The sequence below is a fragment of the Microbacterium songi genome, from assembly GCF_042747925.1.
Taxonomy (GTDB): Bacteria; Actinomycetota; Actinomycetes; order Actinomycetales; family Microbacteriaceae; genus Microbacterium.
Window position 1 is genome coordinate 280199 of sequence record NZ_JBHZIE010000002.1, and the last position, 57671, is coordinate 337869.

49 protein-coding genes, 1 tRNA gene and 1 pseudogene (2 of these 51 running past the window's edge) are annotated in these 57671 nt (G+C 68.9%); 8 read left to right on the forward strand and 43 right to left on the reverse strand.

Features of this window, described 5'->3' with window-relative positions:
- From ACFM35_RS05445 to ACFM35_RS05465, 5 genes are all read right to left on the reverse strand, one after another.
- Nucleotides 1–299, reverse strand: partial view of an HdeD family acid-resistance protein gene (locus tag ACFM35_RS05445; protein WP_378839360.1) — the 5' portion only. 253 nt of this gene lie to the left of the window's left edge; 299 of the gene's 552 nt are visible here — the first part of the coding sequence; its start codon is at nt 297–299; its stop codon lies beyond the left edge, outside the window.
- Between the two features lie 104 nt (nt 300–403).
- Nucleotides 404–1324: an AEC family transporter gene (locus ACFM35_RS05450; protein ID WP_378839362.1), complete on the reverse strand. Its 921-nt coding sequence runs from the start codon at nt 1322–1324 to the stop codon at nt 404–406.
- Nucleotides 1325–1513: 189 nt separating this feature from the next.
- On the reverse strand, nt 1514–2485 hold the full coding sequence (locus ACFM35_RS05455) for a linear amide C-N hydrolase (RefSeq protein WP_378839365.1): 972 nt from the start codon (nt 2483–2485) through the stop codon (nt 1514–1516).
- Between the two features lie 42 nt (nt 2486–2527).
- Nucleotides 2528–3184: a response regulator gene (locus tag ACFM35_RS05460; protein ID WP_378839367.1), complete on the reverse strand. Its 657-nt coding sequence runs from the start codon at nt 3182–3184 to the stop codon at nt 2528–2530.
- Nucleotides 3181–4851, reverse strand: coding sequence for a sensor histidine kinase (locus ACFM35_RS05465; protein ID WP_378839369.1), 1671 nt, complete (start codon nt 4849–4851; stop codon nt 3181–3183). The genes ACFM35_RS05460 and ACFM35_RS05465 overlap by 4 nt, the downstream gene beginning before the upstream one ends.
- Before the next feature lie 201 nt (nt 4852–5052).
- Here ACFM35_RS05465 and ACFM35_RS05470 point away from each other — a divergent pair, with 201 nt between their 5' ends.
- On the forward strand, nt 5053–6537 hold the full coding sequence (locus ACFM35_RS05470; protein WP_378839500.1) for a CitMHS family transporter: 1485 nt from the start codon (nt 5053–5055) through the stop codon (nt 6535–6537).
- 270 nt (nt 6538–6807) lie between these two features.
- Here the strand turns inward: ACFM35_RS05470 and ACFM35_RS05475 are convergent, their stop codons facing one another.
- From ACFM35_RS05475 to polA, 5 genes are all read right to left on the reverse strand, one after another.
- A complete protein-coding gene (locus tag ACFM35_RS05475) occupies nt 6808–7572 on the reverse strand; it encodes an SGNH/GDSL hydrolase family protein (protein ID WP_378839371.1) in 765 nt (254 codons plus the stop codon).
- Between the two features lie 51 nt (nt 7573–7623).
- Nucleotides 7624–9003 carry an MFS transporter gene (locus ACFM35_RS05480; protein ID WP_378839374.1) on the reverse strand — a complete coding sequence of 460 codons (1380 nt, stop codon included), beginning with the start codon at nt 9001–9003 and terminating at the stop codon, nt 7624–7626.
- Nucleotides 9004–9127: 124 nt separating this feature from the next.
- On the reverse strand, nt 9128–10177 hold the full coding sequence (locus tag ACFM35_RS05485) for an LLM class flavin-dependent oxidoreductase (RefSeq protein WP_378839376.1): 1050 nt from the start codon (nt 10175–10177) through the stop codon (nt 9128–9130).
- Between the two features lie 97 nt (nt 10178–10274).
- The gene (locus ACFM35_RS05490; RefSeq protein WP_378839378.1) at nt 10275–11951 is read right to left on the reverse strand and encodes a DUF885 domain-containing protein; all 1677 of its coding nucleotides are present in this window, start codon (nt 11949–11951) and stop codon (nt 10275–10277) included.
- 64 nt (nt 11952–12015) lie between these two features.
- Nucleotides 12016–14655: a DNA polymerase I gene (polA, locus tag ACFM35_RS05495; protein WP_378839380.1), complete on the reverse strand. Its 2640-nt coding sequence runs from the start codon at nt 14653–14655 to the stop codon at nt 12016–12018.
- A 53-nt stretch (nt 14656–14708) separates the two neighbouring features.
- On the opposite strand from polA, the gene ACFM35_RS05500 reads away from it, so the two are divergent.
- Nucleotides 14709–15137, forward strand: a complete 429-nt coding sequence (locus tag ACFM35_RS05500) for a hotdog fold thioesterase (protein ID WP_378839382.1) — start codon at nt 14709–14711, stop codon at nt 15135–15137.
- A 62-nt stretch (nt 15138–15199) separates the two neighbouring features.
- Here the strand turns inward: ACFM35_RS05500 and ACFM35_RS05505 are convergent, their stop codons facing one another.
- Nucleotides 15200–15820, reverse strand: coding sequence for an ANTAR domain-containing response regulator (locus ACFM35_RS05505; RefSeq protein ID WP_378839385.1), 621 nt, complete (start codon nt 15818–15820; stop codon nt 15200–15202).
- A 53-nt stretch (nt 15821–15873) separates the two neighbouring features.
- Between ACFM35_RS05505 and ACFM35_RS05510 the strand changes: the two genes are divergently transcribed.
- Nucleotides 15874–15956: transfer RNA gene (locus ACFM35_RS05510), tRNA-Leu, on the forward strand.
- A 132-nt stretch (nt 15957–16088) separates the two neighbouring features.
- On the opposite strand, the gene pyk is transcribed toward ACFM35_RS05510, so the two are convergent.
- The 14 genes from pyk to rpe form a co-directional block, all read right to left on the reverse strand.
- Nucleotides 16089–17537: a pyruvate kinase gene (gene pyk / locus ACFM35_RS05515; RefSeq protein ID WP_378839387.1), complete on the reverse strand. Its 1449-nt coding sequence runs from the start codon at nt 17535–17537 to the stop codon at nt 16089–16091.
- 44 nt (nt 17538–17581) lie between these two features.
- Nucleotides 17582–19048, reverse strand: coding sequence for a glutamate synthase subunit beta (locus tag ACFM35_RS05520; protein WP_378839389.1), 1467 nt, complete (start codon nt 19046–19048; stop codon nt 17582–17584).
- Nucleotides 19041–23630, reverse strand: a complete 4590-nt coding sequence (gene gltB, locus ACFM35_RS05525) for a glutamate synthase large subunit (RefSeq protein WP_378839391.1) — start codon at nt 23628–23630, stop codon at nt 19041–19043. Before gltB ends, ACFM35_RS05520 begins: the two co-directional genes overlap by 8 nt.
- A 53-nt stretch (nt 23631–23683) precedes the next feature.
- A complete protein-coding gene (lgt, locus tag ACFM35_RS05530; RefSeq protein ID WP_378839394.1) occupies nt 23684–24670 on the reverse strand; it encodes a prolipoprotein diacylglyceryl transferase in 987 nt (328 codons plus the stop codon).
- A 63-nt stretch (nt 24671–24733) separates the two neighbouring features.
- The gene (gene trpA / locus ACFM35_RS05535; protein ID WP_378839396.1) at nt 24734–25531 is read right to left on the reverse strand and encodes a tryptophan synthase subunit alpha; all 798 of its coding nucleotides are present in this window, start codon (nt 25529–25531) and stop codon (nt 24734–24736) included.
- A complete protein-coding gene (gene trpB / locus ACFM35_RS05540; protein ID WP_378839399.1) occupies nt 25528–26808 on the reverse strand; it encodes a tryptophan synthase subunit beta in 1281 nt (426 codons plus the stop codon). Before trpB ends, trpA begins: the two co-directional genes overlap by 4 nt.
- A gap of 109 nt (nt 26809–26917) precedes the next feature.
- Nucleotides 26918–27694, reverse strand: a complete 777-nt coding sequence (trpC, locus tag ACFM35_RS05545) for an indole-3-glycerol phosphate synthase TrpC (protein WP_378839402.1) — start codon at nt 27692–27694, stop codon at nt 26918–26920.
- A 2-nt stretch (nt 27695–27696) separates the two neighbouring features.
- A complete protein-coding gene (locus tag ACFM35_RS05550; RefSeq protein WP_378839404.1) occupies nt 27697–27927 on the reverse strand; it encodes a DUF6704 family protein in 231 nt (76 codons plus the stop codon).
- A gap of 89 nt (nt 27928–28016) precedes the next feature.
- Complete coding sequence (locus ACFM35_RS05555; protein ID WP_378839407.1) at nt 28017–28622, reverse strand: Trp biosynthesis-associated membrane protein; 606 nt, start codon at nt 28620–28622, stop codon at nt 28017–28019.
- On the reverse strand, nt 28619–28984 hold the full coding sequence (hisI, locus tag ACFM35_RS05560) for a phosphoribosyl-AMP cyclohydrolase (protein ID WP_378839409.1): 366 nt from the start codon (nt 28982–28984) through the stop codon (nt 28619–28621). The genes ACFM35_RS05555 and hisI overlap by 4 nt, the downstream gene beginning before the upstream one ends.
- Nucleotides 28984–29748, reverse strand: coding sequence for an imidazole glycerol phosphate synthase subunit HisF (gene hisF, locus ACFM35_RS05565; RefSeq protein WP_378839411.1), 765 nt, complete (start codon nt 29746–29748; stop codon nt 28984–28986). Before hisF ends, hisI begins: the two co-directional genes overlap by 1 nt.
- A gap of 2 nt (nt 29749–29750) precedes the next feature.
- Entirely contained in the window at nt 29751–30593 is an 843-nt protein-coding gene (hisG, locus tag ACFM35_RS05570) for an ATP phosphoribosyltransferase (protein ID WP_378839502.1), read from the reverse strand.
- Between the two features lie 43 nt (nt 30594–30636).
- Nucleotides 30637–30900: a phosphoribosyl-ATP diphosphatase gene (locus ACFM35_RS05575; protein ID WP_378839413.1), complete on the reverse strand. Its 264-nt coding sequence runs from the start codon at nt 30898–30900 to the stop codon at nt 30637–30639.
- A gap of 60 nt (nt 30901–30960) precedes the next feature.
- Complete coding sequence (rpe, locus tag ACFM35_RS05580) at nt 30961–31653, reverse strand: ribulose-phosphate 3-epimerase (protein WP_378839415.1); 693 nt, start codon at nt 31651–31653, stop codon at nt 30961–30963.
- 20 nt (nt 31654–31673) lie between these two features.
- Here rpe and glsA point away from each other — a divergent pair, with 20 nt between their 5' ends.
- Nucleotides 31674–32846, forward strand: coding sequence for a glutaminase A (gene glsA, locus ACFM35_RS05585; RefSeq protein WP_378839418.1), 1173 nt, complete (start codon nt 31674–31676; stop codon nt 32844–32846).
- A gap of 5 nt (nt 32847–32851) precedes the next feature.
- Here glsA and ACFM35_RS05590 read toward each other — a convergent pair whose 3' ends face one another.
- The 5 genes from ACFM35_RS05590 to rpoZ form a co-directional block, all read right to left on the reverse strand.
- Complete coding sequence (locus ACFM35_RS05590) at nt 32852–34222, reverse strand: RsmB/NOP family class I SAM-dependent RNA methyltransferase (RefSeq protein ID WP_378839420.1); 1371 nt, start codon at nt 34220–34222, stop codon at nt 32852–32854.
- Nucleotides 34219–35163: a methionyl-tRNA formyltransferase gene (gene fmt / locus ACFM35_RS05595; protein ID WP_378839422.1), complete on the reverse strand. Its 945-nt coding sequence runs from the start codon at nt 35161–35163 to the stop codon at nt 34219–34221. The genes ACFM35_RS05590 and fmt overlap by 4 nt, the downstream gene beginning before the upstream one ends.
- An 11-nt stretch (nt 35164–35174) precedes the next feature.
- The gene (locus ACFM35_RS05600) at nt 35175–37208 is read right to left on the reverse strand and encodes a primosomal protein N' family DNA-binding protein (protein ID WP_378839424.1); all 2034 of its coding nucleotides are present in this window, start codon (nt 37206–37208) and stop codon (nt 35175–35177) included.
- Between the two features lie 13 nt (nt 37209–37221).
- Nucleotides 37222–38415 carry a methionine adenosyltransferase gene (metK, locus tag ACFM35_RS05605; RefSeq protein WP_378839426.1) on the reverse strand — a complete coding sequence of 398 codons (1194 nt, stop codon included), beginning with the start codon at nt 38413–38415 and terminating at the stop codon, nt 37222–37224.
- Nucleotides 38416–38541: 126 nt separating this feature from the next.
- Nucleotides 38542–38796 (reverse strand): DNA-directed RNA polymerase subunit omega, encoded by a 255-nt coding sequence (gene rpoZ / locus ACFM35_RS05610; RefSeq protein ID WP_378839429.1) that lies wholly within the window; start codon nt 38794–38796, stop codon nt 38542–38544.
- A 209-nt stretch (nt 38797–39005) separates the two neighbouring features.
- Here rpoZ and ACFM35_RS05615 point away from each other — a divergent pair, with 209 nt between their 5' ends.
- Entirely contained in the window at nt 39006–40001 is a 996-nt protein-coding gene (locus tag ACFM35_RS05615) for an adenosine deaminase (protein ID WP_378839431.1), read from the forward strand.
- Here the strand turns inward: ACFM35_RS05615 and gmk are convergent, their stop codons facing one another.
- The 13 genes and pseudogenes from gmk to ACFM35_RS05680 all read right to left on the reverse strand — a co-directional run bounded on the left by gmk (nt 40002) and on the right by ACFM35_RS05680 (nt 54753).
- Entirely contained in the window at nt 40002–40886 is an 885-nt protein-coding gene (gene gmk / locus ACFM35_RS05620) for a guanylate kinase (protein ID WP_378839505.1), read from the reverse strand. It abuts the gene before it with no gap.
- A gap of 43 nt (nt 40887–40929) precedes the next feature.
- Nucleotides 40930–41784 (reverse strand): orotidine-5'-phosphate decarboxylase, encoded by an 855-nt coding sequence (gene pyrF, locus ACFM35_RS05625; protein ID WP_378839434.1) that lies wholly within the window; start codon nt 41782–41784, stop codon nt 40930–40932.
- A complete protein-coding gene (carB, locus tag ACFM35_RS05630; protein ID WP_378839436.1) occupies nt 41781–45068 on the reverse strand; it encodes a carbamoyl-phosphate synthase large subunit in 3288 nt (1095 codons plus the stop codon). Before carB ends, pyrF begins: the two co-directional genes overlap by 4 nt.
- On the reverse strand, nt 45068–46258 hold the full coding sequence (gene carA, locus ACFM35_RS05635; protein ID WP_378839439.1) for a glutamine-hydrolyzing carbamoyl-phosphate synthase small subunit: 1191 nt from the start codon (nt 46256–46258) through the stop codon (nt 45068–45070). Before carA ends, carB begins: the two co-directional genes overlap by 1 nt.
- Nucleotides 46255–46791, reverse strand: a complete 537-nt coding sequence (locus tag ACFM35_RS05640; RefSeq protein ID WP_378839442.1) for a PH-like domain-containing protein — start codon at nt 46789–46791, stop codon at nt 46255–46257. Before ACFM35_RS05640 ends, carA begins: the two co-directional genes overlap by 4 nt.
- A complete protein-coding gene (locus ACFM35_RS05645; RefSeq protein ID WP_378839445.1) occupies nt 46788–48098 on the reverse strand; it encodes a dihydroorotase in 1311 nt (436 codons plus the stop codon). The genes ACFM35_RS05640 and ACFM35_RS05645 overlap by 4 nt, the downstream gene beginning before the upstream one ends.
- Nucleotides 48095–49063: an aspartate carbamoyltransferase catalytic subunit gene (locus ACFM35_RS05650; RefSeq protein ID WP_378839447.1), complete on the reverse strand. Its 969-nt coding sequence runs from the start codon at nt 49061–49063 to the stop codon at nt 48095–48097. Before ACFM35_RS05650 ends, ACFM35_RS05645 begins: the two co-directional genes overlap by 4 nt.
- A pseudogene (gene pyrR, locus ACFM35_RS05655) lies at nt 49060–49647 on the reverse strand (bifunctional pyr operon transcriptional regulator/uracil phosphoribosyltransferase PyrR); the annotation flags it as partial. The pseudogene pyrR and the gene ACFM35_RS05650, both read right to left, overlap by 4 nt.
- 56 nt (nt 49648–49703) lie before the next feature.
- Nucleotides 49704–51278 carry a Rieske 2Fe-2S domain-containing protein gene (locus ACFM35_RS05660; protein WP_378839449.1) on the reverse strand — a complete coding sequence of 525 codons (1575 nt, stop codon included), beginning with the start codon at nt 51276–51278 and terminating at the stop codon, nt 49704–49706.
- A gap of 78 nt (nt 51279–51356) precedes the next feature.
- Entirely contained in the window at nt 51357–51767 is a 411-nt protein-coding gene (gene nusB, locus ACFM35_RS05665) for a transcription antitermination factor NusB (RefSeq protein WP_378839452.1), read from the reverse strand.
- Nucleotides 51768–51786: 19 nt separating this feature from the next.
- Entirely contained in the window at nt 51787–52347 is a 561-nt protein-coding gene (efp, locus tag ACFM35_RS05670) for an elongation factor P (protein ID WP_378839454.1), read from the reverse strand.
- A gap of 112 nt (nt 52348–52459) precedes the next feature.
- Nucleotides 52460–52918, reverse strand: coding sequence for a type II 3-dehydroquinate dehydratase (locus tag ACFM35_RS05675; protein ID WP_378839456.1), 459 nt, complete (start codon nt 52916–52918; stop codon nt 52460–52462).
- The gene (locus ACFM35_RS05680) at nt 52915–54753 is read right to left on the reverse strand and encodes a bifunctional sugar phosphate isomerase/epimerase/4-hydroxyphenylpyruvate dioxygenase family protein (protein WP_378839459.1); all 1839 of its coding nucleotides are present in this window, start codon (nt 54751–54753) and stop codon (nt 52915–52917) included. The genes ACFM35_RS05675 and ACFM35_RS05680 overlap by 4 nt, the downstream gene beginning before the upstream one ends.
- 75 nt (nt 54754–54828) lie before the next feature.
- On the opposite strand from ACFM35_RS05680, the gene ACFM35_RS05685 reads away from it, so the two are divergent.
- The 3 genes from ACFM35_RS05685 to ACFM35_RS05695 all read left to right on the forward strand — a co-directional run.
- The gene (locus tag ACFM35_RS05685; protein WP_378839461.1) at nt 54829–55461 is read left to right on the forward strand and encodes a TetR/AcrR family transcriptional regulator; all 633 of its coding nucleotides are present in this window, start codon (nt 54829–54831) and stop codon (nt 55459–55461) included.
- A 271-nt stretch (nt 55462–55732) separates the two neighbouring features.
- A complete protein-coding gene (locus ACFM35_RS05690; RefSeq protein ID WP_378839464.1) occupies nt 55733–56608 on the forward strand; it encodes a shikimate dehydrogenase in 876 nt (291 codons plus the stop codon).
- Nucleotides 56609–56625: 17 nt separating this feature from the next.
- A protein-coding gene (locus ACFM35_RS05695) for an MFS transporter (RefSeq protein ID WP_378839466.1) crosses the window boundary here: on the forward strand, nt 56626–57671 show its 5' portion. It continues 277 nt past the right edge of the window; 1046 of the gene's 1323 nt are visible here — the first part of the coding sequence; the start codon lies at nt 56626–56628; the stop codon falls past the right edge of the window.

Sequence of the window (57671 nt, forward strand, 5' to 3'; positions counted from 1 at the left end):
CAGGCGGTCGTGGCACCGAGGTTCGCGAAGGCGACGACACCGGCGATGATGAAGAGGATGCCGAGCACGATGTGGCCGACGCGCGACCATCCGCCCATCGACTTCGCGAACACCCCGAGACCGGCGTAGATCAACCCGCCGACGATGGCATAGATCGCGATGATGATCGTGACGAACTGCGCCGCGGCGGCCGGCTGGAAGATGATGATGAGCCCGGCGATCAGGGCGATGACGCCTCCGACGCCGAGTGCGGTGCGGATGCCGTTGACTGCCGACTTCTCGGCTGATGCTGTGGACATGCGAGTGTCCTTTCTGGGAGTTGACTGGGAATTCCCACCCCAGAGTAGCGCCGCGGCGTCGTCGCATCACGAACGCCACGGCGAAGGACACGATCGTGTCGCGCTCACCCCAGGAGTGCGACCGCCGCCAGGAGGACGGGTACGCACCCGATCGTGGTGAGGAAGACCGTGTCGCGGGAGATCGATTCACCGACCCCGTAGCGCTGCGAGTAGTTGAACACGTTCTGGGCGGTCGGAAGGGCCGCCAGCACGACGACGATGAGGACGTCGCCGGGGGAGAGACGGAACACCAGCGCCGCGACGGCCCACGCCACGACGGGCATCACGACGAGTTTGAGCGCCGAGGCGAGGACCACGTCGCGCCGACGGCCTGAGGCTCCGAGCACCTTCTGGCCGTGGAGTGAGATGCCGTAGCTGATCAGCAGGACCGGAACGCACGCATTGGCGATGAGCTGCGCGGGGTCCATCACGATCGGCGGGAGACGGAGGCCGAGGACGGACACGAGCGTCCCGAGCGCCGACCCCAGCACGATGGGGTTGAGCAGCGTGCGACGCACGATCGGCAGGAGGGCTCGCTGGCCGCTGGTGACCGCGTCGAGGATCGCCAGCGAGATGGGCGTGAACACCAGCAGCTGCATGAGGATCACGGGCGCGGGATACGCGGCGCTGCCCAGGAGGTACAACGACAGCGGAATGCCGATGTTGTTCGAATTGACCTGGCCCGCCGACAGCGCGCCGATGACGGTCTCGGCGGCACGCCGCTTCCACACGAGTCGGGCGACGAGGCCGTAGATCAGGAAGACGACCGCAGCGGCGATCGCAGACACGGGAAGCAGCGCGGAGAACAACGTGTGCACATCGGCCTGCGCCAGCACGACGAACAGGAGGAACGGCGACAGCACGAAGAACGTGAGCCGGCTGAGCACCGGGCGTGCGTGTTCGCCGAGCAGATCGATGCGGCCGATGATGTAGCCGACGAGGATCGCGACTCCGACGACCACGAACCCCGTCAGCGTCTCCCACATGGTTCGAGCTTAGGAGGACACGCGCGTCCGCCCGTGCCCATGCCATGTCAGCGCACGAGCAGGAAGGGGTCGAACCGCTCTCCGCACTTGCCGATAATGCACATTATGTCAGCTCGGGCGAAGGCGGGCCGATCGGGGCTCCCTGCCCGCACCGGCCTCCCCTCCCCGATGCTGGCCCCGTCGCGCTGCCTAGGGCGTAGCGACGGCTTCCGCGTCGACTCCGTACGCGAGCGTCGACGGCTCCAGGTGCGCCGTCTGATCGCCCACGAGTGTCAGCTCCCGCGGGTCGAGCTTGCGCACCTCGGAAATGTCGGCGAGATCGTCGAGGCAGACCCAGAAGATGTTCGGGCTCCGCGTCGAACCGAAGTAGTAGACGCGATCGGTCAGATCAGCTCCGGCACGCCACCAGGTCGGATAGACGTCGCCCGTCGAGTACGGGGCGCCGTACGGCACCGAGACGTTCGCGATCAGCTGGAAGACACCCGCGACCGCTTCCTCGACGTTCTCGGGCGCGGGCAGGTAGTGCAGGAAGTAGGCCGCCCGTACGAACCGATCGGAGGACGTGATGTCACCGGGAGGCGGCAGTTCACCGCCGAACGGACGGAAGCGCGCGAGGTTCTCGAGCTGCTTGTCGAGCGTCGGAGAATTGGACATGACCGTGAACTCCCGCCCGTGGTGGACGACCAGTTCACCGTCCAGCGGCTCGATCACGGCCGAGTCCCCGAACGCGTCCTCGAGCGCGATGTGGATACCGAGCTGAATGCCGCGGAATGTCGGCGAGGTGATGCGCACGCGATCGATGTCGGCGACCGCCTCCGCCACGGTCGCGTAGTTGTCGAGCAGATACTGCACCCACATGGCGTTCGCGACGGCGGGTCGACCGTCGTCGTCGGGAAACGAGACATCCTCCGGATCGAGGTACAGCGCGTGCACGCCGAGGCCACGATCGTTGATGCCGTCGACCGTGCCCATCCCCCACATGCTCGTGACGATGCTGCCGTAGCGGGAGGTCCAGTGGGCGGATGCCGCGTCCCGTGCACCCCGACGCTCGGTGCCGCGGGGGACGAACCACAGCTCAGGCTCGTCGCTCACCTGCCAGTCCATGCATCGTGCGACCGTGACCGCGACGTCGTTCGTGTTCCACAGGATCCGCGTGCACATAGCGGTGAGCGTATCCCACGCCCGCGGGAGTCGCGCTCCCCCTCACCGTCCGCGGTAGCGGTGCTCCGGACGCCCGGTCGTGCCGTAGCGCAGACTCACCTCGACGGCACCGCGGGCCGCCAGGGCGGCGAGGTGCCTCTGTGCGGTGGCGCGAGAGACGCCGATGCGCTCGGCGATGTCGTTGGCGGATGCCTCGCCTTCGCCGAGCCGCTCGAGGATGAGTCGCTCGGTCGCCGGCTGCGCCGTGGAGCCCGCGCCGGTCTCCCGCCCCCGCAGCACCTGAAGCGCCCGCTCGAGCGTCTCCTGATCCACGCGGCGGTCGTCGCCGAGGACGTTCCGGAAACGACGATAAGCGTCGAGCCGGTCGCCGAGCAGGCGGGCATCGAAGGGCTTGACGAGATAGTCGAGCGCGCCTGCCCGCAGGGCGCGGCGGACGGTGGGCGCGTCCGTCGCCGCACTGATCACGATCGCATCGACGTCGGACTCGGCCACGAAGCCGATACCGTCACCGTCCGGCAGATAGACGTCGCAGAGCAGCAGATCCGGCTGCTGGTCGCGCACGGCCGCCCGGGCCTCCCGTACGCCGCGCACGGGTTCGAGGGCCGCGAAGCCGGGCCTTCCGGCCACGATGTCGCGGTGCAGACCTCCTACGCGGAAATCGTCATCGATGATCAGCACCCGGTATGCGTCGACCGTCACGGAGCGTCTCCTTCAGCTTGTTCGTAGGAGACGCCGCCGGAGGCACCCGCGGCCATCGTCCGAGGTATGCGTGCGGTGAACACAGCCCCACTCCCCCCGCCACCCGGCTCCACCAGCCAGAGGTCTCCGCCGAACCGTCGGGCGATGTCGCGCGCGAGCGGGAGGCCGATCCCGTGTCCGTGCACGTCGTCGCCGGCAACCACATCGGGAACGCCCGGGAGGCGGTCGAACAGCGACGCGGCGTCCGCCACTCCCCCGCCGGAATCCGCGACGGTGACCACGAGCGTGTCCCCGTCGTCGAGCAGCTCCACGTCGACCCATCGCGGTTCGGGCGCGGCGATCGCCGCACGGATCGCATTGTCGACGAGGTTGCCGAGCACCGTGGCGACATCCTCGGGTGCGGCCACCTGCCCGAGAACCAGGGAGCGCTCTCCCACGTGCAGGCGAACGCCCCTTTCCGCGGCGTCGACCGAGAGAGCCTCCAGGAGCGAGCGCAGAAAGGGTTCGTCCACTCCGGCGACGTCGCCCTCTGCCGGCGAGGCGCGCGAGACCTCGAGCACCTCGTCGAGGTAGGCACGGGCATCCGTCACTCGGCGCGCGTCGATCAGCCCGGCGGCCACGTGCAGCCGGTTGGCGAACTCATGCCGCTGCGCGCGCAGGGCGTTCGTCATCGTCGCCACGCTCTCCAGCCGCTCGCTCAGTCTGACGACGTCCGTGCGGTCGCGGATGACCACGACGACGCCGAGATCGCGGCCCGCCCTCGACACCCGCCGCGCATCGACGAACACCACGTGATCGCCGAGGACGATCGGAGCGTCCGCGTCGCGAGCGGAATCAACGCCCATCGCGGCCACGAGGTCGGCCGGCAGGTCGAGATCGCGGATGCCCCGTCCCACGATGTCGCCGAGCCCGAGCAGTCTGCGCGCCGCCGTGTTCGCCACGGTGATGTGTCCGTCGACCGTGTACGCGACGACGCCCTCCCCCGCCCCGTCGAGCACGGCCGCCTGGTTCTGCACGAGCGCAGCGAGCTCTTCGGGCTGCACGCCCAGCGTCAATCGCTCGAGGCGCCGACGGACGAAGAAGGCGACGAGCGCACCGATCCCGAGGGCCAGGAGCGCAGCCACCCCCACGCCGATGAGGAGCGGCGGCAGATCATCGAAGACGCTGGCGCGCGCGAACCCGACGCTGACTTCGCCGACCGGCGTCGTCGTGCCCGGACCGTAGACCGGCACCTTCGCTCGGGCGGACTCGCCGAGTGTTCCGGACTCCCAGGCGACGTTCTCGCGGCCCGCCAGTGCGTCGGCGTAGCTGGTGCTGACCTCCTCGCCGAGTCGCGCGGGGTCGGGGTGGGCGAGCCGGATGCCGCGGTCATCGGTGATCACCACGAACAGCGCACCGGTGGATCGTTCGACGCCGGCGGCGAGCGTCTCGAGGTCTCCGCCCCGCAATGCGTCTGCCTCCGGTGTCCCCGGGTCGGCGGAGTAGCGCGCAACCAGCGCGCGCACGTCCCCGTCTGCGGCCACGGTGCGGGCGATGCTCAGCGACGCCGACTCGGCTTCTGCTCGCAGCTGCTGCACGCCGAGCCAGGTGAACACGGCGGTGCAGACCCCGACGACCGCGATGACGCTCGCGAGCTGCCAGAGGAGCAGCTGCGTCGAGAACCGCATGATCGTCTCCGCTCGGCCGACGCGCGTCGATTGAGCGAAACGCGCAGAACCCACGATATGCGCAATACCTGCAGGAATGCGAGATACCGGATGCCGCGGCATCCGCTGCAATATCTTCGGCGGAACGCGAACCGCCGACGGTTCTGCACACGCATCATCACAGACGAAGGAGTCGACGTGCTCGTCATACTCGGATTCGCCATGATCCTCACGTTCATGGTGCTCATCATGACCAAGCGGCTGACGCCCATGGTCGCCCTCATCATCGTGCCGACGATCTTCGGCCTGTTCGCGGGAGCCGGGCTCGGGCTCGGCGACATGGTCATGGAGGCGATCGGAAGCCTCGCACCCACCGCTGCGCTGCTCATGTTCGCGATCATGTTCTTCGGGATCATGATCGATGTCGGGCTCTTCGACCCGCTCATCCGCTTCATCACTCGCTTCCTCGGCAACGACCCGGCGAAGGTCGTGCTCGGTACGGCCATCCTCGCCGGCGCCGTGTCACTCGACGGTGACGGGTCGACGACGTTCATCATCACGACCTCGGCGATGCTGCCGATCTACCTGCGCCTCGGCATGAGCCCTGTGGTGCTGACGTGCGTCGCGGGCCTGATGAACGGCACGCTCAACATCGTCCCGTGGGGCGGCCCGACGGTGCGCGCCTCCGCTGCGCTCGGCGTCTCAGCGACCGACATCTTCGTCCCGATGCTGCCTTCGCTCGCGGTCGGCCTGATCGTGGCGCTCACCTTCGCGTGGTTCCTCGGACTCGGGGAGCGCAAGCGCCTCGTCTCGCTGGACTACTCCCCCGCTGCCGCCGCTGCTCCTGCGTCTGCGGCACCGGCCGCGACGGGTGGCTGGCGCCAGAAGCTCTTCGCCCCCAATGCCGTGAAGGGTGCCGAGGTCAAGCCGGGCGCACCGGCGACGCTCTCGACCACCGGCATCCCCACCCTCCGCCGCGGCGGCCGCACCCCCGTCGGCGCGGGCGCGGCCGAGACGGCCGTCCTCGAGGCCGAAGACGTCGACACGATGATGGCCGACACGATGCTCGACCCGAACCGCGCCACCCTGCGACCCAAGCTCATCTGGGTGAACCTCGCGCTCACGCTGGCGGTGATGGTGCTCCTGGTGCTCGACCTCATGCCACTCCCCTATGTGTTCATGGTGGGTGCGGCGCTCGCGCTCATCATCAACTTCCCGAAGCTGCGCGGCCAGGCCGACGAGATCGTGGCGCATGCGCCCAGCATCGTCGGCGTCGTGTCGATGGTGCTCGCGGCAGGCGTCCTGGTGGGCGTGCTCAACGGCACGGGAATGGTCAGCGCGATGGCCGACTGGGTCGTCGAGATCGTGCCGCCCTCGATGGGTCAGTTCCTCGCCGTGATCACCGGCGTCCTGTCGATCCCGATGACGTTCTTCATGTCGAACGACGCCTTCTACTTCGGCATCCTGCCGATCCTGGCCGAGAGCGCCGCGAACTACGGCATCACTCCCGTCGAGATGGCACGCGCATCGATCACCGGACAGCCCGTGCACCTGCAGAGCCCGCTCGTGCCCGCCATCCTGCTGCTCGTCTCGCTCGCCGGCGTGAACCTCGGCGATCACCACAAGAAGGTGCTGTGGCGGGCGACCGTCGTGTCGCTCGTCATGCTGCTGGTCGGTGTGGTCGTCGGCGTCATTCCGTTCTTCTGAATCACCTGCGCTCGATCCAGCGGGAGCCCGCGGCACTTCGGTGCCGCGGGCTCCCGTCGCTCACCGGAAGACCGCTCACCGGAACACCGCTCGATGGCGGGCGACGCCGCCGAACACGCGCGAACGGTCGCGACATGCCGTCTGTCGCCTCGTCGAGGCGGCACATGGCGACCGTTCGCGGGGGCGCAACGGGTCGACCGTTCGCAGGGGCGCAACGGGTCGACCGTTCGCGGCGCCGCGGTGGGATGCGACCGGTCAGACCGACGCCCGTCAGACCGACGCGGGGGCGATCTCGACCCACTCGGGGTACTTGGCTGCCCGCCCGTCGCCGGAGGACGTGCCGGCGAGGCGACGCCGCACCCACGGACCGACGTATTCGCGGTAGTACGCGGCACCCGACGGACGCAGCGACGCAGGTGGAACGGGCAGCGACCACCAGCCGGCCGGCACGTCGCAGCCGAGTGCGTCGAGGACCCGCGCGGCGACGCGATGGTGTCCGCGCGCATTCATGTGCAGTCGGTCGGCCGACCAGAACGACGGCTGGGAGAGCTCGCGGTCCGGCCAGTTGAACGCACGACAGACATCCGGGCGGTCCTGTATGCGTTCGAGGACCGCGGCGCTGAGCAGATCGCCTCGACGCTGGAACACCCGTCCCATGGGTAGCTGCGCCGACGGGTTCGCGCCCGAGAGCAGGATGAGGCGCACCCCCTCCTCATCGCACCGGCGCAGCACCCGGCTGAACGCGTCGGCGATATCCGAGACCGATGCCCGCGGTCGCAGGATGTCGTTGCCTCCCCCGTTGAACGACAGATGCGTGGGCCTCAGCGCCAGCGCCGGCTCGAGCTGCTGCTCGATGATCGGCCACACCAGCCTTCCTCGGATCGCGAGGTTGGCGTATTCGATCGGCTCGCCCATGGAGGTCGCCCACCCCTGCGCCGTCAGGTCGGCCCAGCCGCGTACGTAACCCTCGGGCAGCTCGTCGCCGACGCCCTCGGTGAAGGAGTCGCCGATGGCGACGAAGCGAACGGATGCCACGTTCCCACCCTACGGCGCGTGCACTCGGGCGACGAACCGCAGAGAGGGACGCTAACGATCGTCGAGCGAGCGGCCTCGTCGGTCGACCAGACCCCACGCACCGGCGGCGGCGACTGCGAAGAACACCGCGAAGACGACGAACAGTGTCGGAGCCCCACCCAGTGCCAGCAGTGGAGGCACCGTGAGCGGCGCGATGATCGACGCGATCCGACCGATGCCGGCAGCCCATCCCGAGCCGGTCGCACGCAGGGAGGTGGGATACATCTCGGGCGTCACGGCATACAGCGCACCCCACGCCCCGAGATTGAAGAACGACAGCGCCATCCCCGCACCGATCACGGCCGCCTCTCCGGACGCCGTGCCGAAGAAGATCGCGGCGATGGCCGAGCCCACCAGGAACACCGACAGGGTCGCCCGTCTCCCCCACACCTCGATCAGCCATGCCGCGACGGCGTACCCCGGCAGCTGGGCGAGCGTGATGAGGAGGGTGAACCCGAACGAACGCACGAGGTCGTACCCCTGCGAGACGAGGATCGTCGGGATCCAGATGAACGCGCCGTAGTACGAGAAATTGACGCAGAACCAGACGAGCCACAACGCGCCCGTCCGCACGCGGAACTCCGGTGCCCACAGCGCCGAGACCCGCGCCGCGGCGCCGGAGGCGACGGGATGCTGCGCGCCGACGGATGCCGCGGTCACCGACGGCCGAGCATCCGTCGTCGTCTTCCCGGTCGAGCGTTCCGCGGATTCCTCGAAGGAGCGCACCACCGCCTCCGCCTCGTCGTGGCGACCGCGGCGCTCGAGCCACCGCGGGGATTCCGGCAGACCCCAGCGCACGATCAGCGCGTACAGGGCGGGGAGGGCACCGAGCGCGAAGGCCCAGCGCCATCCGTCGTCGGAGCCGGGGATGACGAGGAAGCCGATCAGCGCCGCCGCCGTCCAGCCGATCGCCCAGAACGCCTCCAGAATGACGATCAGGCGTCCGCGAATGCGCGCCGGCGCGAGTTCGCTCACGTATGTCGAGGCGACGGGCAGCTCGGCGCCGAGACCCAGTCCCACGAAGAACCGGAACACCAGGAGCATGGCGAGGCCACCGGCAAGAGCGCTCGCCCCGGTGGCGAGGCCGTAGATGAGCAGGGTGACGGCGAACACCTGCCGACGACCGAACCGATCGGCGAGCAGTCCGCCGAGGCTCGCGCCGATCGCCATGCCGACGAAGCCGATGGATGCGATCCACGCGGTCTGCTCGGGGACCAGGCTCCACTGCACGGCCAGCGCCGCGATGACGAACGAGATCAGTCCGACGTCCATGGCGTCCAGCGCCCAGCCGATGCCCGACCCGGTGAGCACGCGCACGTGCCGGCGCGTCAGCGGCAGGCGATCCAGGCGGTCGGACAGCGTGGTCGCCACGCGCGGTTCGGCATCGGTCATGAACGCCATGCTACGGATGCCGCGCCCCCGCGCGGCGCGTCCGGATGACGGAGATCCCGCGAACGTCGGACCGTTCTGATCGGGGCATCCGCATCTCGGCGGATCCCCGACGCTCGACAGGCCGTCAGGCGAGCAGGTCGCGCACCATCGGTGCGACCCGCGTGCCGTAGAGCTCGATGGACTTCATCATCTTGTCGTGCGAGAGGGTGCCGTTCGAGAACTTCATGTCGAACCTCGTCGCTCCGAGCGTCCTTACCGTGTCGGCGATCTTGCGCGCCACCGTCTCGGGCGAACCGGAGTACACGGATCCCTCGGGGCCCACATCGTGCTGGAACCGCAGGCGGTTGTAGGTGGGCCATCCGCGCTCGCGGCCGATGGTGTTGTTCATCGCCTCGAACCCGGGGTACGCCTCGTCCCACGCCTGCTGGTCGGTCTCGGCGATATGACCGGGCGAATGCACGCCGATCGGCTTCGGGTCATGACCGAAGGCCGGCAGGGACCGGTGGTACAGATCGACGAACGGGCGGAAGCGGGCGGCCGGTCCCCCGATGATCGCGAGCATGAGTCCCATGTCGTAGCGCGCCGTGCGCACAACCGACTCGGGCGTTCCCCCCACGCCGATCCACGCGGTGAGGCCGGACTCGGTCTTCGGGAACACGTTCGCGTCCGACAACGGCGCGCGCGTCGTGCCCTGCCACGTCACGGGATCCTCCTTCAGCAGCTCGGCGAACAGCCCGAGCTTCTCTTCGAACAGCGTCTCGTAATCGCGCAGGTCGTACCCGAACAGCGGAAAGGACTCGATGAACGAGCCGCGTCCGAGGATGATCTCGGCACGGCCGTTCGAGATCGCGTCGAGCGTCGCGAACCTCTCGTACAGCCGCACGGGGTCGTCGGACGAGAGAACGGTCACCGCCGTCCCGAGGTGGATCTGCGTCGTGCGCGCCGCAGCCGCGGCCAGGACGATCTCGGGGCTCGAGACCGCGAACTCGGGCCGATGATGCTCACCGATACCGAAGAACGCGAGCCCCGTCTGGTCGGCGAGGACGGCCTGGTCCACGACGTTGCGGATGGTCTGCGCATCGCTGAGCGGTCGCCCCGTCGCATCGTGGGTCACATCGCCGAACGTGTCGAGTCCGAGCTGGATCGCGGCGGGGTCGGGAGCCGTGATGGCCATGGGAAGCCTTCTTTCTCAAGAGAAGATCTATGCGCGTGAATACACCGTGCCCCTGTGCCAACGCAGAACGGTGCACAGCATTCCCGAGCGCGCTCTCTCAGGCGCGGGCGAGCGCCGTCCGCAGGGTGTCGAGGCCGACCCCGCCCAGGTCGAGAGCGGTCTTGTGGAACTCCTTGATCTGGAAGGCCGCGCCCTTGCGCAGCGCGTAGTCGTCGCGCGCCTGCTCCCAGATGCGCTGCCCGACCTTGTAGGAGGGCGCCTGCCCGGGCCAACCCAGGTAGCGGTTGACCTCGAACTGCACGAACTCGTCCGACATGTTCACGTTGCGGCGCATGAAGTCGAGGGCATAGTCCGCATCCCAGGTGCCGGAGCCGTCCAGCCGGGGTTTTCCGAGGTGCACACCGATGTCGAGGACGACCCTGGCCGCGCGCATGCGCTGACCGTCCAGCATCCCGAGCCGGTCCGCGGGATCGTTCAAGAACCCGAGCTCCTGCATGAGGCGTTCGGCGTACAGCGCCCATCCCTCGGCGTGCCCCGACGTTCCAGCCAGAAGGCGGCGCCACGAGTTGAGCTCGGCGCGGTTGTACACGGCCTGCGCGATCTGCAGGTGGTGCCCCGGAACGCCCTCGTGATAGACGGTCGTCAGCTCGCGCCACGTGTCGAACGTCGAGACCCCCTCCGGCACGGACCACCACATGCGGCCGGGGCGCGAGAAGTCGTCGGTCGGGCCGGTGTAGTAGATCCCGCCCTCGTTGGTCGGCGCGATCATGCACTCCAGACGCCGGATCTGCTCGGGGATGTCGAAGTGTGTGCGGCCCAGCTCGTCGATCGCCCGGTCGCTCGTGGCCTGCATCCATTGCTGCAGCTCGGTGGTGCCGCGCAGCTTGTGGGTGTCGTCGGCCTCGAGGAACGCCACGGCTTCTTCCACGGACGCCCCTGCCGTGATCTCGTTCGCGATGGACTCCTGTTCGGCGACCATGCGCGCGAGCTCCTCGACGCCCCACTCGTAGGTCTCGTCGAGATCGATCGTCGCGCCGAGGAAGCGACGGGAGTGCAGTGCGTAGAGGTCGCGCCCGACGGCATCGTGCTCGGATGCCGCAGCGGTGAGGTCGCTCGCGAGGAACGCGGCCAACTCGTCGTAGGCGACACGCGCGGCGTTGGCGTTGTCAGCCAGATCGCGCGCGAGTGATGCCGGCAGCTGGCCGTTCTCGGGCGCCGCGCCACCCGCGAATTCGACGAAGAATCCGCCGTCGCTCGCGTAGCGGGCGATCTGGGTGACGACCTCCCGCACCTGGCGGCGTGCCGGCACCGTGCCGCGTGCGATTCCCTCGCGCAGGGTGGCGATGTACCCGTCGATGGCGCCGGGGAGGACCTTGAGGCGGGTGGAGATCACGCCCCAATCGTCGGCGGTCGCCGTCGGCATGAGGTCGAAGACGGCGCGGATGTCCTGCGCGGGAGACGCGATCACGTTGAGGTCGCGCAGGTGCCACCCGGCATCGTGCATCTCGACGTCCAGGCGCAGCTCACGGGAGAGGTCCTCCTGCGTCACGCGGTCGATCTCGTCCACCGGCTCCGCTGCGTCGAGCGCTGCCAAAGTCGAACGGGCCTGACGCGCCAGCTCGTCCACCCCCGCAGGAGAGTAGTCGCCGAAACGATCGTTGAACTCGAAGCGCCCGATGTAGGTGGCCGCTGTGGGAGCCAATTCGGAGACGGTGTCGACCCACGCGTCCGCGATCTGGTCGACGGGGGTGGGGGTACGAGAGGACTCGGTCATGTCATCGAGCCTAGGCACGCGATCCGATCCCGACAAACATCCGACGGGACGCCCGCTCCCCGTGTCAGTGGCCGGCCGCGTTCCAGTCGCCGCCACGGCCGATCTGCACGTCCAGCGGCACCGTGAGGTGCGCCGCATCGCCCATGCGTTCGCGCACGATGCGTTCCGCGGCGTCCCACTCCCCCGGGGCGATCTCGACCACGAGCTCGTCGTGGATCTGCATCAGCGTGCGCGAGCGCAGATCGTGGGCCACGAAGTCCTCGTGGATGTGGAACAGCGCGATCTTCATGATGTCGGCGGCGCTGCCCTGGATGGGCGCGTTGAGCGCCGCGCGCTCGGCGTTCTCCCGCAGCACCCGGTTGGGGCTCGTGAGATCCGGGAAAGGGCGACGCCGGCCGTAGATCGTCTCGGTGTACCCGTCGATGCGCGCCTGTTCGACCGAGGAGCGCAGGTAGTCGCGCACCGAGCCGAAGCGGGCGAAGTACTCGGTCATCAGGAGTTTCGCCTCGGCCTGCTCGATGCGCAGCTGCTTGGACAGGCCGAAAGCCGACAGCCCGTACACGAGCCCGTACGACATGGCCTTCACCTTCGTGCGCATCGCGCTCGTCACGTCCTGCGGGTCGACGCCGAAGACACGCGCGCCGACGAAGCGATGGAGGTCCTCGCCCGAGTTGAACGCCTCGACAAGTCCCGGATCCTCCGAGAGGTGCGCCATGATGCGCATCTCGATCTGCGAGTAGTCCGCGGTGAGCAGGGTCTCGTACCCCGCCCCCACCTGGAACGCCGACCGGATGCGCCTGCTCTCCTCATTGCGCACGGGGATGTTCTGCAGGTTCGGATCGGTGCTGGAGAGACGCCCGGTCTGACTGCCGGTCTGCAGGTACGTCGTGTGCACGCGGTGATCGTCGGCGATGGACGCGTCGAGCGACTCGATGATCTGACGCAGCTTCGTCGCCTCGCGGTGCTGCAGCAGCAGATCGAGGAACGGGTGCGGGTTGCTCTCCTGCAGGTCGGCGAGGACCGCGGCGTCGGTCGAGTACCCGGTCTTCGTCTTGCGGGTCTTCGGCAGCGCGAGATCCTCGAACAGCACCTCCTGCAGCTGCTTGGGCGAGCCGAGGTTGACCTCGCGTCCGATGGCGGTGAACGCATCCTGTGCGATCAGGTCGGCCCGCGCCCCGAGCTCGGCCGAGAACTCCGACAGCGTCGCGTGCGAGACCGCCACCCCCGTCAGCTCCATGTCGGCGAGGGCCAGCAGTGTCGGCAGCTCGATGCCCGTCAGCACTTCGAACACCTGGACCGGCAGCTCCGCACGCAGCGCCTCCGCCACCCGGAGCGTGTACCAGGCGCGTTGAGCCGGGGTGGCGCCTTCGGTCTCGGGCACCAGCTGGGTCGGGTCGGCCTCGGGGAGCTTCTCGCCGAGGTACCGGTCCACGAGATCGGCCAGGGATTTGTCGGGGAAGCTCGGCCGCAGCAGCCAGCCGGCCAGCAGCGTGTCGAAAGCGAGTCCCCCGAGTCTGATGCCCGCTCGTCGCAGCGCCTTGACCTGCGGCTTGGCGTCGCCGAGCACCTTCGGCGCATCGGACGTCAGCCAGGGCGAGAGCGCCGCCGCGATCTCGGGAGACCACGTCGCCTCGGCGCCCTCCGCGTCGGTGGCGAGACCGATGCGCACGGGCCTGCCGGACTCGATCGACACCTCGAGCGCCACGTCGCCCGTCACCGCGTCGACCCACGCCGCGGCATCCGCTGCCGTCAGCTCGACGGGTCGAGGGGCCACGGCCGACGGCACGGTGACCTCGGGGGCCATCGCCTCCTCGATGCCGACGGCCTCGAAGACGCGCGGCAGGAGGGTGCGGAACTCGAGTCGCGCGAAGATGTCGCGGACGGCCTGCGCATCGATCGGCTTGACCACGAGGTCTGCGGGTCCGAGGGGCAGCTCGACGTCGCGCAGCAGGCGGTTCAGCCGGCGGTTGCGCCGCACGTCCTCGACGTGCTCGCGCAGGTTGTTGCCCACCACGCCCTTGATCGTGTCGGCCCCGTCGAGCAGCGCGTCGAGCGAGCCGAACTGGGTGAGCCACTTCACGGCGGTCTTCTCCCCCACCTTGGGCACGCCGGGAAGGTTGTCGCTGGTCTCGCCGACCAGCGCGGCGATGTCGGGGTACTGCTCGGGCTGCACACCGTAGCGCTCGATCACCGCGGCACGGTCGTAGCGCTTCAGCTGGGACACGCCCTGCACGTTGGGGTACAGCAGGGTGATGTCGTCGTCGACGAGCTGGATCGTGTCGCGGTCGCCGGAGCAGACCAGGACGTCGAACCCGGATGCCGCGCCCTGCGTCGCCAGCGTGGCGAGGATGTCGTCGGCCTCGACGTCGGGCTTCTGCAGCACCTCGATGCTCATGGCGGCGAGGCAGTCCTGAAGGATCGGGATCTGGCCTTTGAACTCGCTCGGCGATTCAGACCTGTTCGCCTTGTACTCGGGGTACTCGCGGCTGCGGAAAGAGACACGCGACGTGTCGAAGGCGACCGCCAGGTGGGTCGGCTTCTCGGCCTTGATGAGGTTGATCAGCATGGCCAGGAATCCGTAGATCCCGTTGGTGTGCTGCCCGTCTTTCGTGGAGAAGTTCTCGACGGGAAGCGCGAAGAACGCCCGGTAGGCCAGCGAATGGCCGTCGACGACGAGGAGGGTAGGCTTTGCGGAGTCCGTCACCGTAACAGCCTAGCCAGGCCCGCCGACACCCCGTCGTTCGCAGAGGAGCCGCTATGACCGAGGCCCCCGATCCGTCGATCAACGCCATGGAGTGGGCCGCCCGCCGCGGCGTCGGAGCGCTCGCCGAGAAGATGGGCATGGAGTTCCTCGAGTTCACGATCGAGCGCTGCGTCGCCACTCTCCCCGTCGAGGGCAACACGCAGCCCGTCGGGCTCATGCACGGCGGAGCGTATGTGGTGCTCGGGGAATCGCTCGGCTCGATGGCAGCCAACCTGCACGCCGGACCCGGACGGCTGGCGGTCGGCGTCGACATCAATGCCACCCACACGCGCTCGGCCACCAGCGGCGTCGTCACCGGGGTGTGCGTTCCGCTGCACCTCGGTCGCAGCGTGACGGTGCACGAGATAGTCGTGTCCGACGATCAGGGCCGGCGCTGTTCGACCATCCGCATCACGAACATGATCAAGGACATCGCCGCCTGATCAGGGCCGGACGGCGGACGCGACCGGACGTCGCCCCGACGCAGAGCGCCGGTGGAGGAGGTTCAGGCCTTCTTCGGAGCCAACTGCTCGATGATGGCCTTCGCGACGTCCTGCATCGTGAGACGACGGTCCATCGAAGCCTTCTGGATCCACCGGAACGCCTCGGGCTCGGTGAGCCCCATCTTCTCGTTCAGCAGACCCTTGGCACGGTCGACGAGCTTGCGGGTCTCGAAGCGTTCGACCATGTCGGCGACCTCGGCCTCGAGCGTGATGATCTGCTCGTACCGCGCCAGCGCGATCTCGATCGCGGGCAGGAGGTCGTTCGGGGTGAACGGCTTGACGACGTAGGCCAGTGCACCGGCCTCGCTGGCACGCTCGACCAGTTCCTTCTGGCTGAACGCGGTCAGGAGCACGACCGGTGCGATGTGGTTCTTGCTGAGCTTCTCGGCAGCGCTGATGCCGTCGAGCTGCGGCATCTTGACGTCCATGATGACGAGGTCGGGTCGCAGTTCGGTGGCCAGCTGCACAGCGGTCTCTCCGTCGCCGGCCTCTCCGACGACGTCGTAGCCGTTGTCTCGGAGGATCTCGACGATGTCGAGTCGGATGAGCGACTCGTCCTCGGCGACGACGACGCGTCGGGGTGCGGATGCCGCCGACTCTGTGGGCTGTTCGAGCTCTGTCACTCTTGAATCCTACGGTATCGTCGTCAGCGAGCGTGCGGAGGGCGACCTCCCCCGCCGGTGTGGCGGAATGGCAGACGCGACCGACTCAAAATCGGTTGCCCGCAAGGGCATGTGGGTTCGAGTCCCACCACCGGTACGCGTCCAAGAGCCGGCCCCGTCAGGGGCCGGCTCTTCGCGTGCGCGGCGCGGGAGATCAGGGCGGATCCCGCAACGCGGAAGACGACACGGGATGCCCCGGTCGAGGCATCCCGTGTCGTCTTCGTGCTTCCTACTGCGCGGCGCGGTACACGGGCGCCGCACCGTGGACGGCGTCGCCGACCTTGTGGACGCGGATGTCGTTGGTCGATCCCACGATTCCGGGAGGGGAACCGGAGATCACGACGACCTTGTCTCCGACCTTCGCCAGGTCGTTGGCGAGAAGGTAGTCGTCGACCTGGATGAACATCTTGTCGGTGTGCGTCACGTGCTCGACGAGAGCCGACTCGATCCCCCAGGTCAGCGCCATGCGACGACGGATCGCCGGCTCGGGCGTGAACGCGATCATCGGGATCTTCGGCCGGAGCCGCGACATACGACGTGCCGAGTCGCCGGACTCCGTGAAGATGCAGAGGTACTTCGCATCGACGAAGTCGGCGACCTCGATGGCGGCGAGGGTGATCGCACCACCCTGCGTGCGCGGCTTGTTCGTGAGCGGCGGGATGCGCTCGAGGCCGTGGTCTTCGGTCGAGGCGACGATGCGCGCCATGGTCTCGACCACGACCACGGGGTAGTCGCCGACACTCGTCTCGCCCGACAGCATGACCGCGTCCGCACCGTCGAGGACGGCGTTCGCGACATCACTCGTCTCCGCGCGCGTGGGCACCGGGTTGTTGATCATCGACTCGAGCATCTGCGTGGCGACGATGACGGGCTTGGCCATGCGGCGCGACAGCTCGACCGCGCGCTTCTGCACGATGGGCACGGCCTCCAGCGGCAGCTCCACACCGAGGTCGCCGCGAGCGACCATGATCGAGTCGAAGGCGTCGATGATCTCCTCGAGGTTGTCGACGGCCTGCGGCTTCTCGATCTTCGCGATGACGGGGACGCGGCGTCCCTCTTCGGCCATGATCACGTGCACGCGCTGGATGTCCTTCGCGCTGCGCACGAATGACAGCGCGATCAGGTCTGCACCGATGCGCAGACCCCATCGCAGATCGGCTTCGTCCTTCTCGGACAGCGCCGGCACGTTGACGGCCACGCCGGGCAGGTTGATGCCCTTGTTGTTGGACACGGGACCGCCGACGATGACCTTCGTGGTGACGACCGTGCCGTCGGTCTCGACGACCTCGACCCGCACCTTGCCGTCGTCGATGAGCAGGAAGTCACCGGGCTTCACGTCCTGAGGCAGGCCCTTAAACGTCGTCGAGACGATCTCCTTCGTGCCCGGGATGTCTTCGACCGTGATCTTGAAGATGTCTCCGACGGCGAGGTGGTGAGGACCGTTCTCGAACTTCCCCAGGCGGATCTTCGGGCCCTGCAGGTCGACCAGCACCGCGACGGGCTGGCCCGCGTCGTCGGCGGCCTTGCGCACGTTGGCGAAGTTCGCCTCGTGCACGCTGTAGTCGCCGTGCGAGAGGTTCATGCGTGCCACGTTCACGCCGGCCTCGATGATCGCGCGGACCATCTCATAGCTCGAGGTGGCGGGACCTAGTGTGGCGACGATTTTGGCGCGTCTCATCCGTGTGTGCTCCGGGGGTTCGGGGGTGGGATTGCGCTGTCAGCCTACGCGGGCTGCAGACCGATCGCGATATCGGTGGGGGCCACGGGGCTGGGCAGCACCGTCTCGCCCATGAGGAACCGGTCGACGTGCGCGGCGGCCGCCCGGCCCTCGGCGATCGCCCAGACGATCAGCGACTGCCCACGTCCGGCGTCACCGGCCACGAACACGCCGGGCGCGGTCGTCTGGTAGTCCTCCGCACGCTCGACGTTTCCGCGGGCGGTGAACTGCGCACCGAGCTGTTCGGCGACGAACGCCTGCTCGGGCCCGGTAAAGCCCATCGCGATGAGCACGAGGTCGGCGGGGATCTCGCGCTCCGTGCCGCTGCGCGGAACGCGGCGACCGTCGACGAAGGTCGTCTCGGCGACACGCAGAGCGCGCACCTCGCCGGCCTCGTTCGCGAGGAACTCGACCGTCGACGCGAGGTACGAGCGCTCTCCGCCCTCCTCGTGGGCGGAGGCGATCTCGAAGATCTGCGGCTGCATCGGCCAGGGCTGATCCTCGGGACGCGCGGTCGGAGGCTGCTTGCCGATCGCCAGATTCGTCACGCTGATCGCACCCTGACGGTGGGATGTGCCGATGCAGTCCGCGCCGGTGTCACCCCCGCCGATCACGACGACGTGTTTTCCCTCCGCCGAGATCTGGTGCGGGACGCGGTCGCCCGCCGTCGCCTTGTTCGACTCGACGAGGAACTCCATAGCGAAGTGCACGCCCGCGAGGTCACGGCCCGGGATAGACAGCTCCCGCGGCACAGGCGCGCCCGTGGCGATGACGACGGCGTCGTAGCGCGCCCGCAGCTCATCCCACGGGATGTCGACGCCGATCTCGACGCCCGCGCGGAAGCGCGTGCCTTCGTCGCGCATCTGCCGCAGCCGCAGCTCGAGGTGGCGCTTCTCCATCTTGAAGTCGGGGATGCCGTATCGCATCAGACCGCCGATGCGGTCGTCGCGCTCGAACACCGCGACCGTGTGGCCGGCGCGCGTGAGCTGCTGGGCGGCGGCCAGCCCTGCCGGGCCAGATCCGACGACAGCCACGGTCTTGCCCGTCAGCCGCGCCGGGGGCTCGGGTTCGACCCAGCCGTTGGCGAACGCCTCGTCGATGATCGACTGCTCGATCTGCTTGATGGTCACGGCCGGCTGATTGATGCCGAGCACGCACGAGCTCTCGCACGGTGCGGGGCAGAGGCGACCGGTGAACTCGGGGAAGTTGTTGGTCGCGTGCAGACGCTCGATTGCCGAGCGACCCTCGCCGCGCCAGGTGAGGTCGTTCCACTCGGGGATGAGGTTGCCGAGCGGGCAGCCTTGGTGGCAGAACGGGATGCCGCAGTCCATGCAGCGCCCAGCCTGACGCCGGATGACGGCCGAGTCCCCCGGCTCGTACACCTCTTTCCAGTCCAGGATGCGGACCGGAACGGGGCGCCGCGGGGGCAGCTCACGCTCGGTGTTCTTGAGGAAGCCTTTCGGGTCAGCCACCGGTCACCTCCAGGATGCGGCTCCAGACGACGTCGCCGTCGGGGTCGAGCCCCTCGTCCACGGCGTTCTGACGGGTCTGCAGCACGGCTGCATAGTCGCGCGGGAGGACCCGCACGAAGTTCTTCAGTTCGTCCTCGAAGTTCTCGAGCAGGGATGCCGCGAGCTCGGACTCGGTCTCAGCGCTGTGCCGCTCGAGCAGATCACGCAGCATCTCCACATCGGCGGAGTCGAGCTCGCCCAGCACGAGCTCTCCGGTGGCGAGGGCCTCGCGGTTCACGAGTGCGGTATCCAGCCGGTAGACGTACGCGCTCCCGCCCGACATGCCGGCACCGAGATTGCGTCCGGTCGCGCCGAGGATGACGGCGAGTCCGCCCGTCATGTACTCCAACGCGTGGTCTCCCACTCCCTCCACGACGGCGGTGGCTCCGGAGTTGCGGACGAAGAACCGCTCCCCCACCACTCCGCGGAGGAACATGGTGCCCTGCGTCGCCCCGTAGCCGATGACGTTGCCGGCGATGACGTTCTCGGAAGCGTCGAAGGTCGAGTTCCGCGGTGGTCGGACGACGATCTGACCTCCGGAGAGGCCTTTGCCCACGTAGTCGTTGGAGTCGCCCTCGAGCCGAAGCGTGATGCCCGCCGGCATGAAGGCTCCGAAGGACTGACCGGCTGACCCGGTGAGGCGCACCACGATGGAGTCGGACGGCAGTCCGTTCTCGCCATGGGCACGGGTGACGCGGTTGCCGAGCATCGTCCCGACGGCGCGCGCGGTGTTGCGGATCGGCAGGTCGATCGTGACCTGGCCGCCGTGCGCGATGACATCCTGCGCCCGCTCGATCAGCTGCACGTCGAAGTGCTCATCGAGCTCGTGCAGCTGCTCGCGGAAGTTGCGTCGCGGCTCGTCCTCGGCGAAGACGGGACCCTCGAGGATCGGAGCCAGGTCGAGCCCGGCGGTCTTCCAGTGCTCGACCGCACCGTTGACGTCCAGCAGCTCGTTGTGGCCGATGGCCTCGTCGAGACTGCGGAAGCCCAGTTCGGCGAGGTACTCGCGCACCTCTGCGGCGATGAACTCCATGAAGGTCACGACGAACTCGGGCTTGCCGTTGAACCGCTCCCGCAACACGGGGTTCTGCGTGGCGACGCCGACCGGGCACGTGTCGAGGTGGCACACCCGCATCATGATGCAGCCCGAGACGACGAGCGGCGCGGTCGCGAAGCCGAACTCCTCGGCGCCCAGCAGAGCGCCGATGATGACATCCCGCCCGGTCTTGAGCTGTCCGTCGACCTGCACGACCACGCGGTCCCGCATCCCGTTGAGCATGAGTGTCTGCTGCGTCTCGGCGAGGCCGAGCTCCCACGGGGTGCCGGCGTGCTTGAGCGAGTTGAGCGGGCTCGCGCCCGTCCCCCCGTCGTGGCCGGAGACGAGGATGACGTCGCTGAGGGCCTTCGCGACGCCCGCGGCCACCGCGCCGATGCCCGACTGGCTGACGAGCTTGGTGTGCACACGCGCCAGCGGGTTCGCACGCTTGAGGTCGAAGATCAACTGCTTGAGGTCTTCGATCGAGTAGATGTCGTGGTGCGGCGGCGGCGAGATGAGCCCGACCCCGGCCGTCGCGTGTCGCGTGCGCGCGACCCACGGGTACACCTTGGTCGGCGGCAGCTGGCCGCCCTCGCCGGGCTTGGCGCCCTGGGCGAGCTTGATCTGGATGTCTTCGGCCTCGGTCAGGTAGAGGCTCGTGACACCGAAGCGCCCCGACGCGACCTGCTTGATGGCGCTCCGGCGTTCGGGATCGAGCAGCCGGTCGACGTCTTCGCCGCCCTCCCCGGTGTTGGATTTCGCGCCGATCGAGTTCATCGCGATGGCGAGCGTCTCGTGCGCTTCGCGCGAGATCGAGCCGTAGCTCATCGCGCCGGTCGAGAAGCGCTTGACGATGGCCGAGACGGGCTCGACCTGGTCGATCGGGACGGGCTTGCGCACGTGGGTCTTCAAGCCGAAGAGCCCGCGCAGCGTCTTCAGCTCGTTCGCCTGGTCGTCCACGAGCTTCGTGTACTCGCGGAAGATGTCGTAGCGGCGCTCCCGCGTGGAGTGCTGGAGGCGGAACACCGTGTCGGGATTGAAGAGGTGGGGCGAGCCGTCGCGCCGCCACTGGTACTCGCCACCGGTCCACAGTCGCTCGTGAGCACGGGCTGCGGCATCCTCCGGGTAGGCGTACGCGTGACGGGCCGCGTTCTCGGATGCGATGACCTCGATACCGACGCCGCCGAGCTTGGACTCGGTGCCGGTGAAGTAGTTCTTGATGAACTCCGGCGACAGGCCGACGGCCTCGAACACCTGAGCACCCGCATAGGAAGAAACCGTGGAGATACCCATCTTCGACATGATCTTCAACACGCCCTTGCCGAGCGCGTAGATGAGGTTCTTGACGGCCTTCTCCGGCGTGATGCCGTTGATGAAGCCCGCGCGCACGAGGTACTCGGCGGTCTCCATGGCGAGGTACGGGTTGACTGCAGAGGCCCCGTACCCGATGAGGGTCGCGACATGGTGCACTTCGCGCACGTCCCCGGCCTCGACGACCAGGCCGACCTTCATCCGTGTCTCCTCGCGGATGAGGTGGTGATGGATCGCGGCGACCATGAGGAGCGAGGGGATCGGGGCGAGGTCCTTGTTCGAGTCGCGGTCGGACAGCACGATGAACTCGGCGCCGTCCTCGATGGCCTGGTCGACTTCCGCGCACATCTGCGTGATGCGCTTCTGCATGCCCTTGTGGCCGGCCTCGACCCGGTACAGCCCGCGGATCGTCACCGAAGTGCGTCCGGGGAGGGCGGTGTCGATGTGCTGGATCTTCGCGAGCTCGTCGTTGTCGATCACCGGGAAGTCGAGGGTGACGGTGCGCGTGTGGTCGGCGCCCCACGCCAGCAGGTTGCGCTCCGGACCCAGCCCCAGCGACAGGGACGTGACGACCTCTTCGCGGATGGAGTCCAGAGGCGGATTGGTCACCTGGGCGAACTGCTGCGTGAAGTAGTCGAACAGCAGTCGGGGGCGCTGGCTGAGGATGGCGACGGGGGTGTCACTGCCCATCGCGCCCAGCGGCTCGGCGCCGTTCTGGCCCATGGGCGTGATGAGGATGCGCACTTCCTCCTCGGTGTAGCCGAAGGTGCGCTGGCGACGCGTGATGGAGGCGATCGGGTGCACGATGTGCTCGCGCTCGGGCAGGTCGGCCAGGCGGACCCGACCGGCGTCGAGCCATTCCTGCCAGGGCTCGAGCTCGGCGAGCTCGCGCTTGACCTCGTCCTCCTCGATGATGCGCTGCGCGGCAGTGTCGACGAGGAACATGCGTCCGGGGCGCAGGCGACCGCGCCGCTTGATGCGCTCGGGCGCGAAATCCAGCACGCCCGTCTCGCTTCCGATGACGATCAGGCCGTCGGTCGTCTCCGTCCACCGGCCGGGACGCAGTCCGTTGCGGTCGAGAGTCGCACCCACGAGCGTCCCGTCCGTGAAGATGAGAGCGGCGGGGCCGTCCCACGGCTCCATCTGAATGGAGTGGTAGTCGTAGAAGGCACGCAGCTTCGGGTCGATGTCGGCCTGCTTCTCGTAGGCCTCCGGCACCATCATCATGACCGCGTGCGGCAGGCTGCGTCCGGTGAGGGTCAACAGCTCGAGCACCTCGTCGAACGACGCGGAGTCGCTGGAACCCGGGGTGCAGATCGGCAGCAGCGGGCGGATGTCGCCCACGAGCTCGGACTCGAGCTGCGACTGCCGGGCACGCATCCAGTTGCGGTTGCCGTTGACCGTGTTGATCTCGCCGTTATGCGCCAGCATGCGCAGCGGCTGGGCCAGCGGCCACGAGGGGAACGTGTTCGTCGAGTAGCGCGAGTGCACGACGGCGAGTTCGGAAGCGAAGCGCTCGTCCTGGAGGTCGGGGTAGAACGGCTCGAGCTGGAGCGTGGTGACCATGCCCTTGTAGCCGATCGTGCGCGACGACAGGGAGACGAAGTAGGCGCCTGCCTCGCGACGAGCGCGCTTGCGCAGCCGGTACACGCGCCGGTCCAGCTCGATCCCCGAGAGAGCGGGGTAGTCGCCCACACCGGGGCGCGAGACGAAGAGCTGCTCGAACGCGGGCTGTGCGGCCCGGGCCAGCTTGCCGAGGTGGTCGGGTGCCGTCGGCACCGTGCGCCATCCGAGGACGACGAGGCCCTCGGATGCCGCGATCTTCTCGATTCCGGCTTTCTGCGTTTCGCGCTCCTCGTCGTCGAGAGGCAGGAACGCCATGCCGGCGGCGTACTCGCCGACAGCGGGGAGATCGAAGTCGACGACGGCGCGGAGGAACGCGTCGGGCATCTGGGTGAGGATGCCCGCACCGTCGCCGGTGCCCGCGTCGGAACCGATCGCCCCGCGGTGCTCGAGGTTCCTCAGCGCGGTCAACGCCAGGTCGATGATGTCGTGGCCCGCCTCGCCGCGGAGCGTGGCCACCATGGCCAGACCGCAGGCGTCCTTCTCGAACGCCGGGTTGTACATGCCCTGCTTCGGGGGGAATTCCTCCCGAGGGCGAAGGGCGTCGGTGCTGTGGCTGAGGCTCGAAGCCATACCAACCGTCCTCACATTGTTGCTTGAGATGGGACGACGTCGGCCCGGCTGCGTTACTTCGTGGCGGGAGTGCTTGTGGCGGTGCCTTCGGTGATCTCGGCTGCGGGCGGCTCGCTCACATCGACGAAATCATTGCTGTTCTGCGAGTGTACCGCGCCCGGTGCGGACCACTGCCGTCCGGGAACATAGGGCGAAGGCTCGAATCCGGGATGCCTGCGCTTCTGCACGAAGAAGATCACGATGCCGAGGACGACGGCGAGAATCGCGGCCCAGACGTTGGTGCGAAGCCCCAGGTAGATCTCGCTCGGATCGATGCGGATCGACTCCCACACGATGCGTCCGGCGCCGTACCAGATCAGATAGATGGCCAGCGTCCTGCCCCACTGCAACTGGAATCTGCGGCCCGCCCAGATGATGACGGCGGCTCCGATGAGGTTCCAGATGACCTCGTACAGGAAGGTCGGATGGAAGAGGGTGTCCGGCGCGAGCCCCGGGGGGAACGCCGGGTTGTCACTGTCGATCTGGAGCCCCCAGGGGAGGTCCGTGGGGAGGCCGAACAGCTCCTGGTTGAACCAGTTGCCGAAGCGGCCCGCGGCCTGCGCGATGATCAGACCTGGCGCCAAAGCATCGGCGAATGTCCAGAATCGGATGCCCGTCCAGCGGCAGCCGAGCCATGCGCCGATCGCACCGCCGATGAGGGCGCCGAAGATCGCGATGCCGCCCTCCCAGATGTACAGGACAGCCCACGGGTTCGTGCCCGGCCCGAAGTAGAAGCCCGGATGCGTCAGCACGTGGAAGATGCGTGCGCCGATGATGCCGAGGGGTACGGCCAGGAGGGCGATGTCGATGACGACCCAGGGCTCGGCACCGCGCTTGGTGAGCCGGTGGTTGGTGAGGAACACGGCGATGATGATGCCCGCGATGATGCAGAGGGCGTAGAAGTGGATCCGCAGCGGTCCGACGTCGATGTAGCTGACGGACGGGCTGGGGATGCTCGCGAACACGCCCTGGGCGAGCAGGCTCGGTGCGGCAATCGTCATGAATCGTCCTCGGTGCGGTGGGGCCGTGTGAAGGTGGCCGGCGTCGCGCCGGCCTAGGGAAGTCTAGTTCGACACACCCGCGCGGGTTCCCACGGCCAGGGCGCGCGTCGTCGCGGCCAGTTCGTCCAGCCCGCCGTCGCGAAGGGCGCGCACCAGGGCTGTGCCCACGATGGCGCCGTCGGCGTACTCGAGGACGCCGGAGACCTGATCGGCGTTCGAGATGCCGATTCCGACGCACGCGTGCGCCACCCCGCGCTCGCGGAGGCGCGCGACGAGGGTGCGGGCCGCGGCATCCAATTCGGTCCTCTCGCCCGTGATGCCCATCGTCGAGACCGTGTAGACGAAGCCCGTCGAGTTCTTCACCACGAGGTCGAGACGCTCGTCCGTCGAGGTGGGAGCAGCCAGGAACACGCGATCGAGCCCTGTCCGCTCGCTGGCCGCGATCCAGTCGGCCGCGGACTCGGGGGTGATGTCGGGCGTGATCAGTCCGGCGCCCCCCGCGGCGAGGAGGTCGTCGGCGTATCGATCGACGCCGTACTGCATGACCGGGTTCCAGTACGTCATGACGAGCACCGGCACCTGCACACGCGCGGTGATCTCGCGCACGGCGACGAACAGGTCGCGCAGTCGGAAACCCGCCGCGAGCGCGGCCTGGGTCGCCTCTTGGATGACGACCCCGTCCATCACGGGGTCGGAGTACGGCGGGCCGAGCTCGAGGATGTCGGCGCCGTTCTCGGCCAGCGTGACGGCCGCGTCGATGCTGGCCTGCAGATCGGGGAACCCCACCGGGAGGTAGCCGACGAGGACGCCCCGGCCCTCGGCCTTCGCGGCATCGATCGCTGCCGAGACGCGTGAGCTCACAGCTCCACTCCCTCGCCCGAGGCGGCGTCGTCCGCGGGAGGCACGGCGACCGGCGGGCCCTCCTTCAGCGCCTCGGCGTCGTAGAGGTCGAAGTAGCGGGCGGCCGTGTCCATGTCCTTGTCGCCGCGCCCGGACAGGCAGACGGCGATGACGGCGTCGGGACCCAGCTCGCGCCCGATGCGCAGCGCTCCTGCGAGCGCATGCGCGGACTCGATCGCGGGGATGATGCCTTCGGTGCGCGAGAGCAGTCGGAGTGCCTGCATCGCTTCGTCGTCGGTCGCGGGGATGTACTCCGCCCGCCCGATCGCGGAGAGCCAGGAGTGCTCCGGTCCCACACCGGGATAGTCCAGTCCGGCGGAGATGGAGTGCGATTCGACCGTCTGGCCGTCCTCATCCTGGAGGACGAAGGTCTTCGCGCCGTGCAGGATGCCGGGGCGTCCGCGCTCGATGGATGCCGCGTGCTTTTCCGTGTCGACGCCGTCGCCCGCCGCCTCGACGCCGTACAGCTTGACGTCTGCGTCGTCGAGGAAGGCGTCGAACATCCCGATCGCGTTGGAGCCCCCTCCGACACACGCCATCACCACGTCGGGCAGCCGACCGGCCACCTCGAGCAGCTGTGCGCGGGCTTCTTCGCCGATGATCTTCTGGAAGTCGCGCACCATCGCGGGGAACGGGTGCGGACCGGCCGCGGTACCGAAGATGTAGTTGGTCGTCTCGACGCTCGAGACCCAGTCACGATAGGCCTCGTTGATCGCATCCTTCAGAGTGCGCGAACCTGTCGTCACCGGGATGACCTCCGCGCCGAGCAGACGCATGCGAGCGACGTTCAGAGCCTGTCGCTCGGTGTCGACCTCGCCCATGTAGACCTTGCACTCGAGACCGAACAGCGCGGCCGCCGTGGCCGTGGCGACACCGTGCTGGCCCGCGCCGGTTTCGGCGATCACCCGGGTCTTGCCGAGGCGCTTGGTGAGCAGGGCCTGCCCGAGCACGTTGTTGATCTTGTGCGACCCCGTGTGGTTGAGGTCCTCGCGCTTGAGGAAGACCCGTGCGCCCCCGGCGTGCTCGGCGAACCGCGCCACCTCGGTGATCGCCGACGGGCGACCCGCGTAGGTGTGCAGCAGGTGCGCGAGCTCCGCCTGGAACAGGGGGTCGACGATCGCCTCTTCGTAGACCGCCGTCAGCTCGTCGATCGCGGCGATCAGCGACTCGGGCATGTAACGGCCGCCGAATTCCCCGAAGTACGGTCCGGGCGCGTCGCGCAGGCTGGTGATCGTCATGGTGGAGCTCCCTCGATGTCGGCCCTTCGAGTCTATTCCGCCGAGAACGGGGCGGTCCGGCCAGGTGCATGCCGCTCACGCACGGCGTCGCCGGTTCGCGAGGACGTCGTCAGACGTGGTGACCGAGGAAGGAGCGCAGCGTGCGCACCGGGTCACCCGTGACCAGTGCCTCACCGACGAGCACGACGTCGGCACCCGCGGCGCGGTAGTGCGCGACGTCCTCGGGAACGAGCACCGCGGATTCCGCGATCTTGACGACGCCGGCGGGAATCAGGTCTGCGAGCCGGCCGAACAGGTCGCGGTCGAGCTCGAACGTCGACAGGTTGCGCGCATTCACGCCCACGAGCGACGCGCCGAGGTCGTTCGCGCGCGCGATCTCCTCCGCGGAGTGCGTCTCGACGAGCGGTGTCATGCCGAGCTCGAGCACAAGGGCGTGAAGTTCCGCGAGCACGGGCTGCTCCAGCGCCGCCACGATGAGCAGCACGAGGTCCGCGCCCGACGCGCGCGCTTCCAGCACCTGGTACGGCGTCGCGATGAAGTCCTTGCGCAGCACCGGCAGCGACACCGCGCCCTTCACGGCTTCGAGATCGGCGAGGCTGCCCTTGAACCTGCGCCCCTCGGTCAGCACCGAGATGACGGACGCGCCGCCCTGTTCGTACAGCGTCGCCTGCAGGGCGGGGTCGGGAATGGCGGCGAGGTCGCCGCGCGACGGGCTGGCACGCTTGACCTCGGCGATCACCTTCACGCGGTCGGCCGGCGCCAGTGCCGCGAGGGCGTCGCGCGCGGGTTCCCGCGCGAGGGCGAGCTTCTCGACCGCGGCGAGAGGACGATCATGCGCACGCTGCTGCGCATCCTCGACGGCACCGGCCGTGAGGTCGGCCAGCATGCTCAATGCGCTGCGGGGTTCGACTTCGCGCCGCCGACGCCGTAGCCGGCGCGCTTCATCACCCATCCGACGATGAGGCCGATGACGACGATCGCGACAGAGGCCCAGACCAGCCATACCACTTCGAAGAAGAATGCCGCCGTGCCGATCGCCAGACCGACGAGCATGATGACCACAGCCGTCCAGGCAGCCGGAGAGTGTCCGTGACCGAGGTCGCCGTCTGCGTTGCTCATGGTTCTCCTTCGGGATGTTCGTGTAGCGGCCGCGGCGAGGAGCGGCCGTTCCAGTCTAGCGGGGACGGCCCGGCGATCCTGGCGTCGCCTCAGCTTGTCGGATCGTCTCCGCGCGACAGATCGTCCCACGAGTCGATGGCGTCGCGAGGGCGGGATGCCGCGGCATCCGCGTTCTCGACGTCCGTGCGATATCGCCGACCCGTGCCGCGCCAGCGGTGCGCCGTCACCAGCGTGAACACCCCCGCCGCCGCGAGGAGAAGCCACAGGACGAGGGTGATGGCGGGCCAGGGCGTGCTCGAGGTGGAGACCACCAGGCCGGCCACCGCATCCTGCCCGCTGATCCCGGTCGCCTCGGTGACGGTGGCCGCGACGGCGGCGGTCGGCAGCGTGAACGCGACGACCGTGGTCAGCCAGCCCAGCAGCAACGCGATGGCCACGGTGAGCGCACCGAACACGAAGCGCATGACCGTTCCCACGATCGACAGGGCCGCGCCCAGCGCCAGGACGGCGAGGCTCAGCGGTGCGAGCACGGGCACGGCCGCAGCCCCCGCGACGGTCAGATCCTGGACGGCGCCGTCGGAGAGGGTCACCACGAGCCAGGTCTGCGTCGACGAGATCACACCCATCGCGCCGACGAGGACGATCGCGACGACGGACATCATCCGTGCGCGGGCGAGCATCGCCGAACCGGTCATCCGGCGGTACCGACGACCGCGTGCAGATCGCCACCGGCCTCGAAGCACGTTCGCGTCCCGGTGTGACACGCGGCACCCACCTGCTCCACCTCGACGAGGATCGCGTCGCCGTCGCAGTCCAGGTGTGCGCGACGGACGATCTGGATGTGGCCGGACGTGTCGCCCTTGCGCCAGTATTCCTGCCGCGACCGCGACCAGAAGGTGACCCGCCCCGTCGTCAGCGTGCGGCGCAGGGCTTCGGCGTCCATCCAGCCGAGCATCAGCACTTCACGTGTGTCCCACTGCTGGATGACGGCTGCGGCGAGCCCTGTGATGTCGAACGCGACGCGCGCGATGCGCTCGTCGACCGTCTCGTCGCCCATCAGCGCACCTCGATGCCGTCGGACACCATCGCGGACTTGACATCGCCGACGGTGAGCTGACCGGAGTGGAACACGCTGGCCGCGAGGACCGCGTCGGCGCCCGCGTGGATCGCCGGCCCGAAATCCTCCGCCGCGCCGGCGCCACCGGACGCGATCACCGGGACGCTCGCGACCTCGCGCATCAGGGCGACCAGTTCGAGGTCGAACCCCGCTTTGGTCCCGTCGGCGTCGATCGAGTTGACCAGCAGCTCGCCCACGCCGCGCTCCACGGCTTCGCGCGCCCACTCGAGTGCGTCGAGGGTGGTCTCGGTGCGGCCGCCGTGGGTGGTCACCACGAACCCCGAACGAGTGCTCGCCGCGGACCGCTTGACGTCGAGCGACAGGACGAGCACCTGGGCGCCGAACCGGTCGGCGATCTCGTCGATGAGCGCGGGTCGGGCGATCGCGGCGGAGTTCACACCGACCTTGTCCGCGCCCACCCCGAGCAGCCGTGCCACGTCTTCGGCGGAGCGCACTCCCCCGCCGACGGTCAGCGGGATGAACACCTCCTCGGCCGTGCGTCGGACGACATCGTAGGTCGTCGCGCGTTCGTCGACGGTGGCGGTCACGTCGAGGAAGGTGAGTTCGTCTGCGCCCTGCGAGAAGTACATCCGCGCGAGTTCGACGGGGTCGCCCATGTCGCGCAGATTCGCGAAGTTCACGCCCTTCACCACCCGACCGTCGGCGACGTCGAGGCAGGGGATCACGCGGCAGACGAGCGCCATCGCTAGAGCCTCGCGTTGTGAATGGCTGTGACGAGGATCGCGCGCGCGCCGATCGCGTACAGGGCGTCCATCACCTGGTTGACGCCCTTGCGGGGAGTCATGACCCGGACCGCGACCCAGTGCGGATCGCGCAACGGTGAGATCGTGGGCGACTCGATGCCGGGCGCGATCTGCACCGCCTCCTCGACGAGATCCGCCGGGAGGTCGTAGTCCACGAGCACGTATCGACGAGCGACCAGAACGCCGCGGAGGCGCCGCAGCAGGGTGTCCACGCCATCGGCCTTGGTCGGGGATTGGATCAGCACCGCCTCGGACTCCAGCAGCACGGGACCGAAGATCTCGAGCCCTGCCTGACGCAGCGTGGTGCCGGTCGAGACCACGTCGGCGACCGCGTCCGCGACGCCCAGTTGAACGGCCGACTCCACGGCGCCGTCCAGCGGAACGAGATCGACCGCGATGCCGTGCTCGTCGAGGTAGGCGTCCACGAGTCCGGGGTAGGCCGTGGCGACGCGCAAACCCTCCAGATCGCGGAGCTCCTGAAAACGTCCGGGAGGCCCCGCGAAGCGGAACGTCGAGCCGCCGAAGCCGAGCGCATCGATCTCGGTCGCCCCGGGCATCCGCGCGTCCAACAGCAGGTCGCGACCCGTGATCCCGATGTCGAGGGCACCCGACCCCACGTAGGTCGCGATGTCCTTGGGTCGGAGATAGAAGAACTCGACGTCGTTGACCGGGTCTATGGTGTGGAGGTCTTTGGGATCTCGACGACCGATGTAGCCCGCTTCGGCGAGCAGTTCGGCGGCGGTCTCCGCGAGCGAGCCCTTGTTGGGCACGGCGATACGCAGCATGTCGGGGTGGCTTTCGATGCGGTGGCGGATGGGCGGGGCGCGCTCACAGATGTCGGTAGACATCCTCCAGGGTGAGGCCCTTCGCGACCATCATGACCTGGAGGTGGTACAGCAGCTGCGAGATCTCCTCGGCCGCGGCATCCGTCGACTCGTACTCGGCGGCCATCCACACCTCGGCGGCCTCCTCGACGATCTTCTTGCCGATCGCGTGCACGCCCGCATCGAGCTGAGCGACCGTGCCCGAGCCCTCGGGTCGCTCCACCGCGGTGGCGGTGAGCTCAGCGAACAGCCCGTCGAACGTCTTCACCCTTCCAGCGTAGCGAATGCGCGGCGAGGGCCGGCCCAAGCCGTCCGGCAGTCGATCGTCCTAGTGGCGATGACGCGCCGCGCTGGAGCGGAGCATCGTGATCGCCGCGTCGGGCGATTCCGCCCCGAAGACGGCGGAGCCCGCCACGAAGGTGTCGGCACCGGCCTCAGCCGCCTGGGCGATCGTGGACTCGCTGATACCGCCGTCGACCTGCAGCCAGACGGCCGATCCCCGACGTCGTGCTTCGGCCGCGAGCGCCGAGAGCTTCGGCATGGTCTCGGGCATGAACGACTGGCCGCCGAAACCGGGCTCGACGGTCATCACCAGCACCTGATCGAACTCGTCCAGCACCTCGAAGAGGCTCTCGACGGGGGTTCCGGGCTTGACCGCCACGCCGGCGCGCGCGCCGAGGGAGCGCAGCCGACGGGCGAGGGTGATCGGCTCGGCAGAAGCCTCGAGATGGAAGGTGACGGATGCCGCGCCCAGCTCGGCGTACCCGGGAGCCCACCGCTCGGGCTCGTCGATCATGAGGTGCACATCGAGCGGGATCGGGCTCGTCGCCTGGATACGCTCCACCATCTGCGGACCGAAGGTGAGATTGGGCACGAAGTGGTTGTCCATCACGTCGACATGCACGTAGTCGGCGGTGGCGATGCGCGCCAGATCCGCCTCCATGTTGACGAAGTCGGCCGCGAGAACACTCGGGTTGATGCGGATGTCGCGAGACTCGCCGGCGGCGTCGGTGGGGGGCACCCGTCCATTATGGTCGAGCCGTGGACCCCATTCCGCAGATGCTCGAGGGCGTGCTCGACGATGTGCGCCCCGACGATTCGGGCGCCCTCGCCGGGTACATCCCCGAGCTGGCGGCGGCCGACCCGTCTCCGCTGGCCCTGGCGGCGGTGGGTCCTCGAGGGCGCGTCTACACGGCGGGAGACGACCACGTCGAGTTCACGATCCAGTCCATCTCCAAGCCCTTCGTCCTGGCTCTGGCGCTCCGTGAGCTGGGACGCGAGCGCGTGTTCGCCTCGGTCGGCGTAGAACCGAGCGGCGAGCCGTTCAATGCGATCAGTCTCGAGGAGGGGACGGGACGCGCGGCGAACCCCCTCGTGAACGCCGGCGCGATCGCGACCACGTCGCTCATTCCCGGAACGGGCTTCGAGGAGCGCACCGCGCGGATCGTCGACGTGCTCTCGGAATTCGCCGGTCGGTCGCTCTGGGTGGACGAGGCTGTGTACACATCGGAGTCGCGCACGGGCCACCGCAATCGCGCGCTGGCCCATCTGATGCGCTCGTACGGCAGCCTCGGTGGCGACGTCGACGACGCTGTGGAGAGCTACTTCCGCCAATGCGCGGTGCTGGTGACGGTCCGCGACCTCGCGGTGATGGCGGGGACGCTGGCATTCGGCGGAGTGAACCCCACCACAGGTGCGCGGGTCGTCTCGGAGCGCACGGCCCGCGACGTCGTATCGATCATGGCCAGCTGCGGCATGTACGACTTCTCGGGCGAGTGGCTGCTCCGCGTCGGCCTGCCCGCCAAGAGCGGGGTGAGCGGCGGGATTCTCGCGGTGGCCCCGTCGCAATACGGCGTGGGGGTCTTCAGCCCCCGCCTGGACGAACACGGCAACAGCGTGCGTTCATCGTCGGTCCTGCAGCGCCTGTCGGAGGATTTCGGCATGCATCTGCTGGAGCCGCACGAGAGCATCTCGGAGCCGGGCATCGCCGTCGACCGCAGCGGCCGCGCCGCGACGGTCCGGCTCGCCGGCGAGCTCGGTCTGGCCGGCGCGGAGCGTGTGCTCTCGGTGCTGGCGGAGGTGGTCGAAGGCTTGCCGCACGACGGGACCGTGACCCTCGATGCGCGGAGCGTCGCGCGGGCGCACCCGGCTGCCCTGTCGGCCCTGGAGGGCGTGGTGGGCGGCGACCCGACACGTCTCCGCCTCCAGCGCTGACGCCGTCAGCGTCGGCGCAGCAGGGAGATGAACATCGCATCGGTGCCGTGCCGGTGCGGCCACAGCTGTGCGCGCCCGGAGCCGTCGGCGGGCGCGGGCAGGTCGAGCGGAGATGATGCGATGGACTGCAGAACCGCGCGCGCATCCAGCTCCTCGATCTGGTCGCCCCAGTCGCGGCGCACTTCGGCGACCACGCCGGCCGTCTCGGCCAGATGCGGCGAACACGTGACGTACGCCACGATGCCGTCGGGTCGGAGCGCGGAGATGGCCGCGGTCAGCAGGCCGCGCTGCAGTTCGGTGAGGCCGGGGATATCAGCCGGCGTCTTGCGCCACCGTGCTTCGGGTCGCCGTCTCAGGGCTCCGAGTCCGGTGCACGGCGCATCGACGAGGATGCGGTCGTAGGCACCCGGGGCGGCCTCGGCGCGTGCGCGACCGTCTTCCTCGGACACCGGGATGTCCATCGGCACGGACGCGATCGCGCGGCGCACGAGTCCGGCGCGCGCCGGAGAGATCTCGTTGGCCTCGAGGTGCGCGCCGAGCCGCAGCGCCTCCGCCCCGAGCATCGCGGCCTTGCCACCCGGACCCGCACACAGATCCAGCCACCGCTCGCCCGGGCGCACCTCACGTGCTTCCGAGAGCGCGAGCGCCGCCAGCTGCGATCCTTCGTCCTGAACACGGATCCGTCCGTCCGACGCGGTGACGATCGCCTCGGGGTCGCCTCCCCCGAGGAGGAATCCGAAGGGCGAGTACGGCGTGGGGCGGGCGTCCGCCGGGATCGCCGCCAATCCGGGCAGGGCTGTCATCGTCACGCGCGGCGATGCGTTGTCGGCGGCGAGCAGGTCTTCGAGTTCGTCGGCGCGTCCTTCGGCCGCGAGGGCGCGGCGGAACGCGCGGACCACCCACACCGGGTGCGAGAACACGAGTCCCAGGCGCTCGTCATCCGATCGTGCCGACTGCTCGACGCGGGTCATCCACTCCCCCGGCGTGTCGCGCGACACCCGCCGCAGCACGGCGTTCGTGAACCCCGCCGCTCCCCTGCTGCCGTCCTGCCGGGCGAGTTCGACCGACTCGTTGACCGCCGCGTGCGAGGCGACGCGCGTGGAGAGCAGCTGGTGCACACCCAGTCGCAGGGCATCGAGGACCACCGGATCGATGTCGGCGGCCTCGCGGTTCGCGGCGATCGCGATCACGGCGTCGTACGTGCCCTCGCGGCGCAGGGTGCCGTACGTGAGCTCGGTCGCGAGCGCGGCGTCGGCCGTGTCGAGACCTGCGCGACCGATCGCCTTCGGGAGGAGCAGGTTCGCGTAGGCGTCGGACTCGTGCACCGCGCGCAGAGTGTCGTACGCGACGCGCCGTGCCGGCTGCACCGCACTCATGAACCCACCACCGCGGCACCACGCAGGCCGCGTCGCCAGTCCGCGGCCCCCATCGCGCCCTTGCCCGCCGGTTGGACCACGTCGACCACGACCGGTCGCGTCCCCGTGCCGATGAGGACGGATGCTCCGCGGACACGCACCTCGCCCGGCGTGAGGGGCTCGTCCTCCGCGCCCTCCTCGGGAGCGGCATCCGTCGCCGCCGCCCGCGCCGCGAGGATCTTCACCCGCGCGCCGTCGACGGTCGTGTGCGCGCCGGGCTCGGGGGTGGCGCCGTGGATGCGGGCGAGGACGCGCTCCGACGGGTCGTCCCATGCCACGAGTCCGTCCTCTGCGCTCAGCTTGGGGGCGTACGTCGGCTCGCCGGTCTGCGGCACGGCGGTGGCCGTGCCCGCGGCGATCCCGTCGACGACGCGCAGCAGCAGCTTCGCCCCCTGCGCCGAAAGGGCCTCGAGGACGTCGCCGCTGGTGGAATCGGGAGGGATGTCGTAGACCTCCTCGGCGAAGACATCACCGGCGTCGAGCTCGGCGACGAGCTGGAACACGCTTGCCCCGGTGCGGCGGTCGCCCGCGAGGAGCGCACGCTGTACCGGCGCCGCGCCGCGCCACCGGGGCAGCAGCGAGAAGTGCAGATTGATCCACCCGTGCGTCGGAGCGCTCAACAGCGGTTCGCGCACCAGCCCGCCGTAGGCGACGATGACCCCCAGATCGGGGGTGAGCTCCGCCAGCGAGGCGGTGGCTGCGGCATCCAGCCGATCGGTCTTGACGACGGGCAGCGACAGATCGGCGGCATCCCGGGCGACCGCGGACGGTGTCAGAACACGCTTGCGTCCGATCGGTGCATCGCGCCGGGTGACGACGGCCACGAGGTCGTGAGCGGATGCCGCGAGCGTACGGAGCGACGGGACGGCGGCATCGGGCGTGCCGGCGAAGACGAGGCGCATGGGGTATTTCCTCACAGATCGAGGTCGGGGACGTCGACCCGCACCCTCAGTGTATTCCGGGGGCCCGCCGGGCGACCTTTCGCCGCCTTGCGGGTGCGCAGCGCGGCGGCGACCACCGATGCGCGGAGGGAGTCGGCCACCACCCGGCCGTGGGCGTAGTCGAAGCGCACGTACGCACGCGCGAGCGGCTCGATGCTCGGCGTGGACGGCGCGCGTCCGGCCGCCGCGCCGCTGCCGAGAGGCGCGGTCACCGCGACCGGCCCGAGGACGGCGTCCGCATCGAGCCCGGGCACCGCGGCGCGCAGCTCGTCGATCGCGGCCGCCACCGCGGCGGGCACGCCCTCGATCGCCGCCACGCGGACCGTCGGCGGCATCCGCAGCGGAGCCCGCTCGCCGAGCTCGCTCCGCGCATACGCGGACTGGGTCCACGTGGCGAGCGCCCGTGCCACCGTTCCCGCGACACCGACCAGATGCACCGGCGCGCCGGGTGCCGCCAGGGCCGCGGCGTTCGACCACCACCGCAGCGCGGACTCGCCGATGCGCAGATCATCGGCCATCAGCATCCGGTCCCCGTCCAGCAGGATGACCGAGCGGTAGCCGTCGAGAGCATGTGGTTCCGCTCCCCGCGTGGCGATCACGATGGCGGGACGGGCGTCGACCTGGGTGACGGGGTGCTCGCCGTCGGCCACGACGATCCGCACACCGGGAAACGCACGGCCGAGCTCGTCGGCCGTGCGCTCGCTCCCCGCGGACGCCATGCGCACCCGCGTCGACGCGCAGTGCGGGCACGTCCACGAGTGCGCGGCGCGCCCGCACCACCCGCACTCGGGCACGGCACCGGGCCGTCGCGCGCGGAGCGGGCCCGCGCAGTGCAGACAACGCGCAGGTCGGCGGCACTCCGCGCAGACCAGGACAGGGGCGTACCCGGGTCGGGCGACCTGGACCAGGACCGGGCCGGTGGCGAGCGCCTGCCGGGCCGACGCGAACGCTGCAGAGGGAACACGCGCGGAGCGCGATTCTCCCTCGCGCGTGGCGCTGAGCACGACGCGCGGCGACTCGCGCTTCGGCGAGCGGATCTCGCGGACCCAGCCGATGCCGACGAGCCGCTCGACGTCGGTCGTGCGCGTGTGTCCTGCGAACACGAGCGCGCAGGCGTCGAGCTCCTGACGGATGAGCGCGGCGTCTCGTGCGTGCACTCCCGGACTGAGCGGCTCGGAGAGCAGGGGGTCTCCGTCGTCCCACATTGTGATCGCGCCGAGTTGGTGCACCGGGGCGTAGACCGCCGATCGATTGCCGACGACGATGCACGGCACCGGGCTCAGGGTGCGCAGGAATGACGCATAGCGCTCCGGTCCGCTCTGCCGGGCATCGACGCGGACGAGCGCGTCGCCCAGACCGTGAGCGGTGAGGACGGCTTCGACCTGGCTCTGATCGCGATGATCGGGCATAACCACGATGGCGCTCCTGCCATCCGCGAGCGTGTGCGTCGCGATCGCGGCGAGCAGCTCGGCCCAGGCGCCCACTTCCGTCTCGGCATCGAGTCGCAACGGGCGCGGCGGAGCGTCCACCGCGATCCGCTCGCCGTCGCGCACCGCGGCGTCGAGCCCCGGGAAGCCGCCGAGCGCCGCCGTCGCCCACGCGACCGCCTCGGGGGTCACCTCCGGACCCGGCGGGGTGTCGGACGCCGCCCACGCCTTCTCGGCCCGCACCATTCGTTTCGGGATGGCGAGCCGCAGGATGTCGCCGGCCGAGCCCGCGGCCCGGTCGGCGGCGCGGCGGGCCAGCGCATAGAGCCGCGCGGGCAGCACCCGCACGGGCGAGACCACGGACTCGAGCTCGGACAGCGGGCGAGGCGTCGGAACCTCGTCCCCCACCTCCACGATGAAGCCGTCGACCATTCGCCCCGCGGAGCGGAGCGGCACCCTCACCCGCACACCGGGAACGGCGTCGGAGACGAGCGCCGGCGGGATGGCGTAGTCGAACAGGCGGTCGAGCTGCGGAAGCGGCGAATCGATCAGAACGCGCGCGACGCGCCCCGTACTCACGACGGTGTCCGGATCAGAGACCCGCGGCCGCGCGCAGCTCGTGAACGCGATCGACGCGCTCCCACGTGAAATCGGGGAGTTCGCGGCCGAAGTGCCCGTATGCCGCCGTCTGCGCGTAGATCGGGCGCAGCAGATCAAGGCTGTCGATGATCGCCCTCGGGCGCAGGTCGAAGACGTCGCGGATGGCACGCGTGATGACGGCGTCCGAGACGTGTCCGGTGCCGAAGGACTCGACGTAGAGGCCGACGGGCGATGCCTTCCCGATCGCATACGCGACCTGCACCTCGAGACGGTCGGCAAGACCTGCCGCCACGGCGTTCTTCGCGACCCAGCGCATGGCGTACGCACCGGAGCGGTCCACCTTCGAGGGATCCTTCCCGCTGAAGGCTCCCCCGCCGTGGCGCGACGCCCCGCCGTAGGTGTCGATGATGATCTTGCGGCCGGTCAGCCCCGCGTCGCCCTTGGGTCCGCCGGTGACGAACGGACCGGCGGGATTGATGAAGAACTCGGTGTGCGACAGATCGAGCCCGGTGCGTTCGAGGACCGGCATGATGACGTCCGCCTTGACCGCTGCACGCAACGCCGTCTGCGAGATGTCGGGGTTGTGCTGTGTCGACAGGACGATCGCCTCGACCGTGCGTGGCACGGATCCCTCGTACCCGAGGGTGACCTGCGTCTTGCCGTCTGGGCGGAGGAATGGCAGGCCGCCGTCGCGCCGGGCCGCCGTGAGCCGCTCCGCCAGACGATGCGCCGTCCAGATCGCCATCGGCATGAGCTCTGTCGTCTCGTCGGTCGCGTAGCCGAACATGATTCCCTGATCACCGGCGCCGAGTTCGTCGATCGGGTCGATCGAGCCCGACTCACGCCGCTCCAGCCCCTGGTCGACGCCGTGCGCGATGTCCGTGGACTGCTCGCCGATCGAGATGCTCACCCCGCAGGAGTCGCCGTCGAAGCCGGTGTCGCTCGAGGTGTAGCCGATGCGGTTGACGACGCGGCGCACGATCGAGGGGATGTCGACGTACGCGTCGGTGCGCACTTCGCCCGCGACGTGGACCAGACCGGTCGTCACGAGCGTCTCCACCGCGACCCTCGAGTCGGGGTCGGCGGCGATCAGCGCATCGAGGATGCTGTCGGAGATCTGGTCGCAGATCTTGTCGGGGTGGCCCTCTGTCACGGACTCGGAGGTGAACAGACGCAGCTCGGTCATCGGTGCTCCAGGGTAAGCGGGTGCAGAAAAGTATCGCGGCGGCATCCGACATCGGACACCGCCGCGATCACCACGATCATCTCAGCGCGCGGATCGCTCCGCTCGCGGATGACCTGGCGTGACGTGTTACTCGGCGCGACGCAGGCGCAGCTTGTCTTCGTGGATCTCGTGCAGGGAGATCGTGAGCGGCTTGTCCTCGACCGTGGAGTCGACGAGGGGCCCCACGTTGTCGAAGAGGTTGCCCTCGTGCAGGTCGGAGTAGTAGTCGTTGATCTGACGCGCACGCTTGGATGCGAAGATCACGAGCTGGTACTTGGAGTCGACCTTCTCCAGCAGTGCGTCGATGGGGGGATCAATGATTCCCTGATTCGTTCCGGCCATGGCGAAACCTCCTGGTTGGGATGACTGGTGGGCGCCGCACTCCCGATCGGGGCGGCACGATATACCCATTCTACCTCGCGCCGTCCCCTCCCGCCGCGAACCGCCTCACGATGCCCTCGGAGCACCGCCCCGGTGGTCGGCATCACGCCCGAAACATCGCGCCGGTAGCATCGGCGGCGATCGACCGTTTCCCTCCCGACAGGAGTATCGTGCCCGAGTTCGTCCCCCCGCCGAGCGCGGAGCTGCACCTCCACATCGAAGGCACCATCGAGCCCGAGCACATCATCGAGATGTCGCGGCGCAACGGGGTTCCGATTCCCTCGATGGACGTGGACGAGCTTCGCGCGCGCTACGCGTTCTCCGATCTGCAGTCCTTCCTCGACCTGCACTACTCGAATCTGACCGTGCTGCGGACCGAACGCGACTTCTTCGAGCTCGCGACCGGATACCTCGATCGCGCGGCCCGGGCGAACGTACGGCGCGCCGAGATCTTCTTCGATCCGCAGACCCATATCGGCAACGGGACGCCGCTGTCGGTGGTGATGTCCGGTCTCACCCGTGCTCTGGGTGACAGTGAGCGCACCCACGGCATCTCGAGTGCGCTGATCATGTGCTTCCTGCGGGACCTCGGTGCGCAGGCCGCCGACGAGATGCTGACCGCGATCCTGCCGTACCGCGAGCACATCATCGGAGTGGGATTGGACTCCACCGAGATCGGCTACGGCCCGGAGCTGTTCGTGGACGTCTACGCCCGCGCCGCGGCGGAAGGTCTCCGGCTCGTCGCTCACGCCGGTGAGGAGGGTGGCCCCGAGACCGTCGCCGCGACGATCGAGCTCCTTCACGTCGAGCGCATCGATCACGGCATCCGCGCCATGGAGGACACGCGCGTGGTCGAGCTGCTGCGATCGCGACGCATCCCGGTGACGGTGTGCCCCCTGTCGAACGTGGCCCTCCGCGCGGTGCCCTCGCTCGCCGAGCATCCGCTCCCCCGCATGCTCGCCGAGGGACTGATGGTGACCGTTTCGAGCGACGACCCTCCGTACTTCGGCGGCTACGTGGACGCCAACTACCGGGCGCTCGTAAACGAGCTCGGCATGACCGCGGGCGATCTCGAGCAACTCGCGATGAACTCGTTCGACGCTGCTTTCATCACCGACGCGCAGCGGGTGCACTGGCAGGACGAGGTGCGCGCGCACTTCGCGTGATCACCGCACCAGCGAGACGACCTCGTTCGCGGCAGCCGCGACATCGTCGTTCACCACGCGATAGTCGAATTCGTTCTGCGCGGCGAGCTCGACCCGGGCGGTGCGCAGCCGGCGCGACCGTTCCTCGGCCTCCTCGGTCCCCCGGCCGACCAGCCGGTGGACGAGTTCGTCCCAGCTCGGCGGAAGCAGGAACACGAGACTCGCAGACGGCTCGGCCGCCCGCACCTGACGGGCGCCCTGCAGGTCGATCTCGAGCAGAACGGTCCGGCCCTCGTCGAGGGCGGCCGAGATCGGCGCGCGAGGCGTGCCGTAGCGGAACCTGTTGTGGACCGTCGCGTATTCGAGCATCTCGTCCTCGGCGATCATGCGGTCGAACTCGTCGTCGTCCACGAAGAAGTAGTGCTCGCCCTCGACCTCGCCGGGCCGTGGCGCGCGCGTCGTGGCCGACACCGACAGCAGGATCTCGGGGTGGTGGTCCTTGATGTACGCCGCGACGGTTCCCTTGCCGACCGCCGTGGGCCCGGCGAGGACCACGAGGTTGCTGCGCGCGTCGCGCGGGCCCCCCTCGGGCCAGCGCTCGTCGAGGAAGGTCAGCAGCGCGGTGCGCTGACGCACCCCCAACCCGCCGAGGCGCTTCACCGGCGAGATGCCGAGGTCCGCCAGGATGCGGTCGCGCTTGCCCTCGCCGATGGCCGGGATGCTGGTGAGGAACTCGGGGACGCGCATCGCGCCCGCCGGAGCCTCCGGGTGCGCGAGTGCACGACGCAGCAGCTCCTGCGGGGTGATCACCCGCGTTGTCACATCGCGCTTCAGGGCCGCGCGTTCACGACGAGCCGCAACGGCGCGGCGGGATGCTGCGGCGCGGTCCACCTCCGGTGGCCGCATGAGCGGACCGGGCGCGCGGCGCGGGGCCGCGTCGGACGTCGGATCAGCCACGGGGCGCCTCCGCGTAGAGCGCGGCCCGCTCGGTGATGCGGGCCGCGAGACGGTCGGGGCCGACGGCGAGGATGCTGCGGCTCTCGCTCGCAACGACGGCCGCGGCGACATAGCCGAAGAGGCGGGGCAGATCGGACGGCAGTGCCCCTTGCGCTCCGAAACCCGGCGCGAGGATGGGGGTGCCGGCGAGCACGACGTCACTCAGCCCGAAGGCGGCACGATCGACGGTCGCTCCGACGACCACGCCGATCGGCCCGAGGCCACCGGGCGAACCCATGTTGTGCCATCCGACATCACGCGCGACACGCTCGGCCACCCGCTCGCCGTCACCGGCCGAAGGGTCATCGGTCAGTGCGCTCTGGACCGCCCGCGCCTCGGGGTTGCTCGTCGCGGTCAGCACGAAGGCCCCCTTGCCGAGCCGGACGGCGGTGGTCAGGGTCTTGTGAAGCGAGTCCGGGCCGAGGTACGGGCTGAGCGTCACCGCATCGGCCTCGAGGGGCGAGCCCTCCGAGAGCCAGGCCGCCGCGTAGCCCTCCATCGTCGTGCCGATGTCGCCCCGCTTCGCGTCCGCGATGACGAGCAGGCCCGCGGATCGCGCCGCAGCCATCACGTCCTCCAGTGCGGCGAAGCCCGCAGACCCGAAGCGCTCGTAGAACGCGACCTGCGGCTTGACGATGCCGACGCGTCCCGCCGCCGCCTCGACCACCCGCAGCCCGAATTCGCGGGCGCCGGCGGCCGTGGCATCCAGCTTCCACGCCTGCAGCAGACTCTCATGAGGGTCGATGCCCACGCACAGCGGTCCGCGCTCGTCGAGGGCGGAACGCAGACGCTGTCCGAAGGTCGTCACAGGCGGGCGGCCCGGTCGAGCGCGTACTCCTGCAGGCTCCGCACCTCGAAGCCCTTGTGCAGCACGCCGAGGGCGCTGACGGCGGCGCCCAGCACCGCCATCGTGGTGAACAGGGCCTTGTCGCCAGCCACCGCCGCGGCGCGGATCTCGTAGCCGTCGGCACGGGCCAGCCCGCCGCTGGGCGTGTTCACGACGATGTCGATCTCCCCCGCGTTGATCAGGTCGACGATGTTCGTCTCGCCGGACTCCTGGGTCGCCGAGTACTTGTTCACGACGCGCACGGCGATGCCGTTCCGGGCGAGGATCTCGGCCGTGCCCTCCGTCGCCAGGATCTCGAAGCCGAGTTCCTGCAGACGGTGGGCGGGGAGGATGACCGCGCGCTTGTCGCTGTCGGCGACCGAGATGAAGACCGTGCCGCTCAGGGGCATTCCGCCGTACGCCGCCTCCTGGCTCTTGGCGAAGGCGGTCGGGAAGTCGCGGTCGATGCCCATGACCTCACCGGTCGAGCGCATCTCCGGCCCGAGGACGGAGTCGACCGTCTGACCGTCCTTCGTGCGGAACCGCTTGAACGGCAGCACCGCCTCTTTCACGGCGACGGGCGAGTCCAGCGGTACGCGGGAGCCGTCGGATGCCGGGAGGAGCCCTTCGTCGATGAGCTCGGCGATGCTCTCGCCGGCCATGATGCGGCTCGCGGCCTTCGCGAGCGGGATGCCGAGCGCCTTCGACACGAACGGCACCGTGCGGCTCGCGCGCGGGTTCGCCTCGATCACGTAGAGCACGCCGGCGCTGATCGCGAACTGCACGTTGAGCAGACCGCGCACGCCGACACCGCGCGCGATCGCGAGGGTCGCGTCGCGGACACGGTCGATCTCGGTGCGACCGAGCGAGATCGGCGGAAGCGTGCAGCTCGAGTCGCCGGAATGGATCCCGGCCTCCTCGAGGTGCTCCATGACGCCGCCGATGTAGAGCTGCTCGCCGTCGAAGAGCGCGTCGACGTCGAGTTCGATCGCGTCGTCGAGGAAGCGGTCCACGAGCAAGGGTGCGCCGGGGCCGATGATGGCCTGGTCAGCGACGCGTACGAAGTAATCGTGCAGGCTCGCCGTGTCGTAGACGATCTCCATCCCGCGCCCGCCGAGCACGAAGCTCGGCCGCACCAGCACGGGGTATCCGATCTCCTCGGCGATGGCCACGGCGCCCGTCGCGTCGATCGCCGTGCCGCTCCGGGGCGCGAGCAGCCCCGCGTCATCGAGGAGCCGGGAGAACAGCTCCCGCTCTTCGGCGAGGTCGATCGCGGCGGGACTCGTTCCGAGGATCGTGTAGCCGGCGTTCTCGATGCCCTTCGCGAGCCCGAGCGGAGTCTGACCGCCCAGTTGGCAGATGACGCCCAGGATCGTGCCCGACGCCGCTTCGGCGTGGAGCACCTCCAGCACGTCTTCGAGGGTCAGCGGCTCGAAGTACAGGCGATCCGACGTGTCGTAATCGGTCGAGACGGTCTCGGGGTTGCAGTTGACCATGATCGTCTCGTAACCGGCGTCGGACAGGGCGAACGAAGCGTGCACGCACGAGTAGTCGAACTCCACGCCCTGACCGATGCGGTTGGGGCCCGAACCGATGATGACGACCTTCGTCCGCTCGGACGGCACGACCTCGGTCTCGAAGTCATAGCTCGAGTAGTGGTACGGCGTCAGTGCGGGGAACTCACCCGCGCACGTGTCGACCGTCTTGTAGACCGGCCGCAGCCTCATGGCGTGACGGATGCCGCGCACGTCCTCTTCCGTGACCTCTCGCAGCTGCGCGATCTGCGCGTCGCTGAACCCGTGCTCCTTCGCGAGGCGCAGCGTGTCGGCATCCAACTCTCCCGCCGTGCGGACGAACTCAGCGACCTCGTTGATGAGGACGATCTGGTCGAGGAACCACGGGTCGATCTTCGTCGCCTCGAACAGCTGCGCGTTCGTCGCGCCTTTGCGCAGCGCCTGCTGCACGACCACGATGCGCCCGTCCGTCGGAACGGCGGCGATCTCGAGCAGTTCCTCGACGGAACGCGGCTCGTCCCCCCAGTGGAAGCTCGATCCCCGCTTCTCGAGTGAGCGCAGCGCTTTCTGCAGGGCGGTCGAGAAGTTGCGTCCGATCGCCATGGCCTCACCCACCGACTTCATGGTGGTCGTCAGGGTCGTGTCGGCAGCGGGGAACTTCTCGAAGTTGAAGCGCGGCACCTTCACCACGACGTAGTCGAGCGTCGGCTCGAAGCTCGCCGGCGTCACCTTGGTGATGTCGTTGGGGATCTCGTCGAGCCGGTAGCCGATCGCGAGCTTTGCCGCGATCTTCGCGATCGGGAAGCCGGTGGCCTTCGAGGCGAGAGCAGACGACCGTGACACGCGCGGGTTCATCTCGATCACGATGATCCGGCCGTCTGCGGGGTCGATGGCGAACTGGATGTTGCAGCCGCCCGTGTCGACGCCCACCGCTCGGATGATGTCGATGCCGATGTCGCGGAGCTTCTGGTACTCGCGGTCGGTCAGCGTCAGCGCGGGAGCCACGGTGATCGAGTCGCCGGTGTGCACGCCCACCGGGTCGACGTTCTCGATCGAGCACACGACGACGGTGTTATCGGCCGTGTCGCGCATGAGCTCGAGCTCGTACTCCTTCCACCCCAGGATCGACTCCTCCAGGAGCACCTCGTGGGTCGGCGAGTCGTGCAGACCGGCACCGGCGATGCGCCGCAGATCCCGCTCGTCGTAGGCGAAGCCCGAACCCAGCCCGCCCATCGTGAACGACGGCCGCACGACCAGCGGGTAGCCGAGCTCCTCCGCGGCGGCGAGGCACTCGTCCATCGTGTGGGCGATGCGGCTGGCCGCGACATCCGCCCCGGCGTCCAGGACGAGCTGCTTGAAGATCTGACGGTCTTCACCCTTGTTGATGGCCTCGAAGTTGGCGCCGATCAGCTCGATGTCGTATTTCTCGAGGATGCCGTTCTTGTGCAGGTCGATCGCCGCGTTCAACGCGGTCTGGCCACCCAGCGTCGGCAGGATGGCGTCCGGCCGCTCCTTCGCGATGATCGTCTCGATCACCCGCCAGTTGATGGGCTCGATGTAGGTCGCGTCCGCGAAGTCGGGATCGGTCATGATCGTCGCGGGGTTGGAGTTCACGAGGATGACGCGGACGCCCTCTTCCCGTAGAACACGGCACGCTTGAGTGCCGGAGTAGTCGAACTCGCAGGCCTGGCCGATGACGATCGGACCCGATCCGATGACGAGGACGCTCTGGATGTCGTCGCGCTTGGGCATTACTTGGTGTTCCCCTCGGTCGTCGGCGTTTCGCCCCGCACCGCGCGCTCGGCGACCGAGCTCTGCACGAGGTCTGCGAATCGGTCGAACAGGTAGTTCGCATCGTGCGGGCCCGCGGCGGCCTCAGGGTGGTACTGCACCGAGAACGCAGGGATGTCGAGTGCGCGCAGGCCCTCCACGACGTTGTCGTTGAGGCCGACGTGGCTGACCTCGACCGAACCGTAGCCGTTCGGGCTGGCGGTGACGCCCTCGAGCGGCGCGTCGACGGCGAAGCCATGGTTGTGCGCGGTGATCTCTACGCGGCCCGTCTGCTTGTCGAGCACCGGCTGATTGATCCCGCGGTGTCCGAACGGCAGTTTGTAGGTGCCGAAGCCCAGAGCGCGACCGAGCAGCTGGTTGCCGAAGCAGATGCCGAAGAACGGCAGCCGGTCATCCAGCACGGCGCGGAGCAGGTCGACGTGATCCTCGGATGCCGCGGGGTCGCCGGGCCCGTTGGAATAGAACACCCCGACCGGATCGATCGCCCGGATGCCCTCGATCGTGACGTCCTGCGGGAGCACGTGCACCTCGAACCCGCGGGCGGCGAGGTTGAGGATCGTGGCCTGCTTCACTCCGAGGTCGAGCACGGCGAGGTTGCCGATGCGATCGCCGACCGCGGGGGTGACTTCGGCGCGGGCGACCGACACCTCGGCCGAGAGGTTCTGACCCGCCATCTGCGGAGCGTCGCGGACGATCTGCAGCTGCTCATCGGCGCCCAGCTCCGCGGCAGCGCCCGAGAAGATGCCGCCGCGCATCGAACCCGCCGAACGGATGTGACGGGTGACCGCGCGGGTGTCGATCCCGCTGATCCCGATGATGCCGTCCGTTTCGAGCGCGTCGTCGAGCGACTCGTCGGCGCGCCAGTTCGAGACCACACGGGAGGGATCGCGCACGATGTAGCCCGACACCCAGATACGGCGAGACTCGGGGTCTTCGTCGTTCATGCCGGTGTTGCCGATGTGCGGGGCCGTCTGCAGCACGATCTGACCCGCGTACGACGGATCGGTCAGGGTCTCCTGGTAGCCGGTCATGCCGGTGGAGAAGACGACCTCTCCGAGGGTCGTGCCGCGCGCGCCGTACGCGCGTCCGATGTGGCGGGTGCCGTCTTCGAGGACGAGTACAGCGGGCTCTTTCGAGAGCAGGGAGGTCATACGTCGCTTCCTGTGGGAGTCGACGTCGGATCCGACGTCGGGGCGGAGTTCGAGATGAGGGGGCGGATGGCGTCGGCCAGAGCGCGCGCCGACGCCTGCTGGGGTCGGAAGAAGGAGTCCACGATCGTGTCGTCGGCGATGCGCCAGCTGAGCCGAGTCAATCCGTCCTTCTCGACGACGCGATCGATGGCCACGGTGCTTTGGCCGGCATCGACCAGACGGTCGGCACTCAGCCACAGTCTCGGCTGGCCGGTGAGGTCGAGAGCGATTCCGCGATCGGTCACGGTGACGTCGACCCGGGAACGGAACCCCAGGCGGGAGATCGCCAGACGCTCGAGCGGCTCTCCGTGTCTCGTGGTGGCCACATAGAAGCCCGAGTAGACGGCGACGATCGACGCCCCGGCCGGCGCCTCGCCCACGGGCGCGGTGAGCGCGGCATCCCGGTGCGTGCGCCGCCACCACGCCCACGCGAGCAGGCCGATCGCCACGAGCGCGACGCCGACCATCACGAGGAGGGCTCCTTCGCGGCTCATGAGCGGGCCCCCGGGTTCTCCTGCAGGACGCCGTCCACGACGGTGGGTCGCCCTCGGTGCACGGTGAAGCGCACCTCGCCGGGCAGTTCGCGTCCGAGGTACGGGGAGTTGTGGCTGCGCCCGGCGAGATCCTCGATCGCGAACGTCCGCACCGGCGCGGGGTCGTACAGGGTGAAAGACGCGGGCTGTCCCGCCGCCACGGGGGTGCCGTGACCCGGCAGCCGACCGATGCGGGCGGGGGTGCGCGCCATCACCCGCGCGACGTCAGCCCATTCGAGCAGTCCCGACTCGACCATCGCGAGATGCACGACACGGAGCGCGCTCTCGAGGCCGACCATGCCGTTCGCGGCCGCCTGCCACTCGCAGGCCTTCGCCTCGGCGGGGTGCGGAGCATGATCGGTGGCGACGATGTCGATCGTGCCGTCGGCGAGTCCCTCCCGCACGGCGAGGACGTCTTCCTCGCGCCGCAACGGCGGATTGACCTTAAACCGCGCGTCGTAACCCCGCGCAAGCTCGTCGGTGAGGAGCAGATGGTGCGGGGTGACCTCGGCGGTCACGTCGACCCCGCGCTTCTTCGCCCAGCGGATGATGTCGACCGAGCCCGCGGTGGACAGATGGCACACGTGCAACCGCGAGCCGACGTGCTGCGCGAGGAGGACATCGCGGGCGATGATCGATTCCTCTGCCACCGCGGGCCACCCGGCGAGTCCGAGCTCGGCCGAGACCGCGCCCTCGTTGAGCTGAGCGCCCTCCGTGAGCCGCGGGTCCTGCGCGTGCTGCGCGATCACTCCGTCGAACGCCTTCACGTACTCCAGCGCTCGCCGCATGATGAGCGGGTCGAAGACGCAGAAGCCGTCATCGCTGAAGACGCGGACGCGCGCGCGCGAATCGGCCATCGCCCCGAGCTCGGCGAGCCGCTCCCCCTTCTGCCCCACCGTGACCGCGCCGATCGGCTGCACGGTGACGTAGCCGGCCGCCTCGCCGAGGGCGAGCTCCTGCTCGACGACACCCGCCGTGTCTGCGACGGGCGAGGTGTTCGGCATCGCGAACACCGTCGTGAACCCGCCGGCCGCGGCCGCCCGCGATCCGCTGAGGATGGTCTCGGATGCTTCGTACCCGGGCTCGCGGAGATGCGTGTGCAGATCGACCAGTCCGGGCAGGGCCACCAGCCCATCGGCGTCGACGACGGTCGCGCCCGATCGGCTCAGACGGGTGCCGGCCTCGGTGATGAGCCCGCGCTCGACGATCAGGTCGGTGCGCTCGACACCTTCGACGGCTGCGCCGCGGATGAGCAGGACCTCGGTCATCGTTCGCCCTCACTCTCTTGCCCGGCGCGCTCGCCCGCAAGCAGCAGGTAGAGCACGGCCATCCGCACGGACACGCCGTTCGTCACCTGCTCGAGCACGGTCGAGGCGGGCGAGTCAGCGGCGGCGGCGGAGATCTCCATGCCCCGGTTCATCGGCCCGGGGTGCATCACCATGCTATCCGGCCGCAGCGTGGCCACCCGCCGGTCGTCGAGGCCCCAGCGCCGGGAATACTCCCGTTCAGTGGGGAAATAGGCCGCGTTCATCCGTTCCGCCTGAATGCGGAGCATCATCACGGCGTCCGGCTCGGCCGACAGCGCCTCGTCGAGGTCGTACAGCACGCTCACCGGCCATGTGGACACGTCCTGCGGCACGAGCGTCGGCGGCGAGACCAGGGTGACGTCCGCGCCGAGCGAAGTGAGCAGCCACACGTTGGAGCGGGCGACGCGTGAGTGCAGGACGTCGCCGACGATCGTGACGCGAAGCCCGTCGAGGTCACGGCCGCGACTGTCGGAGCCGAAGCGGCGCTTGCGGATCGTGAAGGCATCCAGCAGCGCCTGCGTCGGATGCTCGTGCGTGCCGTCGCCGGCGTTCACCACCCCCGCCGTGATCCAGCCGCTGGTGGCGAGCGTGCGCGGGGCCCCGGACGCCCCGTGCCGGATGACCACAGCGTCCGCCCCCATGGCCTGCAGCGTCTGGGCGGTGTCCTGCAGGCTCTCGCCCTTCGACACGCTCGAGCCCTTCGCCGAGAAGTTGATGACATCGGCGCTCAGGCGCTTGGCCGCGGCCTCGAACGAGATGCGCGTGCGCGTGGAATCCTCGAAGAACAGGTTCACGACCGTCTTGCCGCGCAGGGTGGGCAGCTTCTTGACCTCCCGGAGCTGCGTGTCGGCCATGTCCTCGGCGACATCGAGTATCCGCAACGCGTCGTCTCTCGCGAGCGTCTGGGTGTCGAGAAGGTGCCTCACGATTCGATCGTCACTTCGTCGACGCCGTCGACCTCGGAGAGGCGGACGTTGACGCGTTCGTCACGGGAACTCGGCAGATTCTTGCCGACGAAGTCCGGCCTGATCGGCAGCTCGCGGTGTCCGCGATCGACCAGGGTCGCCAGTCGAACGGCCGTCGGACGCCCGATGTCCTTGATGGCATCGAGAGCGGCCCGGATGCTGCGCCCGGAGAACAGCACGTCGTCGACGAGGATGACGACTCTGCCGTCGATGCCGCCCGCGGGGATCTGCGTGGGCTGAGGTGCGCGCGTGGGGTGCCGGTGCAGATCGTCGCGATACATCGTCACATCGAGGGAGCCGATGGCGACGGGGGCGCCGCCGAACTCCGAGACGAGACCGCCGATGCGCCGGGCGAGCGGGACCCCTCTCGTGGGAATCCCGAGGAGGACGAGGTTGTCAGGGCCCCGGTTGGACTCGAGGATCTCGTGGGAGATCCGAGTCAACGCCCGGGCGATGTCGGCCTCGTGCAGCACGGTTCTCGTGCTCATCCGCCGCTCCCTTCTCCGCCTCTCGGACGGTGTTAAAGGTTGCTGTCGTGCCTGTTCAGCCTAGTCGATCACCCGCGCGACGCGGAGCGCGCGATCCGCACGCGCGACACGGTTCAGACGGCGGCCGCGGTGGCTTCGGCGCGCGCGGCGTCCTCGGCCGCCCGCGAGCGGATGGGGTGGCCCTGTGTGCTGAGGCACCGACCCGACGCGAGGTCCCATTTCCAGTCGTGAAGACTGCACGTGAGGACGCCGTCCTCGATCTTCCCGGTCTTCGACAGGTCGGCGCGCAGATGCGGACAGCGTCGCTGCACGACCCAGTCACCGAGCTGCACGTCTTCCGAGACGTCGGACTGCTCCGCGTACCAGTTCTCGACGTATTCGATCCGATCACGGGACAGACATTTCAGGAACGTCGTGAGGAACTCGTTGAACTTGCCACTGCGCCCTACGGCGAACTGCATGGACAGGAAGATGGAGTTCGACCAGTCGATCTCGTGCTCGGCGATGTTGGTCGAGACCAGGTCGGCCGGGATCGTGTACCAGTAGACGCATTCCTCGCCGGCGTACTCGCGCACCTTCGCTTTCGGGAAGTCCACCACCATGTCGAGCTCGCCGATCCGGAAGCGGACGTTCCCTCCCACACCCTCTCGGAAGATGCGTCCGCGGCGAAGCAGCGGCTCCCACCAGGCCTTCAGCGCGGCGAGCATCTCGTCCGGGGGCAGGACGGGGGCGCGGGATGCCTCTTCCTCGGCGACCTCGGCCTGTCGCGTCGCCCGCTGCTGCTCGAGGTAGCCCCACTTGTCCTCGAAGATGGCGGCGATCTCCGCATCCGTGTACAGCGTCTGCTCGATGGTCTGCTCACCGTGCTCGATCGTGACGACCGTTCCCGGCATGAACACGTGCCCGTCGTACTGCGGAGCCTCGGCGCGCAGACGCGCGAGGAACTCGGACTGATCCGTGAAGATGGAGTCGTTCTCGGCGCCGAGCCCGTTGTAGCGGAAGAGCTCGTCGCGCAGGAACATCGGCGGCCCGGCCATCGGGAACACGTGCGGGGCGTCGACCCGCTCGATGTAGTACATCGCACGCTTGTGCTGGGCCTCGCGCTTGAGGTGCGCGAACTTCTCCTTGGCGTCCTGCGGGAGGTCGTAGACCATCGGCCACCAGATCGCCCCGGAGAACTGCGTGAAATACGCTTCCGGCTTGCCGAACGACAGCAGCTTCTCGAGATCGAGGGGATGCGAGTCGTTCTGGTTCAGGATGCTGGCGGTGCCGTCGTCCACCGACAGACTGGAGTCGCCGATCGGCCCGTCGGACGGCGCACGCAGCGGGGTGATCATCATCCGCAGCGGCCCGCGCTCGATGACCTCGCCCGCGCCGGTGTAGGTGATGTTCGTGAAGCCGAGCCCGCGGAGGTCGTTCTCGAGGTCGTCCGTCGGGTAGTCCGGCAGGAGCACCTCGATGTCCTTCGGCACGTAGGTCTCCAGCAGCCACGGATCGAAGTGGTCGCGGTGCCGGTGCGACACGTACAGGAAGTCGGCCTTGCCGTACCTCTCCCAGTCGAGCGACCTGTTGTCGGGGAACGGGAACCACGAACCGTAGAACGCCGACTTCACCCACGGGTCGACGAGGATGCTTCCGCCGAGGGTTTCGATGAACATCCCGGCGTGGCCGAGTCCTGTGATCCGCATGCGTTCTCCTTCCCTCCGAGTCTACGCGCGGCATGCGCGAGCGCTCGAAGGACGAGCCGTGCGAGGGGGCCGGGCTCGTCAGGCGGAGCGAGCGACCCGGGCCAGGACGCCGTTCACGAATGCGCCCGACTCATCCGTCGAGAACTCCTTCGCCAGCTCCACCGCTTCGTCGATCGCCACGCCCGTGGGCACCTCATCGTTGTAGAGCAGCTCCCACACGCCGATCCGCAGCAGCGCGCGGTCGACCGCGGGCATGCGGGCCAGCGACCAGTCCTTCGCGTAGGTCGTGATCTGCTCGTCGATCGCCTCACGGTTGTCGATCACGCCGTCGACGATCTCGCGGGCGTACAGCCACGAGGTCTCGCGCCCCGGCTCGCCGGCAGCACGCTTGGCCTCAGCGGCGAGCACGGACCCGGTGTCGTCTCCGCGGACGTCGGCCTGGAAGAGGATGTCGAGCGCGCGCTTGCGCGCCTTCGTACGAGCACTCATGAGAAGTGGTCGGTCGCCCTCAGTTGACGCGGCCGAGGTAGTCGCCCGTGCGGGTGTCCACCTTCACCTTCGTGCCGGTCTCGAGGAACAGCGGCACCTGGATCTCGTACCCGGTCTCGACGGTGGCGGGCTTCGTGCCGGCCGACGAGCGGTCGCCCTGAAGACCGGGCTCGGTGTAGGTGATCTCGAGGACGACGGATGCCGGGAGCTCGACGTAGAGCGGGTTGCCGTTGTTGATGGCGATCTGGACCTGCTGGTTCTCGAGCAGGAAGTTCGCGGCATCTCCCACCGTCGCCGCGCCCACCGAGAGCTGGTCGTAGTCCGCGGTGTCCATGAAGACGTAGCTGTCGCCGTCGTTGTACAGGTAGGTGAAATCACGCCGATCGACGTTCTCGATCTCGATCTTCGCGCCGGCGTTGTAGGTGCGGTCCACGGTCTTGCCCGAGACGACGTTCTTGAGCTTGGTGCGCACGAACGCTCCACCCTTGCCGGGCTTGACGTGCTGGAACTCGATGACGTTCCACAGCTGACCGTCGATGCTGAGGACGACGCCGTTGCGGATGTCTGCGGTGGATGCCATGTGAGTACGAGTTCCGTTCGTGTGAGAGAAGCGGCCGCAACGGACGAGAAGCGGCAGTCCGACACCCGATTCTACGGGATGCGCCCGACGCCCGGTGAAGACGCCTCTCCCCTCAGCCTTCGGCGCCGCCCGCGATGACGTCGATGAGCCGTGTCGTGGCGGTCGCATAGCCCGCCACGCCCTCGCCGACCACGTGCACGACCGCGACGTCCGCCACGTAGGAGAGATGCCGGAACGACTCGCGCCGACGCACGTCCGAGATGTGGATCTCGGCGACCGGGAGGTCCGCCGCGGAGAGCGCGTCTCGAAGGACCACGGAGGTGTGGGTCAACCCGCCGGGGTTGATCACGATTCCCGCGCACGTGGTGCGCGCAGCATGGATCGCGTCGATCAGAACGCCCTCGTGGTTGCTCTGGAGGGCGTCCACCTCGAAGCCGTAGGCGGCCGCCGTGCGGGTGACGAGCTCCTCCACGTCCGCGAGGGTCTCGGTGCCGTAGATCTCGGGCTGCCGCGTGCCCAGCATGTTCAGGTTGGGTCCATTGACCAGCAGCAGGCGCCGGGGGGTGCTCATGGACGCACCTTACCAGCGGGCGCCCCGCCGGCCTGGGCCGTGAGGCGAACGGGGGCATTGCCCGCGCCGTAGCCGTCGTACCCGCCGCGCCGCTCCACGAACTCCCAGAAGATCCGACCGATCGTGCGGGTGTAGAACTGCAGATACTCGGTATCGCCGTCACGGTCGTAGACGAGGTCGAGCGATCGAAGCTCCTCGATCGTGGCCGCATCCAGGTCGAATCGTGCCGCGAGATCCTCGTAGTAGTTGAGCGGCATCCGCAGCACGTCCAGCCCACGCTCGCGCGCCGCTCGCGCGAGCGAGACCACGTCGGTGCAGGCGAAGGCGACATGACGGGGGATGCCGCCCGCACCGCCGCGCTCGGCGACGATCGGCGGCGCCACGTTGAGGGGGATGCGCACCGCACCGTCGGCCGACCGCAGCACCCGGGAGTGGACGAGCCCTTGAGGACCTGCCACTTCGGTGGCGCTCGCGGACTGCAGGGCGAACACCGACGTGTAGAAGAGCACCGACTCGTCGAGCACATGCCACGGCTCGGTGAGGCTGACGTGATCGATGCCGGAGATCGTGGACGGCCGAACCGGCTCGCCGTGCTCGAACTCCGACACCCAATCGGGCTCGCGGTCCCGCGCGGTCTCGGCCCAGTAGATCTCGGTGCCGCCGGGGGCGATCGCCGCCTCCAGCGCCTGCTCGCTCGCCGCCGTGCGCCGATATGCGAGCGGAGTGCCGAGCTCCCGGGCGCGCGCGGTCGCAGCATCCGGGTCGTCGACGGCGAAGCCGATCGCCGCGAGCTGCGGCTCCAGATCGCGCGCATGCTGCTCATTGAGGATCACGCGTGCGCTCCCCGCGGTCCACAGCGAAACCGGCTTCGTTCGATGGCGCCCCCGTGACGTGAACCCGGCACGCGCGAGCAGTGCTTCGATGTCCGATGTGTCCTCGGCCTTGATCTCGACGAAGTCGAACCCCCGAGGCGACGCGACGTCCGTCAGGGTGCGGATGTGCGGCGGCGCGTCGGTGCCGAGATCGCGGGCGACCGCATCTTCGAGCCAACGCAGCGAGCGGCGGGCGTGGACGGCCGTTTCGGTGCCGTCCGTCTGACGGAACGTGTCGTTGAAGACCTCCAGCGACAGCGGACCTTCGTACCCGGCGCGCAGCACGTGGCCGACGAAGCCGACCAGGTCGAAAGCACCCTCGCCGGGGAAGAGACGGTGATGACGACTCCAGGAGAGCACGTCCATCGAGAGCGACGGCGCGTCCGCGAGCTGCAGGAAGAAGATCTTCGAGCCGGGGATCGCCTCGATCTGAGCGGGATCGTGGCCGCGCGACAAGACGTGGAACGAATCCAGGCACACGCCTACCGCGGGATGATCCGCCAGTTCGACGACACGCCACGCGCGCCGGTAGTCGTCGATGAATCTGCCCCATGCCAGCGCCTCGAACGCGATGCGCACACCGTAGCCCTGAGCGAGCGCGCCCAACCGGCGCAGCTGGTCGGCACTGACCGCGTCGTCGTCGATCGTGGCGGTGCCGACGTTGCTGCAGCACAGCACCAGATGCATCCCCAGTCGCTGCATCAGCGCGAACTTCGCCTCGGCCCGGCGAAGGACGTCGGCGAACGTCGACTCGTCGACGCCCTCCACATCCCGCAGGGGCTGGTAGAGGTCGAGGGTGAGACCGAGCCTGTCCGCCAGGGCCCGGATCTCTTCCGGACTCTCCGGGGCGACGACGAGGTCCGGCTCGAAGATCTCCACGCCGTCGAAACCCGCGGCAGCGCAGGCGTGCAGCTTGTCCGCGAGCGTGCCGCTCAGGCACACGGTGGCGATCGACGTCTTCATCCGCGTCAATGTACCATGCAGTACATTGACGCGGATGCCCCGGGTCCGCGGCATCCGGTCCACTATCCTTGCGGCGTGAGCACCGTTCAGCGAGATGCCGCGCGAACTCGTGCGGAGCTGCTCGCCGTCGCGACCGAGGTCTTCGCCGAGGACGGCTACTCGGGTGCACGAGTCGACGACATCGCAGAGCGCACCCGCACCACGAAGCGGATGATCTACTACTACTTCGGGGGCAAGGAGCAACTCTACAAGGCCGTGCTGGAGAACGCCTACCAGGGCATCCGCGAGGCGGAACGTGCGATCGACGTCGACGAGACCGATCCCCTCGTGGCGATCCGGCGCCTCGCCGAGCTGACCTACGATCACCACGTCTCCCATGATGCCTTCGTGCGCCTCGTCGCCATCGAGAACATCCACCGCGGTCAGTCCATCCGCACGTTGGAGTCCTTGCGCACCCTCGGCCAGCCCGCCAAGACCCTGCTCGACCGCATCCTCGAGAAGGGCCGAGAGCTCGGTGAGTTCCGGACCGATGTCGACGCCATCGATGTGCACCTCGTGATCAGTGCCTACTGCGTCTTTCAGATCGCCAATCAGTACACCTTCGGTTACCTCTTCGACACTGATCTGGCAGCTCCCGAGCGTCGAGACCACCTGCGCGCCGTGATCGGCGACGTCGTCGTCGGCTGGCTCACCTCCGGCGTGCGCTGACCCGACTGCCAGGCCCGGACCGGGCCGGCCCCGCAGCTGATCGGGCCTTGGCCTGCCCGTCGCCTCCGCTCGGCAGCACCGACGTCTCAGACGCGCGCGAATCCCACAGACCCTTGTCGGGATCCTGCGCAGTCCGCGCCGATCTGCGCAGTTCGTGCAGTGACGTCGCGGGACGCCCACGCTTCCTCTCCCCCGCAGGGTCTTGACACGCAAATCCCCGCGTGGTTCACTCTGGACGTACCAGTTAGTACATACGGAACGAAGGAGTACCGTGTCGGACGCCCATCCCTATCTCGTCGGGTTGATCGGTGCCGGAGTGACGCCGTCGCTGACGCCTCCCCTCCACATGACCGAGGCGCGGCACTGGGGACTCGACTACGTCTATCGGCCGATCGACCTCACTGCACTCGGTCTCGTCCCCGATCAGCTCCCCGACATCCTCGAGTGGACGCGCAGACTCGGATTCGATGCGTTGAACATCACGCACCCCTGCAAACGCCTCGTCATCGAGTACCTCGACCGCGTGGATCCCGTCGCCGCGGCACTGGGCGCCGTGAACACGGTGCTCTTCACCGACGAGGGCATGGTCGGCTACAACACCGACACGACCGGGTTCGAGAAGGCCTTCACCACGGGTCTGCCGGACGCCGCCGTCCAGCGCGTGACGATCCTCGGAGCGGGCGGAGCGGGTTCGGCCGTCGCCGACGCGCTGCTGCGCGTCGGCGTCGCTCACCTGAGCATCGTGGACGTCGAGACCGGACGGGCCGACGAGCTCGCAGGTGAGCTCGGCTCCCGCCACGACGCGACCGTCGACGCCCACTCCCCCGCCGACCTCCCCACCCTGCTGGCGGCGAGCGACGGTGTCGTGCACTGCACACCGACCGGAATGGCGGACCACCCCGGCATGCCGGTTCCGCGGCATCTGCTGCGGCCCGACCTGTGGGTCGCCGACATCGTCTACCGTCCGCTCGAGACCGAGCTTCTCCGGGCGGCACGCGGACTCGGATGCCGCACCCTGGACGGCGGTCGGATGGCCGTGTACCAGGCCGTCGACGCCCTCGCACTCATCACGGATCTCACCCCCGACCCCGACCGCATGATCGGTCACTTCCACGACCTCGTGCAGACGCACGACGTCCTCACCTGAAAGCGAGCAACACTCCGATGACAACCACCGCAACGACGCGGAAGACCCCCGTGAGGGCCGCCGTCGCCAGTTTCATGGGCAGTGCCGTCGAGTACTACGACTTCTTCCTGTTCGGCTCAGCGGCCGCGCTGATCTTCCCCACCGTTTTCTTCCCGTCGGGTGATCAGGCCGCTCTCGTGATGTCCTTCGCGACGTTCGGCTTCGCCTACATCGCACGCCCGTTCGGGGCCGTGATCCTCGGGCATTTCGGTGACCGGATCGGGCGTCAGAAGGTGCTCATGTTCACGCTCGTGCTGATGGGGGTGTCCACCTTCCTCATCGGATGCCTGCCCGGGTTCGAGCAGATCGGATGGTTCGCTCCGGCGCTGCTGGTGCTCTGCCGCCTCATGCAGGGCCTCTCCGCCGCCGGTGAGCAGGCCGGTGCCTCCTCCCTCACGCTCGAGCACGCTCCCGACGACCGTCGCTCGTTCTTCACCTCCTGGACGCTCACCGGTACGCAGGGCGGCCAGATCCTGGCCGCGTTGATCTTCATCCCCGTCGTGGCGCTCCCGGACGAGATCAAGTTCACATGGGGCTGGCGCGTGCCGTTCTGGCTGAGCGCCGTCGTCGTGCTCGTGGCCTTCTTCATCCGGCGGAGCCTGCATGAGACTCCCGCCTTCGAAGATGCCAAGGCGCGCGGAGACATTGCGCGGATGCCGCTCATCCCGCTGCTGCGCGACCACTGGCGCGACGTGCTCCGCGTGATCTGCTGCGCGTTCATCGCGGCCGTCTCGACGGTGTTCGGCAACCTAGCGATCGCCTACGGCGTGGTCGTCGGCCTCGACGCCTCCCTCACGCTGTGGCTTGTGGTCGTCGCGAACATCTTCGCCCTGGGCACTCAGCCGCTGTTCGGCCGACTCGCCGACGGCATCGGCCGCAAGCCCGTCTTCATCTACGGCGCGCTGTCGTCGGCGGCACTCATGCCCTTCTACATGCTGTCGATGTCGAGCGGCAACACGGTGCTCACGTTCGTCCTCGCCGTCCTCACCTTCTCGTTCGGATACGCCGCGGCCAACGCCGTCTG

Excerpts from the sequence above, each read along its gene's own strand:
- ACFM35_RS05500 (WP_378839382.1), top strand. The coding sequence starts at position 14,709 with ATGACCGAGGCCCCCGATCCGTCGATCAACGCCATGGAGTGGGCCGCC.
- gltB (WP_378839391.1), bottom strand. The coding sequence starts at position 23,630 with ATGGCTTCGAGCCTCAGCCACAGCACCGACGCCCTTCGCCCTCGGGAG.
- trpC (WP_378839402.1), bottom strand. The coding sequence starts at position 27,694 with ATGCTGGCCGACCTCACGGCCGGTGCCGTCGAGGATGCGCAGCAGCGT.
- pyk (WP_378839387.1), bottom strand. The coding sequence starts at position 17,537 with ATGAGACGCGCCAAAATCGTCGCCACACTAGGTCCCGCCACCTCGAGC.
- ACFM35_RS05455 (WP_378839365.1), bottom strand. The coding sequence starts at position 2,485 with ATGTGCACGCGGATCCTGTGGAACACGAACGACGTCGCGGTCACGGTC.
- hisI (WP_378839409.1), bottom strand. The coding sequence starts at position 28,984 with ATGGGCGACGAGACGGTCGACGAGCGCATCGCGCGCGTCGCGTTCGAC.
- ACFM35_RS05485 (WP_378839376.1), bottom strand. The coding sequence starts at position 10,177 with ATGGCCATCACGGCTCCCGACCCCGCCGCGATCCAGCTCGGACTCGAC.
- ACFM35_RS05590 (WP_378839420.1), bottom strand. The coding sequence starts at position 34,222 with ATGAGTGCGGTGCAGCCGGCACGGCGCGTCGCGTACGACACTCTGCGC.
- ACFM35_RS05680 (WP_378839459.1), bottom strand. The coding sequence starts at position 54,753 with ATGAAGACGTCGATCGCCACCGTGTGCCTGAGCGGCACGCTCGCGGAC.
- ACFM35_RS05660 (WP_378839449.1), bottom strand. The coding sequence starts at position 51,278 with ATGCGGATCACAGGACTCGGCCACGCCGGGATGTTCATCGAAACCCTC.
- ACFM35_RS05550 (WP_378839404.1), bottom strand. The coding sequence starts at position 27,927 with ATGAGCAACGCAGACGGCGACCTCGGTCACGGACACTCTCCGGCTGCC.
- rpoZ (WP_378839429.1), bottom strand. The coding sequence starts at position 38,796 with ATGGCCGGAACGAATCAGGGAATCATTGATCCCCCCATCGACGCACTG.
- ACFM35_RS05640 (WP_378839442.1), bottom strand. The coding sequence starts at position 46,791 with ATGAGCCGCGAAGGAGCCCTCCTCGTGATGGTCGGCGTCGCGCTCGTG.
- ACFM35_RS05645 (WP_378839445.1), bottom strand. The coding sequence starts at position 48,098 with ATGACCGAGGTCCTGCTCATCCGCGGCGCAGCCGTCGAAGGTGTCGAG.
- hisF (WP_378839411.1), bottom strand. The coding sequence starts at position 29,748 with ATGGCGCTCGTCTGCCGCGTGATCCCCTGCCTCGACGTCGCCGACGGT.
- ACFM35_RS05675 (WP_378839456.1), bottom strand. The coding sequence starts at position 52,918 with ATGAGCACCCCCCGGCGCCTGCTGCTGGTCAATGGACCCAACCTGAAC.
- hisG (WP_378839502.1), bottom strand. The coding sequence starts at position 30,593 with ATGCTGCGTATCGCCGTGCCCAACAAGGGCTCGCTCGCGGAGACCGCC.
- metK (WP_378839426.1), bottom strand. The coding sequence starts at position 38,415 with ATGACCGAGCTGCGTCTGTTCACCTCCGAGTCCGTGACAGAGGGCCAC.
- efp (WP_378839454.1), bottom strand. The coding sequence starts at position 52,347 with ATGGCATCCACCGCAGACATCCGCAACGGCGTCGTCCTCAGCATCGAC.
- ACFM35_RS05450 (WP_378839362.1), bottom strand. The coding sequence starts at position 1,324 with ATGTGGGAGACGCTGACGGGGTTCGTGGTCGTCGGAGTCGCGATCCTC.
- fmt (WP_378839422.1), bottom strand. The coding sequence starts at position 35,163 with ATGCGCCTCGTCTTCGCCGGCACGCCCGATGCCGCCGTCCCGTCGCTC.
- ACFM35_RS05555 (WP_378839407.1), bottom strand. The coding sequence starts at position 28,622 with ATGACCGGTTCGGCGATGCTCGCCCGCGCACGGATGATGTCCGTCGTC.
- nusB (WP_378839452.1), bottom strand. The coding sequence starts at position 51,767 with ATGAGTGCTCGTACGAAGGCGCGCAAGCGCGCGCTCGACATCCTCTTC.
- ACFM35_RS05480 (WP_378839374.1), bottom strand. The coding sequence starts at position 9,003 with ATGACCGATGCCGAACCGCGCGTGGCGACCACGCTGTCCGACCGCCTG.
- ACFM35_RS05490 (WP_378839378.1), bottom strand. The coding sequence starts at position 11,951 with ATGACCGAGTCCTCTCGTACCCCCACCCCCGTCGACCAGATCGCGGAC.
- trpB (WP_378839399.1), bottom strand. The coding sequence starts at position 26,808 with ATGACGATCACCAGCCTGCGCGACGCGCCCGGACCGTACTTCGGGGAA.
- carA (WP_378839439.1), bottom strand. The coding sequence starts at position 46,258 with ATGACCTCCCTGCTCTCGAAAGAGCCCGCTGTACTCGTCCTCGAAGAC.
- carB (WP_378839436.1), bottom strand. The coding sequence starts at position 45,068 with ATGCCCAAGCGCGACGACATCCAGAGCGTCCTCGTCATCGGATCGGGT.
- lgt (WP_378839394.1), bottom strand. The coding sequence starts at position 24,670 with ATGACGATTGCCGCACCGAGCCTGCTCGCCCAGGGCGTGTTCGCGAGC.
- ACFM35_RS05470 (WP_378839500.1), top strand. The coding sequence starts at position 5,053 with ATGATCCTCACGTTCATGGTGCTCATCATGACCAAGCGGCTGACGCCC.
- ACFM35_RS05465 (WP_378839369.1), bottom strand. The coding sequence starts at position 4,851 with ATGCGGTTCTCGACGCAGCTGCTCCTCTGGCAGCTCGCGAGCGTCATC.
- gmk (WP_378839505.1), bottom strand. The coding sequence starts at position 40,886 with ATGCGGCCACCGGAGGTGGACCGCGCCGCAGCATCCCGCCGCGCCGTT.